The organism is Pseudomonas sp. W5-36 (assembly GCF_046540455.1).
GTDB lineage: Bacteria > Pseudomonadota > Gammaproteobacteria > Pseudomonadales > Pseudomonadaceae > Aquipseudomonas > Aquipseudomonas graminis_B.
The window spans coordinates 55,389-111,211 of record NZ_JAXCIQ010000003.1 but is presented as its reverse complement, the minus strand read 5'-3'; the positions used below and the strand labels follow the sequence as shown (position 1 = coordinate 111,211).

General features: G+C 58.7%; 56 protein-coding genes, 2 pseudogenes and 1 riboswitch (2 of these 59 cut by a window edge). Of the genes and pseudogenes, 28 read left to right on the top strand and 30 right to left on the bottom strand.

Going from position 1 to position 55,823, the window contains the following annotated elements:
* Together SLW74_RS06415 and SLW74_RS06410 are read right to left on the bottom strand one after the other, a co-directional pair.
* Positions 1–68 carry the 5' portion of a FecR family protein gene (locus SLW74_RS06415; protein WP_410928414.1) on the bottom strand. Its footprint begins 904 nt before the window's first position, so only the first 68 of its 972 coding nucleotides appear in the window; its start codon is at positions 66–68; the stop codon falls past the left edge of the window.
* On the bottom strand, positions 65–670 hold the full coding sequence (locus SLW74_RS06410; RefSeq protein WP_410928413.1) for an RNA polymerase sigma factor: 606 nt from the start codon (positions 668–670) through the stop codon (positions 65–67). The genes SLW74_RS06415 and SLW74_RS06410 overlap by 4 nt, the downstream gene beginning before the upstream one ends.
* 293 nt (positions 671–963) lie before the next feature.
* On the opposite strand from SLW74_RS06410, the gene SLW74_RS06405 reads away from it, so the two are divergent.
* The 5 genes from SLW74_RS06405 to SLW74_RS06385 all read left to right on the top strand — a co-directional run bounded on the left by SLW74_RS06405 (position 964) and on the right by SLW74_RS06385 (position 4,963).
* A complete protein-coding gene (locus SLW74_RS06405) occupies positions 964–1,386 on the top strand; it encodes an HPF/RaiA family ribosome-associated protein (RefSeq protein ID WP_065991892.1) in 423 nt (140 codons plus the stop codon).
* A 539-nt stretch (positions 1,387–1,925) separates the two neighbouring features.
* On the top strand, positions 1,926–2,255 hold the full coding sequence (locus SLW74_RS06400) for a DUF3509 domain-containing protein (protein ID WP_065991891.1): 330 nt from the start codon (positions 1,926–1,928) through the stop codon (positions 2,253–2,255).
* Positions 2,256–2,503: 248 nt separating this feature from the next.
* Positions 2,504–2,848, top strand: a complete 345-nt coding sequence (locus tag SLW74_RS06395) for a YXWGXW repeat-containing protein (RefSeq protein ID WP_074884139.1) — start codon at positions 2,504–2,506, stop codon at positions 2,846–2,848.
* A gap of 346 nt (positions 2,849–3,194) precedes the next feature.
* Positions 3,195–4,640: a DUF6861 domain-containing protein gene (locus SLW74_RS06390; protein WP_410928412.1), complete on the top strand. Its 1,446-nt coding sequence runs from the start codon at positions 3,195–3,197 to the stop codon at positions 4,638–4,640.
* 8 nt (positions 4,641–4,648) lie between these two features.
* Complete coding sequence (locus SLW74_RS06385; RefSeq protein WP_410928411.1) at positions 4,649–4,963, top strand: hypothetical protein; 315 nt, start codon at positions 4,649–4,651, stop codon at positions 4,961–4,963.
* A gap of 159 nt (positions 4,964–5,122) precedes the next feature.
* Here SLW74_RS06385 and SLW74_RS06380 read toward each other — a convergent pair whose 3' ends face one another.
* Positions 5,123–5,542: a phosphate-starvation-inducible protein PsiE gene (locus SLW74_RS06380; RefSeq protein ID WP_410928410.1), complete on the bottom strand. Its 420-nt coding sequence runs from the start codon at positions 5,540–5,542 to the stop codon at positions 5,123–5,125.
* A 448-nt stretch (positions 5,543–5,990) separates the two neighbouring features.
* Between SLW74_RS06380 and SLW74_RS06375 the strand changes: the two genes are divergently transcribed.
* Entirely contained in the window at positions 5,991–6,257 is a 267-nt protein-coding gene (locus SLW74_RS06375) for a YebG family protein (RefSeq protein ID WP_192132622.1), read from the top strand.
* Positions 6,258–6,312: 55 nt separating this feature from the next.
* Here SLW74_RS06375 and SLW74_RS06370 read toward each other — a convergent pair whose 3' ends face one another.
* Positions 6,313–7,335, bottom strand: a complete 1,023-nt coding sequence (locus tag SLW74_RS06370; RefSeq protein WP_065991883.1) for a Glu/Leu/Phe/Val dehydrogenase family protein — start codon at positions 7,333–7,335, stop codon at positions 6,313–6,315.
* Positions 7,336–7,530: 195 nt separating this feature from the next.
* On the opposite strand from SLW74_RS06370, the gene SLW74_RS06365 reads away from it, so the two are divergent.
* Entirely contained in the window at positions 7,531–8,334 is an 804-nt protein-coding gene (locus SLW74_RS06365) for a SirB1 family protein (RefSeq protein ID WP_410928409.1), read from the top strand.
* On the opposite strand, the gene SLW74_RS06360 is transcribed toward SLW74_RS06365, so the two are convergent.
* Positions 8,331–11,198, bottom strand: coding sequence for a dermonecrotic toxin domain-containing protein (locus SLW74_RS06360; protein ID WP_410928408.1), 2,868 nt, complete (start codon positions 11,196–11,198; stop codon positions 8,331–8,333). The genes SLW74_RS06365 and SLW74_RS06360 overlap by 4 nt on opposite strands.
* On the bottom strand, positions 11,195–11,806 hold the full coding sequence (locus SLW74_RS06355; protein ID WP_410928407.1) for a hypothetical protein: 612 nt from the start codon (positions 11,804–11,806) through the stop codon (positions 11,195–11,197). The genes SLW74_RS06360 and SLW74_RS06355 overlap by 4 nt, the downstream gene beginning before the upstream one ends.
* A 383-nt stretch (positions 11,807–12,189) precedes the next feature.
* On the opposite strand from SLW74_RS06355, the pseudogene SLW74_RS06350 reads away from it, so the two are divergent.
* Positions 12,190–12,411, top strand: a pseudogene (locus SLW74_RS06350) (hypothetical protein); the annotation flags it as partial.
* Here the strand turns inward: SLW74_RS06350 and SLW74_RS06345 are convergent.
* The gene (locus SLW74_RS06345) at positions 12,412–15,888 is read right to left on the bottom strand and encodes a dermonecrotic toxin domain-containing protein (protein ID WP_410928406.1); all 3,477 of its coding nucleotides are present in this window, start codon (positions 15,886–15,888) and stop codon (positions 12,412–12,414) included.
* A complete protein-coding gene (locus tag SLW74_RS06340) occupies positions 15,864–16,190 on the bottom strand; it encodes a hypothetical protein (protein WP_410928405.1) in 327 nt (108 codons plus the stop codon). Before SLW74_RS06340 ends, SLW74_RS06345 begins: the two co-directional genes overlap by 25 nt.
* 279 nt (positions 16,191–16,469) lie before the next feature.
* Between SLW74_RS06340 and SLW74_RS06335 the strand changes: the two genes are divergently transcribed.
* The gene (locus SLW74_RS06335; RefSeq protein ID WP_065991877.1) at positions 16,470–16,868 is read left to right on the top strand and encodes a hypothetical protein; all 399 of its coding nucleotides are present in this window, start codon (positions 16,470–16,472) and stop codon (positions 16,866–16,868) included.
* 52 nt (positions 16,869–16,920) lie between these two features.
* On the opposite strand, the gene SLW74_RS06330 is transcribed toward SLW74_RS06335, so the two are convergent.
* From SLW74_RS06330 to SLW74_RS06320, 3 genes are all read right to left on the bottom strand, one after another.
* Positions 16,921–17,445 (bottom strand): hypothetical protein, encoded by a 525-nt coding sequence (locus SLW74_RS06330; RefSeq protein WP_065991875.1) that lies wholly within the window; start codon positions 17,443–17,445, stop codon positions 16,921–16,923.
* Positions 17,446–17,629: 184 nt separating this feature from the next.
* Positions 17,630–18,538 (bottom strand): SDR family oxidoreductase, encoded by a 909-nt coding sequence (locus tag SLW74_RS06325; protein ID WP_410928404.1) that lies wholly within the window; start codon positions 18,536–18,538, stop codon positions 17,630–17,632.
* 224 nt (positions 18,539–18,762) lie between these two features.
* A complete protein-coding gene (locus SLW74_RS06320; protein ID WP_410928403.1) occupies positions 18,763–19,218 on the bottom strand; it encodes a flavodoxin in 456 nt (151 codons plus the stop codon).
* A 340-nt stretch (positions 19,219–19,558) separates the two neighbouring features.
* Between SLW74_RS06320 and SLW74_RS06315 the strand changes: the two genes are divergently transcribed.
* From SLW74_RS06315 to SLW74_RS06285, 7 genes are all read left to right on the top strand, one after another.
* Complete coding sequence (locus SLW74_RS06315; RefSeq protein ID WP_065991868.1) at positions 19,559–20,164, top strand: hypothetical protein; 606 nt, start codon at positions 19,559–19,561, stop codon at positions 20,162–20,164.
* Positions 20,165–20,351: 187 nt separating this feature from the next.
* On the top strand, positions 20,352–20,921 hold the full coding sequence (locus tag SLW74_RS06310) for an antibiotic biosynthesis monooxygenase (RefSeq protein WP_065991866.1): 570 nt from the start codon (positions 20,352–20,354) through the stop codon (positions 20,919–20,921).
* A gap of 233 nt (positions 20,922–21,154) precedes the next feature.
* The gene (gene folM / locus SLW74_RS06305) at positions 21,155–21,865 is read left to right on the top strand and encodes a dihydromonapterin reductase (RefSeq protein WP_410928402.1); all 711 of its coding nucleotides are present in this window, start codon (positions 21,155–21,157) and stop codon (positions 21,863–21,865) included.
* Between the two features lie 20 nt (positions 21,866–21,885).
* Complete coding sequence (gene folE / locus SLW74_RS06300; RefSeq protein WP_192132604.1) at positions 21,886–22,446, top strand: GTP cyclohydrolase I FolE; 561 nt, start codon at positions 21,886–21,888, stop codon at positions 22,444–22,446.
* A gap of 3 nt (positions 22,447–22,449) precedes the next feature.
* The gene (folX, locus tag SLW74_RS06295; protein WP_410928401.1) at positions 22,450–22,821 is read left to right on the top strand and encodes a dihydroneopterin triphosphate 2'-epimerase; all 372 of its coding nucleotides are present in this window, start codon (positions 22,450–22,452) and stop codon (positions 22,819–22,821) included.
* Positions 22,822–22,910: 89 nt separating this feature from the next.
* Positions 22,911–23,207 (top strand): DUF1244 domain-containing protein, encoded by a 297-nt coding sequence (locus SLW74_RS06290; protein ID WP_065991857.1) that lies wholly within the window; start codon positions 22,911–22,913, stop codon positions 23,205–23,207.
* Entirely contained in the window at positions 23,200–23,541 is a 342-nt protein-coding gene (locus tag SLW74_RS06285; RefSeq protein ID WP_410928400.1) for a HopJ type III effector protein, read from the top strand. Before SLW74_RS06290 ends, SLW74_RS06285 begins: the two co-directional genes overlap by 8 nt.
* 85 nt (positions 23,542–23,626) lie before the next feature.
* On the opposite strand, the gene trxB is transcribed toward SLW74_RS06285, so the two are convergent.
* Positions 23,627–24,589, bottom strand: a complete 963-nt coding sequence (gene trxB / locus SLW74_RS06280) for a thioredoxin-disulfide reductase (protein WP_065991852.1) — start codon at positions 24,587–24,589, stop codon at positions 23,627–23,629.
* A 384-nt stretch (positions 24,590–24,973) separates the two neighbouring features.
* On the opposite strand from trxB, the gene cysZ reads away from it, so the two are divergent.
* Positions 24,974–25,729: a sulfate transporter CysZ gene (cysZ, locus tag SLW74_RS06275; protein ID WP_065991850.1), complete on the top strand. Its 756-nt coding sequence runs from the start codon at positions 24,974–24,976 to the stop codon at positions 25,727–25,729.
* Positions 25,730–25,808: 79 nt separating this feature from the next.
* On the opposite strand, the gene SLW74_RS06270 is transcribed toward cysZ, so the two are convergent.
* Positions 25,809–26,441, bottom strand: a complete 633-nt coding sequence (locus tag SLW74_RS06270; protein WP_410928399.1) for a hypothetical protein — start codon at positions 26,439–26,441, stop codon at positions 25,809–25,811.
* Positions 26,442–26,645: 204 nt separating this feature from the next.
* Here SLW74_RS06270 and SLW74_RS06265 point away from each other — a divergent pair, with 204 nt between their 5' ends.
* Both SLW74_RS06265 and SLW74_RS06260 read left to right on the top strand, forming a co-directional pair.
* A complete protein-coding gene (locus tag SLW74_RS06265; protein WP_410928398.1) occupies positions 26,646–26,951 on the top strand; it encodes a hypothetical protein in 306 nt (101 codons plus the stop codon).
* A 169-nt stretch (positions 26,952–27,120) separates the two neighbouring features.
* Positions 27,121–28,287: a glycosyltransferase family 4 protein gene (locus tag SLW74_RS06260; RefSeq protein ID WP_065991847.1), complete on the top strand. Its 1,167-nt coding sequence runs from the start codon at positions 27,121–27,123 to the stop codon at positions 28,285–28,287.
* 156 nt (positions 28,288–28,443) lie between these two features.
* Here SLW74_RS06260 and SLW74_RS06255 read toward each other — a convergent pair whose 3' ends face one another.
* From SLW74_RS06255 to SLW74_RS06245, 3 genes are all read right to left on the bottom strand, one after another.
* The gene (locus SLW74_RS06255; protein ID WP_065991846.1) at positions 28,444–29,547 is read right to left on the bottom strand and encodes an NADH:flavin oxidoreductase; all 1,104 of its coding nucleotides are present in this window, start codon (positions 29,545–29,547) and stop codon (positions 28,444–28,446) included.
* Positions 29,548–29,671: 124 nt separating this feature from the next.
* Complete coding sequence (locus tag SLW74_RS06250) at positions 29,672–30,154, bottom strand: glutathione peroxidase (RefSeq protein WP_410928397.1); 483 nt, start codon at positions 30,152–30,154, stop codon at positions 29,672–29,674.
* A gap of 114 nt (positions 30,155–30,268) precedes the next feature.
* On the bottom strand, positions 30,269–30,754 hold the full coding sequence (locus tag SLW74_RS06245) for a peptidylprolyl isomerase (RefSeq protein ID WP_065991842.1): 486 nt from the start codon (positions 30,752–30,754) through the stop codon (positions 30,269–30,271).
* Here SLW74_RS06245 and SLW74_RS06240 point away from each other — a divergent pair.
* The 3 genes and pseudogenes from SLW74_RS06240 to SLW74_RS06230 all read left to right on the top strand — a co-directional run bounded on the left by SLW74_RS06240 (position 30,723) and on the right by SLW74_RS06230 (position 34,254).
* Positions 30,723–31,084: pseudogene (locus tag SLW74_RS06240) on the top strand (DUF3565 domain-containing protein). The gene SLW74_RS06245 and the pseudogene SLW74_RS06240 sit on opposite strands and share 32 nt — an antisense overlap.
* A gap of 94 nt (positions 31,085–31,178) precedes the next feature.
* A complete protein-coding gene (gene pta / locus SLW74_RS06235) occupies positions 31,179–33,272 on the top strand; it encodes a phosphate acetyltransferase (protein WP_410928396.1) in 2,094 nt (697 codons plus the stop codon).
* Positions 33,273–33,354: 82 nt separating this feature from the next.
* On the top strand, positions 33,355–34,254 hold the full coding sequence (locus SLW74_RS06230; RefSeq protein WP_065991836.1) for an acyltransferase: 900 nt from the start codon (positions 33,355–33,357) through the stop codon (positions 34,252–34,254).
* A gap of 66 nt (positions 34,255–34,320) precedes the next feature.
* Here the strand turns inward: SLW74_RS06230 and SLW74_RS06225 are convergent, their stop codons facing one another.
* Positions 34,321–35,022: an OmpA family protein gene (locus tag SLW74_RS06225; protein ID WP_065991834.1), complete on the bottom strand. Its 702-nt coding sequence runs from the start codon at positions 35,020–35,022 to the stop codon at positions 34,321–34,323.
* Between the two features lie 423 nt (positions 35,023–35,445).
* On the opposite strand from SLW74_RS06225, the gene SLW74_RS06220 reads away from it, so the two are divergent.
* Complete coding sequence (locus tag SLW74_RS06220; protein WP_065991827.1) at positions 35,446–36,645, top strand: HD-GYP domain-containing protein; 1,200 nt, start codon at positions 35,446–35,448, stop codon at positions 36,643–36,645.
* A gap of 24 nt (positions 36,646–36,669) precedes the next feature.
* Here SLW74_RS06220 and SLW74_RS06215 read toward each other — a convergent pair whose 3' ends face one another.
* The 6 genes from SLW74_RS06215 to SLW74_RS06190 all read right to left on the bottom strand — a co-directional run bounded on the left by SLW74_RS06215 (position 36,670) and on the right by SLW74_RS06190 (position 46,867).
* Positions 36,670–36,960, bottom strand: coding sequence for a helix-turn-helix domain-containing protein (locus tag SLW74_RS06215; RefSeq protein WP_065991825.1), 291 nt, complete (start codon positions 36,958–36,960; stop codon positions 36,670–36,672).
* Positions 36,957–38,279, bottom strand: coding sequence for a type II toxin-antitoxin system HipA family toxin (locus SLW74_RS06210; RefSeq protein WP_410928395.1), 1,323 nt, complete (start codon positions 38,277–38,279; stop codon positions 36,957–36,959). The genes SLW74_RS06215 and SLW74_RS06210 overlap by 4 nt, the downstream gene beginning before the upstream one ends.
* Positions 38,280–38,393: 114 nt before the next feature.
* Positions 38,394–41,156, bottom strand: a complete 2,763-nt coding sequence (locus SLW74_RS06205) for a LuxR C-terminal-related transcriptional regulator (protein ID WP_065991821.1) — start codon at positions 41,154–41,156, stop codon at positions 38,394–38,396.
* 370 nt (positions 41,157–41,526) lie between these two features.
* On the bottom strand, positions 41,527–42,891 hold the full coding sequence (locus SLW74_RS06200) for a DUF1329 domain-containing protein (RefSeq protein ID WP_410928394.1): 1,365 nt from the start codon (positions 42,889–42,891) through the stop codon (positions 41,527–41,529).
* A 14-nt stretch (positions 42,892–42,905) separates the two neighbouring features.
* Positions 42,906–44,828, bottom strand: coding sequence for a DUF1302 domain-containing protein (locus SLW74_RS06195; RefSeq protein WP_065991819.1), 1,923 nt, complete (start codon positions 44,826–44,828; stop codon positions 42,906–42,908).
* 362 nt (positions 44,829–45,190) lie between these two features.
* Complete coding sequence (locus SLW74_RS06190) at positions 45,191–46,867, bottom strand: fatty acid--CoA ligase (RefSeq protein WP_410928393.1); 1,677 nt, start codon at positions 46,865–46,867, stop codon at positions 45,191–45,193.
* Between the two features lie 318 nt (positions 46,868–47,185).
* Here SLW74_RS06190 and SLW74_RS06185 point away from each other — a divergent pair, with 318 nt between their 5' ends.
* Entirely contained in the window at positions 47,186–47,743 is a 558-nt protein-coding gene (locus tag SLW74_RS06185) for an RNA 2'-phosphotransferase (RefSeq protein WP_065991816.1), read from the top strand.
* Here the strand turns inward: SLW74_RS06185 and SLW74_RS06180 are convergent.
* The 3 genes from SLW74_RS06180 to SLW74_RS06170 form a co-directional block, all read right to left on the bottom strand.
* Positions 47,733–48,131, bottom strand: coding sequence for a hypothetical protein (locus SLW74_RS06180; protein WP_410928392.1), 399 nt, complete (start codon positions 48,129–48,131; stop codon positions 47,733–47,735). The genes SLW74_RS06185 and SLW74_RS06180 overlap by 11 nt on opposite strands.
* A 6-nt stretch (positions 48,132–48,137) precedes the next feature.
* On the bottom strand, positions 48,138–49,529 hold the full coding sequence (locus tag SLW74_RS06175) for a DUF6861 domain-containing protein (RefSeq protein ID WP_410928391.1): 1,392 nt from the start codon (positions 49,527–49,529) through the stop codon (positions 48,138–48,140).
* A 76-nt stretch (positions 49,530–49,605) separates the two neighbouring features.
* A complete protein-coding gene (locus SLW74_RS06170) occupies positions 49,606–50,235 on the bottom strand; it encodes a LysE family translocator (RefSeq protein ID WP_122536168.1) in 630 nt (209 codons plus the stop codon).
* Between the two features lie 88 nt (positions 50,236–50,323).
* Here SLW74_RS06170 and SLW74_RS06165 point away from each other — a divergent pair, with 88 nt between their 5' ends.
* From SLW74_RS06165 to SLW74_RS06155, 3 genes are all read left to right on the top strand, one after another.
* Positions 50,324–51,289, top strand: coding sequence for a 2-hydroxyacid dehydrogenase (locus SLW74_RS06165; protein ID WP_410928390.1), 966 nt, complete (start codon positions 50,324–50,326; stop codon positions 51,287–51,289).
* A 96-nt stretch (positions 51,290–51,385) separates the two neighbouring features.
* Complete coding sequence (locus SLW74_RS06160; RefSeq protein ID WP_410928389.1) at positions 51,386–52,384, top strand: methyltransferase; 999 nt, start codon at positions 51,386–51,388, stop codon at positions 52,382–52,384.
* Positions 52,385–52,424: 40 nt separating this feature from the next.
* Positions 52,425–52,544: riboswitch (yybP-ykoY riboswitch) on the top strand.
* 90 nt (positions 52,545–52,634) lie between these two features.
* Positions 52,635–53,219, top strand: a complete 585-nt coding sequence (locus tag SLW74_RS06155; RefSeq protein ID WP_065991811.1) for a TMEM165/GDT1 family protein — start codon at positions 52,635–52,637, stop codon at positions 53,217–53,219.
* A 203-nt stretch (positions 53,220–53,422) separates the two neighbouring features.
* Here the strand turns inward: SLW74_RS06155 and SLW74_RS06150 are convergent, their stop codons facing one another.
* From SLW74_RS06150 to SLW74_RS06135, 4 genes are all read right to left on the bottom strand, one after another.
* A complete protein-coding gene (locus tag SLW74_RS06150) occupies positions 53,423–54,241 on the bottom strand; it encodes a M48 family metallopeptidase (protein ID WP_410928388.1) in 819 nt (272 codons plus the stop codon).
* Between the two features lie 154 nt (positions 54,242–54,395).
* The gene (locus SLW74_RS06145) at positions 54,396–55,040 is read right to left on the bottom strand and encodes an SOS response-associated peptidase (RefSeq protein WP_065991809.1); all 645 of its coding nucleotides are present in this window, start codon (positions 55,038–55,040) and stop codon (positions 54,396–54,398) included.
* Between the two features lie 51 nt (positions 55,041–55,091).
* Positions 55,092–55,352 (bottom strand): DUF2007 domain-containing protein, encoded by a 261-nt coding sequence (locus SLW74_RS06140; RefSeq protein WP_065991808.1) that lies wholly within the window; start codon positions 55,350–55,352, stop codon positions 55,092–55,094.
* Positions 55,352–55,534, bottom strand: a complete 183-nt coding sequence (locus tag SLW74_RS06135; protein WP_065991807.1) for a CPXCG motif-containing cysteine-rich protein — start codon at positions 55,532–55,534, stop codon at positions 55,352–55,354. The genes SLW74_RS06140 and SLW74_RS06135 overlap by 1 nt, the downstream gene beginning before the upstream one ends.
* 215 nt (positions 55,535–55,749) lie before the next feature.
* On the opposite strand from SLW74_RS06135, the gene SLW74_RS06130 reads away from it, so the two are divergent.
* Positions 55,750–55,823, top strand: the start of a protein-coding gene (locus tag SLW74_RS06130; protein WP_410928387.1) for a 1-acyl-sn-glycerol-3-phosphate acyltransferase. 1,090 nt of this gene lie beyond the right edge of the window; the window shows 74 of its 1,164 coding nt (coding positions 1–74); it begins with the start codon at positions 55,750–55,752; its stop codon lies beyond the right edge, outside the window.

Sequence of the window (55,823 nt, the reverse complement as noted above, 5' to 3'; positions counted from 1 at the left end):
TGCAACACGCTGAGCCAATTCAGGGCCATGGTATGGGGATCGGCAGTCGGATCAGGAACGGCATTCATCGGCGTACGCCCCCGGGTTTCCCGGCAAGCGGCGGAACCCGATTGACGTCCTGATTGATGCTCGCCTTGCAGACCTGCAGGGCGCGCATCATGTGTTTCTCCACGGCACTCTGCGAAAGGCCCATGGCCCTGGCGATTTCGGCGTACTTGCGCCCGTGGATTCGGTTGAGCAGGAAAATCTGCCGGGTTTTCTCCGGCAATCCGCGCAACGCCGTTTCGATGTGGCGCAGATCGTTGCTTGCTTCCAGCGCCGCTTGGGGTTCGTCAGTCTCGGCCCAGTGCGATTCCGGCAGCCGCTCATCGCTGAGCCGGGCGCGAGTGCTCTCATTGCGCAGATGGTCAATGGCGATATTGCCAGCACAGCGCAGCAGGTAGGTGTTGAGCTCCTCGACCTGCACCAGCGGACGCCGCCAGAACCTGAGAAACAAGTCCTGCACCAGATCCGCCGCCGTCGCCCGGCAACCCACCCTTCGGCTGACCAGCGCCTCCATTTGCGGACGCTGGGACAGAAACACCTCCAGAAACCGCGCGCGTGCAGCCTTCGGAGCCTCGTGGTCGAGGTCCTGGCACGCTGAGTTCAAGGAAGGAGGCGGATCGATCATGATTCAGGCACGGGCTGGGGGAGGATGCGAGGCGCAATATTAATGATAAATATTCTCATGCGCAAAAGATGTCCGACGAATCTCGCAACAAATCTTCAGCGGCCGAAGGTTGCCCCCAAAAAGGCGCGGCCCAGCAAAACTGGACTTGCCGGTCGAGTTCCCCCTTTCGCGAAATATATTCTCGGTTCCAAGGGGTTGAATTGTTCGGGGATCGGCGCCAACACTGTGAATGAGGGCAGACGAAAAACACCTCGTCCAGACTCTCCCGAGCAAGCCAAAGTAAGGGAAGAACTATGCAAATCCAGGTCAACAGCGATAACCACATCGAAAACAGCGTCCGTCTGGAGGAGTGGGTACGAACCACGGTTGAAACTACGCTCGAACGATACGAAGAGGATCTGACCCGCGTTGAGGTCCACATCAACGACGAAAACGGCGACAAGCCAGGCCCGCATGACATCCGCTGCCAGATGGAAGCCCGGCCAAAAGGACACCAACCCATTTCTGTGACCCACAAGGCCGATTCGATCGATCAGGCAGTGGATGGCGCAGCGGTCAAGCTGGACCACGCCCTGGAACATCTTTTCGGAAAACTGCGCGGCAACAAACGCGGCGCGGCTCCGGTGATTGAAAGCGATCTGGATGACGAGCCGGTCAGTGCTGACGCGTTGCTCGAAGAAGAATTTCTCGAGAAGGACGAAGCGTTGCACGGCTGATGCAGCAGCTCTGAAACACTGAACGATTGAAAGAGGGGCGAGCCTGGAAACGGGCCCGCTCTTTTTTTGCGCCGTCGTTAGGCAACCAGCGCTTGAATGAAGAACCGCGCTAAACGGATGGCCGATTCAAGTGGCCGACCTTTCGCACACAAAGAACGCATGAGGCGCGCAAATGGTGCCGAGCGGGAATGGGCCAAGCCCTTGGCCAGTACAAGACGGATGCTGAAACCATGACCTGCTTCTCGTTTCCGGGCCCTTGGGTCCAGCGATCGGGACCATTTACACCTTTCGTCCGTTGTGGCCCAAACCCTGCAAGCTTTGTATCGTCGAGCTTACACCTCACCTGCACGCCGCAGGCCTGCTGGCCTCGGACGCAGTGACTCGCTCAATACGACGACGTTTCAACGGACCACTGATGGAAATCACCGCGATTTCAGCGAGCGCGGCCAGGGCAGGAATCATTAACCGTTGATCGGCTTCGAGAACTAAAGGGATTCACCCCCAGTCAATTCATGCAGATCGTTAACAGGTAACAGGCCATGGATAACCCTTTTCAACTGATCACCGACGCCTTCCATCCCGACTACCGGGTCAACCTGAGTATCCAGGGCCTCGACGGGACCATCATGCTGACGCTGTCGAATGAGTCAGGTGTGGTCGCCAAACGGCTGATCAGTGCCGAGCAACGCAACTCGCCCAAGCGGCTGCGCCGTCTGATCGAAAGCATCCAGTTCGGCATCGCCATCGAACAAGGCCATAGCGCCATCAAGATCCTGGCAGCCATGACGGATGGCGACCTCAAGCAACTCTCGCCTCCGCCTACCCGAACCCGCTTCCTCGGCCGTCCGCAGTTGACTGCCGGCCTCTGATTTTTTGATGCGCAGGGCATGAGGCGATAGTGATTGCCTCTCCAGCGCAGTCTTTTCGCGGCATCATTCTCAACCCGCTCCGTCCCCCGCCGACGATCGCCTACGTCCCTGTAATTTCCGCCGATTCAGCCCTCAGACAGAAAGCACCTGTTACAACAAACCTGTAGCAACAAACCTGGTAGCAAGCCGGCTGCCCCGTTACACAACAACGGCGAGCAGCAGAGTCTGGACAAGTCTGAGGTGACGATATGTCTCTACGATACATAGCGCTGATTGGCGCGCTGGCGCTCGCGACCGGCTGCGTGGAAGAAAGAGTGGTGCACGAGCGGCGAGTGGTCGACCGACCCGCGCCCCGCGCCGAATACGTCGAAGTCGTCGCCCCGCAAGCGCCGCCCGTGCGCGTCATCGAAGAAGAACCGGCTCCGCGCCCGGGCTATGTCTGGTCCCGCGGCTACTGGCGCTGGAACGGCAACCGCTACGTCGCCGAACACGGCCACTGGGAAGCGGTACGGCCGGGCTATCGCTATCAACATCCGTACTGGGAAAGTCGAGGCGATGGCTGGCATTACCACGTTGGGGTGTGGGTGAACTGACTGTTCTTTGCAGATGAAGATGCCCCGTTGAGACGGGGCATTTTTTTTGGATTCGCTGGTGGATAGCTCATCGTAAAACAGCTCGCTGATTGCAAGCGGCGATTACAAGGGAGAGGCAAGTTCGTACCGAACGACCATCCCATCTTGCAAAGTATCTCGGTCGCCGCTGCAGCAACAACCTGCCAACTGCTTGAAGCATCACTGGTCGTAGCGCTAATGGCGAAGGACAGGATCCACTCTCAGTTGTTTTATGGCGCCTGTAGTCCTAAATTAACGGCATGCCGTGGTCTTGTCAGGCCACCATCTGGGCGTAATTGGCGCCCTCCAATGGGGACATAACCGCTAAATGGATTTTTTCGCTAATTTACCTGGCTGGGGCGACATCGAGCGAAACCTCGACCATAAATTCAGTGAGCTGAATCAGGGCGTTGATGACGGCTGGAACGGCTTCACCCGTCGCATCAGTAACGGCGCAACTCAAGCCTACGGATACGTGGGTGGGCATAGGATCGACAATGTTCGCCACGCGCTGGACTTGTCCTCCCCCATCATGCAGATGAACATTCGGCGCAAATGGGCGTCGATCAATATTGAGGAAATTCTGCCGGAGTTGATTAAGCTGTTGCAGGAAGTTGTGATGATCGTGGGCGGCAGCGTAATGATGGGAGCTGCGATGGGTGGCGCAGCCGGCTCACTTGCTTTAGGTGCTGGAGCCTTGCCCGGTGCGGCAATCGGCGCAGGTGTAGGGTTGCAGGTCGGAAACTTGATCATGGCAGCGCTTGGATTATATGCAATCGCTGGTTATTTCTCGGCAGGTATCGGACCATGCCTATCGACGATATACGAAGGGCTATGCACTGCGTGGCAAGCTGAAGACGGCTTGAAAGATCCAGGCCTTGACCCCACTGGCGGTTCCGCTGCGATGATCCAAGACCGCATAGCGCGCGCAGCTCGGCTGCTGGCCCAAGGGCAAGAGCAGTTGGTGCTGCTGTTGCTCATGGCGATTGTCACCTATCTGACCCGTGGGGAGATGAGAGCGGGTGTATTCAACAGCTTGGAAAGTATCGCTGCGAGAAGTGCCAAGCTCCGAGCAGATATTTCCAGCAAACCGATCGTTGAATGGCTCACGAAAAATGAAGAGAACCTTTTAGGGCATCATGAATTACAGATCAGGGGAGTCACTTCAGTCGAGCAGCTGGCGCGGGAAAGTAAGATGCGTGATTTTTACGCCAAGCAAGACCCGGAGTTCGTGTCAGTCGAGCATAAACGAAACTCTGTGAAGACACTTGAGCCAAAGGGCTTAAGTAACCAGCAGATCCATGATTACCTGCAAAGCGCTGATGGGCAGAAATATATCGCTAAAATTGTAGCGGCAGATCCTAAGTTATCATCTATAGGCGTCATGGAAAGAGCTTTCAGCCATGTAGCATCAGGGAGTAACGTACCGATCACCACCAACATTACAACACCGCTTGTAAAAATCGTACCTGTGACCGAAAAAGGCGCTTCTGACTACTCGCCATTCTTCACCACAATGGAAGAATTGCAAGCGGCTGCTAAATCCGATAAAACGCTAGCAGATGCACTCGGCTTACCGGTCATCAGTGAAAATGCCAAGTATCACATTTTTGAAATTACGCCACTTCAGCCAACCGAAGTATTCAAAAGCACGGTTGCACCAACAGTAGAGTTCGGCGGAAATATCACTAGAACAGGCGGAGCGGCACAATATCTAGTGCCTAACCGGAAAGAATGGTCCGCAGCAAAGCTCATTGGCGAAATCGACAATTAGGAATCAGCATGGATATTCTAGCGTTGAGACAGACCGCAATCGAATTGCGGAAGCAATTAGAACGGTATAAAGAAAAAGAACCCGCAGCACTCGCTTTGTACCAACACATGGAGCATTTAATATCGGCCGCCGAACGAGGTGAGATCACTAGCCAAGTCGAAGCACGAGACATACCAGGCCATCGAATTATGGATGAATCAAACCTCCGAAAATATCGCGATCTCTCTGGGGCCTACAGCAATTTTTATGTCGAACTTATCGAAGGTCGCGGCTCGGATACGCTCAAGATGATTGAAGAAATCATGAAAAAGGCCAGGAAGTAATCCCAGCCCGTCTGGTAATGCGTATGGATGGGAAACGCCGTCGCCACGCCCCTGTCCACAGCCCTCGGCGTTGGCCGCTAAACGCATACATACCAAAAGCCAAGACCTATGCCGGGCAAACGGTAGATGAGTCCTAAACAATAAGGACTCATCCCATCCCTACTCCACCTTCTCCTGCACCGACGGATACCTCGACGAGGAATACCTCACCACCAAAATCGAGAACGCCAGCAACAGCACGCCGCCGCAGACATAAATGATCCCCAAATCCGGCGCTTTGTGATGCGACACGTCGCTGATCAGCAAGCGGATCAAAGCGGTCACCCCGATGTAGAGCAAGAACCGCAGCGGCATGTGGTTGGTCTTGAAATAGATGCCGACCATCGCGCCCAGTTCGAGGTAGATGAACAACAGCAGAATATCGTCCACCGCGATGTAGTCCTGCCCGAGCATGCCGATGAACGCTTTTATAGCGGCGTATGCGGTGACCGCCCCAATACCGAACAGCGCCAGATAGTGAAACGCTTCAACGGCCAGATTACCCAGGCTGTTGGCGCCGCCGTGAAGCTTCGCCCGCATTCGATCTGCCCATCTCACACCAGCCATCCCTCACCTCCCCTGACCAAAACAAAAGTGTTCATAACGAGCGCTGCGATTGAGCGCAGCGGTGGATCTGTCGACGCAGGGCGTTGGCCGCGTTGATGTTCACGATGTACTTCCTTGGGTGATCCGTACGGGATGATGCGCCGCGCGCATGACGATTTGCCCGTGCGCAGCCTGGTTGTAGGCAAGCATTAATAGGGCCATCGGCTAAGGTTGAGAACGTGACCAGATGTCGCAAGGCTGCGCCTGGTAAAAAAAGTGAGCGCTCACCCCCTACCCAAGCCGAGGCGATTCACCTATGCTGCGCACTGTATAAATACACAGTAAAAAGACGGAGCACGCTGTCTTTGCATCATCCGTCGGCCGAAGCGTTGAGCGCCCGGGCTGATCCCTTACAACTCTGGAAATGACGACGAGGCCAACAATGGCTGTTGAAACCCTTTACCGCAGTACCCGTGATTTGGAGACTACGTTCGTGGACCGCAAACTCGCCGATGCCCATGATCAGATGCTGGAACTGGCAGAGCTGCTCACCGATGTGCTGATGAAGAACGTCGCCGGGCTCTCCGAAAAACACGCTGAAGACGCCAGTATTTTCATGGCGAAGAACCGCGCCATCTTCGCTGCCGCTTTCAAGAGCAACGCCCTTGCCCTCAACGAGCTGGCACCCGCGGCGGAGCAGGCTGAGTAATCAGCCCAGCGACTTTGGCTTCAGCCAGTTGAGGCAGATTTGCCACGAAGGCGATTCACTCCATGTCCAGCAGCCGTTCTGCCAGCTCATCCGCCACCCGCGCGGGTGAGCGCTTTTCAGCTTGCGCATGGGCGAACACCTCGGTCAGCCGCGTGCCGATCTGAGACAGATGCGCGGTGATGTTGCCCGGGCTTTGCCCCTGATGATGCAGTGCGACATAGATCAGGCCACCGGAATTGATCACGTAATCCGGGGCATACAGAATGCCGCGGGCTTCCAGTTGGTCGGCGATCGCGGCACAGCTCAGCTGGTTATTGGCGCCACCCGCGACGGCGGCGCATCGCAACTTGGTCACACTGTGGCTGTTGAGTACGCCGCCCAGCCCGCACGGCGCAAGGATGTCGCAAGGCGTGCTGAGCAACGCTTCGCTGGCAATCGGCTTGGCGCCCAATTGCTCCATGGCGAGTTGCACCTTGCCGCTGTCCAGATCTGCGACCAACAACTCGGCGCCCGCCCCATGGAGCTGTTCCGCGAGCGCATAACCCACATGCCCCAATCCCTGAATGGCCACGCGCAAACCTTCAAGGTTATCGCTGCCCAGCCTTGCCATGGCCGTGGTACGAATCCCCGCGTACAAACCCAATGCGGTGTGCGCAGAAGAGTCGCCGACCGCCGTGGTGCCGGTGACATGCTGAGTGGATTGGGCTATGCAGTCCATGTCCTCTCTGGAGGTGCCGCTGTCCATGGCCGTGACATAACGTCCGTCGAGGGTCTGCACGAACCGTCCGAACGCCTCGAACAGGGCAGCGCGATCAGGCACGTGGGCCGGGCGCATGATCACGGCCGTTCCACCGCCCAATGACAATCCGGCGAGCACGGCTTTGTAGCTCATGTTCCTTGCCAGCTGGATGGCGTCCTCGATGGCGCTCTCTTCGTTTGGGTAGGAGAGGTAGCGACAGCCCCCCATCGCCGGACCTTTCTGGCTGCTGTGGATCGCGATCACCGCTTTCAGGCCGGTGCGCGGCTCAACCATCATGTGCAGTGATTGCACGCGTGAGCTTTGCATGAGAGCGAACATGGGCACTGCTCCCCTTTTTCGTACTGGCGAGTATAGGCGCTGAATGAAAAAAAGAAGGTCGGGCCGAGCGGATCCGGACGACGGACTGCCGTTGGCCACGCGCGATGAATCAACGCTGGACGAAGGCAGCGGCCAAGGCTAAAACAGAGTCATCCTTTAATTCTTCTCAGCCGTCTTATCCTGCCGGAGAAGTCGATGAATCCGCGCCAGCAATGCATTGCCTGTCTAGAACGGAACCCGCCCTCCACATTCGACGCTGCGGTATGGATCGCTGCGGAGCACGACGGGGAGGTTGATGTTCAGGTTATTCGCGATCAGCTCGCCGCGCTGGAGCGCAGTGTCAGTGCGGCATTACCTTTATTGCCGGTCGCCGAGCTTGCCCAGCCCTTGCTTCGGCAACTGGCGACGCTGGGGTTCCAGCAAGACGATGCCGCTCAGCCCAAACCCCAGGCTGCCTTGATTCACAAAGTGCTTGAACGTCATCGCGGCCAGCCGCTGGGGCTGGCGCTGGTTGCGCTGGAAATAGCGAAGCGACTGGAGATTCCCCTCGAAGGCGTGAACTTCCCGGGGCATTTTCTGCTGCGGGTGCCCAGCGCCGACCATACCCTGGACCCATGCGGCGGACGCAGGCTCTACCCCAAGGACTGCCGTGAGTTGCTCCTGCGTCAGTTCGGCGCGGACATGCCGCTCAAGGCTGAGCACATGAAAACCGCGACGCCTGCAGCCATGCTTCAACGCCTCTCGCGAAACCTGCGCTATCTGCATCAGTTAAACGATGATTTGCTCGCGGCACTTAAAGACGCAACCCGCGTGATGGAACTGGGCCAGGCCAGCACCAGCGATTACCTCGCCCGTGCCAGCCTGTACCAGCATCTGGACTGCCCCCAGGCCGAACGTTTCGACCTGGAGCATGCGTTGATGTTGAGTGATGACCCGTTGCAGAAGTTGCGCCTGACGCAGCGTCTGCAGTCTCTGCCGAGTGGGCGCGCCATCCATTAAACGGTCTGGGCTGCCAGTTTTTTTACCGCCCACTGACCGACTTTGATGACCAGTGCCTGATCATGAGTCAGGACTGTCTTGACGCCGGTGCCTCCCAGTATTGATCCAAAGACAGCAGATCCAAAAAACCAGGACGCGGTCGCGCGGTCTCCGTCGTGATAGGCGAGCAAGCCTCGTTGTATATCGATGGCGGTGTGAAGCACTGTCCATGCAAGCGCTCCACCGGGAAACGGCATCAGCAGCACGGAGCCGAGTAACCTTACAACCGAATAAACCTTCTCGACCCAGCGCTCCGTCCGGCTTTTGGTCTGAGCATCGACATCGGCAATGATGCGACTGATTTGTTCGTTGTAAAGATCATGGATGTCAGTGATTCGATCGGTATTCTGGTACTCCCTGTTTTCAACGCGGACCCACTGCACCGGGAGATTGCGGTCCATGGCGTCGAAACGAGACCCCACACTCGGCTGTCCTTTGTAGGGAACACGAAGGTAGTAATAGTGGCGCATGGCAGGCGAGCGCATAAGTTGCACGTAGTCGGTCACCTTTCGGAAGCTGACGCCATCGGGAGCATCAGGGGTATATAACAGATTGAAGTCGCCATCCGAGGAGCTGAAATCCCGGAGCATATAAACGCCTTGAACGATGTAACCGGCAAAGCGGAACATTGAAGCGCTGCTGCGGCTGATACGGCGTTGCAGCCCCTCGTTTTTGTCGAGCACCTGCTTATCCAGCGAAACAATCAATGGCACCAACCATTGATATTGCGCAGCGGATAAATTGCCTTTCAAAAATTCTCGCATCGCCGCTGAGCGCATATCGAACTGCAGACGCCTGCCAAATAACGCCCTGCGATAGCGATACTGCTCGTGAGAGGTGTCCAGGAACTCTCTCCTGATCCACTGGACGTAACGCTCACCCAACGCCGCTTCCCGCAACGATTTGTCCACTCGTTGGACGAAGTACAAGGGCAGCGCCCTCAGGTCCTGCCCTACCGAGGAGTACATCGGCGCCGCAGGAGTAAAAGCGTACTGATCGGAAAACCCTTCCATGAACAGGCTGGTCAGGGACCTCAACCGCGTGTACGCACTGAAGTCCGGATTCGCGACGTACGCAGCGTTCTCCAGATCCACGAAGATCGTATCGGTATCGACGCGCTCGTTGATGCCTTGGCTGGCAATGTAATCATTGAGCAGCTTGCTGCCTTCGCTCCTGGCGAATTGCTCGAAAGACACCATCGCCTGCGTTGTGTGCACAAACGCCTTGTTCAGTTCGCTGACCCGATGATCAAGCAATGCAAGGGCGCCACGGTTCGCATAAGCAGTTTCCATGGTGAACCCCAACAAATCAGCATCATCCCGAGTCAGCGTCCGGTCGACCTTATGACGAATTGCATCTGAGAGACGATCTTCGAAGTTGTCCCCTTCCAGCTCATGGAAAACGACACTGGACTCACCCCACAACGTGCCCTTGAGACGAACTTTTTCCAGAAAATCGGAATGGTCAGCCTCGGCGGTTAAAGCCGTCTGGTCTTGCACATAATTGCCGCCCGCATCGGTCGCCAGCCAGCTGCCGACTTCAAAGGACAACTGGCGCCATGAGCTGAACCCGAACATATCCTGGCCGCCTGGCGCACCGGGTGCGTAAAGAACGTAATGATCGTCGCCTGCCGCATCCTGCTTACGGAACACCAGCAAATCTTTGAAGCGCATGCCGTTGACAGCCAGTTTCAGGCTGCCCAGCCTCATCACTGCACCGTCTTGAATAATGTCGGCGCGCACCAGATGGATGAGGTCCTGGCTTCGGTCGTCCATCAGATGGCCTTGCAGCACAGCAGCCCAAGCACTCAGCGCCAACGCGGCGTCTCGCCTGTGGGTCAGGGCTCGCAAGGTCTCCTCATGGGTAAACTGCGCCCTGAGCCGCTGCAGGTAACGGCGCTGCACATCCAGCTCATCAAGCATTGTTTTCACAAACTCGAATGTAAACGCAGGATTCGAATACGCAGCAGGGACGATCACCTTGCCGGGACCTGAAACTGCCGGCAGGCCATGCATCGCGAAATCAAGCAGCGACTTGCGGTGGTTCACCGAAAAAGTGCCGCCCTGAAGGTCAAACTCATCCGGCACGCTGATCATTATTTGCTGCGCGTCGATCGAATAGCCCAGATGCCTGCGCACATAGCGATCAATCTCATGACGGGCAAATACTTCCAACGATTCCAACCCCTCAAACAGCGCATCAACTGCACGCTTGCGTTCGCTGAATTGGTTATTGAGGTTCGCATAGTGCTCGCGCTTCTCGGGGGCCGCGTATTTAAGCCATTGAGGCTGAGTGAGATCCTCGGCACGAATGGAAAGGCTCCTGAATCGGTGCCCCATCCCTTCATCAATATGAGCACACACCTGCACTTCACTGACTTTTTTCAAAAAGGTGTGATTGCCCTCGCTGTTCGCTCTGGCCTGTTGCACCAGAAACTCGAAGTCCATGGCCTGCTTGTTACGAAGTCCCTGAACATGGCAGTGCAGCAGTGGCTCGATACAAGGCTCGTATTCAAGATCGTCGTTGCCGAAAACGTGATTTTCGGGCAATCCCGCAAGATCCGATAAATAAAGGTTTTTCAGCAACGGCTCCTTACCCGATGGCCAGGACAGTCGCCGAGCCAGCTGGCTGTTGAGCTCAGAAAAAGACTCATACCGCTCAACTCCGCCTGCGGCCATGACCAGATAACAGGGTCCGGAGGCGTGGCGGACATCGACCGCCTGTTCATCCCGCGCGACCGCGAAGACCGAGAGCAGCGGTGCTGTCATTTCGCGCGACAGACGCAGGGATATCTTGAAAAGCCCGCCAGTGGGTTGGTGACTCAATGCATGCAGCAGGCGTTTTTTTCCTCGTCGTTGAGTCGCTGCTCAATAACCTGAAACTCAATGTCGTGCTTGAGCGCCGAATGATGATGCGCACTGACGATTTCGTGGCGCGCCGCACTATTGCCGCCCGCCGGGGAATGCTCACGGCTGTCCCATGCCCAGCCAAGCGCCGCGTGATAAGCCCCGGGAAACATCGCCAGCACTTGGCCAAAAATGCTTTTGATCGTGGAGAAATCCTTTTCTGCCACCAGGTGCTGCGCCTCGGTGCTGTCGTGGCGGTAATACAGGCGCTGGGAATCTTGATCGAAGGCGCTGGCCCCTTGCGTCATCGCCTGAATCAGGGCATCAGTAAGTGAACGCGAACTTTGCACCGCTCCGGACCCGGACGCGGTGTTCAGAAAAATAATGTCCGGGTTCCACACTGATACATTCCCGCGCAGAAAGCTTGAAAGGCGGTCAAAAGCGACATCACGAAGCGAGGGGAGCTTGTCCAGTACCGAGGTGCATTGCGAGCACGCCGTGGTAAAGGCGAGAAAGTGCCGGGTGGTGGCGTGCTGCTGAAGCGCACCTTGGTTATTGAAGGGAATTGCAGCAGATAAATCATTCATGGATACAGCTCCGATAAAGAACCGTCACGCCCACCGGCATCCGGCCAATGGGTACAACGTGAGCGGTTCGAGCTGGCTATTTTCTGACGTTTGCTCAGCTTGGTAAGCGGTACATATTGCTTGGCTAATCAGGCTGGACGGACGCAGTTCGCAGGAGATGAACACCGTATTCGACTGCCTGGAGTCTTCTCCTACTGTTGCGATGTCAGAGTGCACAGCCGAAATCCAGCCGTCTGCGACACCCGAAAACATCGATGGGCGCATTCAAAGTTGAGGGTTTGAAGTCTGATGAATGACTGATTTTTCTTAATGGCTGAAGCAGTCACTCAACGCTGTATTGTTAGCGCCTGAATCAACGTTTGGTTTGCGCTGCTGCGATTGCTGATGGGCTTGCCTCAGTCAAGAGCGCCAATCGAGTGATAGTACTGGGCCAGGCCAGCACCAGCGATTACCTCGCCCGTGCCAGCCTGTACCAGCATCTGGACTGCCCCCAGGCCGAACGTTTCGACCTGGAGCATGCGTTGATGTTGAGTGATGACCCGGTTCAACGGGTGCGACTCACTCAACGTCTGGTTCAGCTCCCCGGAATGGGTGCGCTGCATTGATCATCGGAACTGCGGCAGCCCAACCGACGACGGCTTTGACGTCTTGCCCAGGCGCTTCAATTTCTCCGCCTTACGGATCTTGCGGACTTGCTTGGCGGTTTTGTAGGCGCCCTTCGCAGCATCGATGAAGTAGCGTTTCGCGCGTTCATGGTTGCCGTCCTGGTAGGCGTAAATGCCCCGAAACAGATCGACCGTCGCGTGCAGGGCTGTCCACACCGCTTTGGTTTTCGGGTTCAGATTTGCAACATAGCCGCCGTATTTGCGAACAAAGTTGTACGTCTTGAGCAAGCGCCGCTCGTTGACACTCTCGGTCTGAGCATCAATGTCCACCATCAAGTGGGTAACGATGAAGTCGTGCAGATCTTCGAAGTTCCTGACCGACGGCACTGAGTGAGCGACCTTGTAGAATGTGTTCCCCACCATGGGCGACTGTTCAAGTTTTTGCAGCAATGGGCCGATGGTGCCCTGAGCCCTGAAGTTCGCGCGGTCGTAGTAATACCGGTTCATGCCAGGGCGCGACACCGAGCGAACAATGTCGTCCTCCTGACGAAACAGATGACCATCAGGCGCGTCAGGCGTGTAGGCCAGCGTCCCAAAGCGGGCGTGGGTGGCGTCCGGTTTGAAGAGGTAGATATCGGCAAGTGTCTTGTGCTCCATCACCAACCGATGGAACGTTCCCGGAGTCTCCACCGTATTCCCGACAATGCTGCCATCCAGCCCTGCAATCATCCGTACGAGCCAGTTGTACTGATCGAGCGCAAGGCGCCCGGCGACATATTCGTCCAGCGCGTCACGGCGCATCTGGTAATGAGTCTTGCGGGAGAACAAGGCGACGATCGTCTTGGGCGGGGAATTGGAAATGCTCCAGGTATGTCGGCGCAGCTGCGTCAGGTACTCATCCGCGTAATTTGAGCCGCGGATCATGCTGTCAACGATTGCGCCGGAGAGTGCGGAAAGGTCCTGGCCGATGGATGAGTGCAACGTGGCGGCGGGGTGAAAGGCGTACTCTTCCTCCGAGTAACCCACCATGAACAGATCTGTCAGGCACTTGAGCGTGGTATAGCGGCCAAAATCGGGCTGGCCCTCAGCCGTTGCGTTCTCCAGATCGCAGAACACGGTATCCGGGTCGATACTTCCCGGTATGCCGGAGGCCCTCAAGTGCGCAGTGATCAAGCGTTCGCATTCACGCCGGGCCGCTTCACGCCAAGGCGTGATGCCGAATTTGTCGTAAGCGGCATTCAGTGCCTCAATCCGGTGGTCCAGCAACACCTGCGCGGTCCGCTGCTGATCGGTAACGTGCTGCATCCGCGCACTGGACACACTCGGATCCCGCGCCAGAATCTGCTCGATCTTGTAATAACTCAGGCCCGACAGCGCGTCCGTAAGGAAGGAGCCATTGATGGAGATGAACTGCACGCTGTCGGCAGTCCACTCCGAGGGCACCAACTGAACTCTCGCGATGTAAGGGACGACGTGATGATCCGGGTTGACGACCGTTTGATCCAGCAAGTACTGCGCGCCCTGTGGGGTCGCCAGCCAACTGCGGATTTCAAACGACAATTCACGCCAGGTGGAGAAATCGAACAGATCGCGGCCGCTCGGGTGGCCGGGCGCATAAAGCACATAGAACTCATCCTTGCCGCGGATCTCACGCAGAACAACCACATCCTCGAGCCTCCGGTTGTCGCCCTTGAGATACAGGGCTCCGATTTTCAACGTGCTGTCTCTGCCTAGATTGGCCTGCACGCGCTCAATCAGCGCCTGGCCCCGTTCCGACAGATGCCCTTGCAGCACTGCCGCACAGGCACTCAATGCGATATCGCTCGCGCGCAAGGCACTCAGGGCTTTCAGAGTGTCCTGCTCGCGGTAGCGGCGCTCCAACTCGAGCCCGTAGCGCCGCTTCAAATCGAGGTCTCGCACCAAACGGCAGACAAAATCGAAATTCAGGCGCAGATGGGAGTACGCGGGGTCAATCTCAATACTCGGCCCCAGGCGAAGCTCGACCTCGGGCATGCCTTCGAGGGCAAAGCCAAGCAATGTATTGGTGTAAACGGTTCTCAGCGGCTCATCAGAGAAGGACATTTCATCCGGTAGATTGATCCTCAGGCTGGAAGGATAGAACGTATAGCCCAAGTGCTTCATGAGGTAGGCGGCGATTTCTCGACGCGCATAGATTTCAGCCGTTTCGGTGCCAACCAGTTGCGCCTGCACACCCTCCTCACAACGCGCCTGCTCTTGCGCGAGCGCGTCATAGCGCTGACGGTCAGCAGCAGGGGCGGACGTGAGCCAATCCGGCAGGCTGCGCTCCTGCACGAATGCCAGCAGAGCCAGATAGCGAACATTCAGGGCCTGCTCCAGATCATCCAGGCGGCTGACGTCGTCGAACATCCGCAGCAGTGCCTGCGAGTCGCCACCGCTCAGCGATGCCTGGGCACTGAGGTGATCGAAGTCGTTGATCTGCTTCTCTTGCAAGCTCGCGATAAAGCGCGCAGCGGGCGTATCGTTCAGCAGCGAGTAACTCAGCTGCACCGAGCCCGGGGCGGCCTCGGCGATCAGCAACTGGTGTTCGAGCGAGAGGTAACCCGCCAAGAGTTCGCGTGAGTCCTCTTCGCCAAGGCGGTGATACAGAGACGCCTCCATCGCCCCAAGCGTGGCGAACTTTTCCACCCCGCCCGCCGGGGTCATGAGGAACACGGGTGAGCTGTTTCCATCGGCAGCCAGGGACGAGCTGTCGGTATTTTCAGCGGTTGCCACAAAAGCGCCGATCAGCGGGAGCGCAGCGCCTTCCGATGTGCGCAACGACACGGCATAACGACCTTCGCAATCAACATCGTCAACCACCTGTCGCAGCCGAGTCCGGTCCGCCCCGTCCAGCTCACGTTCGCCGACGGCCAACTGGATGGCATGGTGAAAAACCCAGGACTGCAGCTTCTCCAGCACAACATCGCGCGTACCCGTCACAGCGTCCTCGCCGGGAATGGGCGTGAAGGTCTGCTCCTCGAAGGTCCAGTACTCGTCGAGACTGAACTTGAAGAAACCCGGCAGCTTGCTCAGCAGGCTCGGAAACAGCGTCCTGATGGCTTCGATGTCCCAGCCCGGCAAGGCGTGAGCAGGATGAGCAGAATCTCGACGGGTGGACACCACGGCCTGTTTATCGTCGAGGTACGCGCGGTCCCCGATAAAGGCGTGCAGCAGCGCCTGAGTCAGCGCAAGCGGCTGCGGATCAAACCCGGCCGTGTTTTTCCTGTGAATGAACAGCGCGTCAGGGTTTGGAAACCGGGTGCTTCGAGCAAGGGCGTCGACCAGCATCTGCCTCGCTGCCTCCTGCAAGGTGGGGGCTTGGCGCAGTTGCTCGACGATCGACGCCGACAGCTCGCCTTCGCTTTTTGCATGATCGAGCAGGGAGCCCGCATTCTGGCGGGCACTGTTTTCAACAGAACGATGAGTCATCTTTACAGCTCCAGGATAACCATCCACGTCACCCAGGCATCCAGCCAAAGTGTGAAAAACGTGAACAGTCCAAATGAGCTGTCATCTAACCCGCTGAGTCGCAGAACGATGGAATAACTATTGATTGAGATCGGCGATTGGCGCCGACCCGTTGTGCAGGAAATAAAGTTGAACATCGCCTTTTTGTGGTGCCGTCCTACTGTTGCTGCGGCGGTAACACTGCTTGTCACAAACTGCGCTTTTTCGCTTTCAGCAAACCCCTTAACCTTAGCGCCATCCGAGCAGCCCCTCACCCTCTGCCAACCGTGGCAAAGGTTGGGGGTGCTCAATCGTCGTCACCGACGTTGTGTTTTGAAGCTCCTGGATTCAACGTCTTATTTGGCCGCTGCGATTGCAGCGGCTTTTTTTTGCTTTGGGGTCAGTAACGATTTCCGGAAGCCTTTTATGCTTGCGAGGGTCCATCCTTCCGCTCAAAAACAAAGCTCAGAAAAATCCCACAACATGTCTAGCGACATTCCTACGCAACGTTCTGTTTAAACATTAGTCATCGGCGAGGTGGAGACACCGCGCGACGATACCCAACAATAAATGGCTAATGGAGCTCTAACATGTTCAAGAAAAAAATGACTTCACTGATCCTGGCGGCAAGCCTGGCGTCGCTTGCTGGTGTAACTGCTGCGCAACCTATTGCAAGCACGATGAATTTCTGCACGAAAATTTCGGGCGCTATACCGGCCGGCACCGTAAACCCAGGTGAGCAACAGGTGATCTATGGTCCGTACACGGTCACATGCGGGACAACTTCCCATCACTTCAATGTGACCGGCGCTTCAGGACAAGTCCCTGTGTTCGTCCAACAGCTTCAAGCTGGCAGTTGGTCTTCGGTGACTGGTAAAACGTACGACCCATCAGGCTTGTTCGGCGCTGGCACATTTCGACTGGTAATCGACAACGTACAAAGTCCTGTGCCGACCAGTTACTCAGGGAGTTACGTCGTCCCCATGTAACAGCTGAAAGCTTGGGGCACTCTAGTGGTGCCCCACGCCCGAACTCATATCCTCAGGCGCGAATATTCACCAATGAACGCTCGCGAGGTCGCTTAGCATGCTCCTCCAGTGCCATCAGCACAGAAACCGCAGTGTTCAAATCCACCACGGCGCCTTTCGCCATCTCATTGCCTTGCTTGATAGCGCCCTGCAGTCGAACGAAGTGGTCGGTAAAAAATTCGTACGCATTGACCTCCTTGTCGATATTGATTTCTTTTCCCAGCGCATCGAACTCGACATTGATGCCGCCCATAGTGCCAATAAGGTCTCCATCAATAATTCCTTGCTCGGCCAGTAGAGCGCCGATATCCCTCAACTGCCGGTTACTGGTCTTACGCGGATCAAATCCAGCCAGATTGATGTTCAAGCCCTCCAGCTTTTTAACATCAGGAATGCTCTTGTCCGCCCAGTACTGACGTACTTTCTGCTTCACCGCTTCCTCTTGAGGGTTGAGGCCGGAGCGCACGTTAAATTGCTTGTCCGGGACAGCGCTGTATACCCTCAGCCGCTCTTGCACCTTACTCAAATTGCCAATCATAAAACCTCCTGAAAATCGGTTGATCCTCAGGCATGTCGGGCGACTGGGGGCGGGGTTTAGGCTGAAGAAGTGAAGACGGAATCATTGCCTCATTCAGAGACCGTTCCTACGTCGCGGCAAATAACCTTCCTACGAAAACGGCCAGTTCGATCGCCGAACTGGCCGCTTATTGATCAAAGCCTGATCAGGCAAATCTCTGCAGATTGGCCATCATTTCCTTGAGCGCTTCGACGTTGTCAGCCGGATGCACCGCATCGCTGAAGTCACTGATGGTTTGCCATTGCGCCGCGACGTCTTCCGGCGAAAAGCCTGCGTGCGGGTCGAATCCGGCGCCCAGGCTGCGCTCCCAGCGGACCTTGCCGATCCAGCCGCCGCCTACTTCATACAGGCCGGCGCTGTCCTGACACTGCTCGCTGCCCAGGTACACCACGAGTGGGCTGACCAGTTCAGGCTTGAGCAGCTCGAACACGCTGGCGGGGATCAGGCCTTCAGTCATGCGTGTGCCGCCGGTGGGGGCGATGGCGTTGACGAGGATGTTGTTCTTGCGCCCTTCAACCGCGAGCGTGCGCGTCAAACCATATAGGCCGAGCTTGGCCATGCCGTAGTTGGCCTGACCGAAGTTGCCGTAAATGCCGGAAGTGGACGAGGTGAAGATGATGCGGCCGTAGCCCTGATCCCGGAGATGGGGCCAAGCTGCGCGGGTGACTTTGTAGGCGCCTTCGACGTGGACGCGGTAAACCAGGTCCCAGTCGGCGTCTTCCATTTTGGCGAAGCTTTTGTCGCGCAGAATGCCGGCGTTGTTGACCACGACGTCGACGCGGCCGAAGGCATCGAGAGCGTTCTGGACGATCTTGTCGCCGTCGGTGACCGAATCATGATTGGCAACCGCTTCGCCGCCCGCTTCACGGATTTCCGCGACCACCCGATCCGCCGCCGAGGCATTGGCCCCTTCGCCATGGGCCGAACCGCCGAGGTCGTTGATGATCACCCGCGCGCCGTGTTTCGCGAACAACAATGCGTGGGCTCTTCCCAACCCGCCGCCCGCACCGGTGACGATTACCACTTTGTCTTCGAAACGTACGGACTCGCTCATGCTGCTCTCCCCGATGATGAAGCCGGCGCTGCGCCCACGGCCCTTGACTCATCAGGAGCCATGAGGGCAGCAGACGCAGACGCGGGCGTGATGGTCATCGAGTGTCGACGACTCGGCGCCGGGTCACAATCAACACGGGACACGCTGAATGGTGGTCGATAACGCCGAGGGATGGCTCTGTCATGCCTCGGCGGAGACGGGGCATGGGCGCGCCATTCAGCTATTCAGCTATCAAGCCGGCCAATGAACTCCGCCAGCCACGGCTCGGCATCGCTTTCCGGGGTCACGGTTTCGCTGGCATCGAGTCGCAGCATTTCCTGCACCTCGCGGATCCCCAGTTCGCCGAACAGCTCGCGCATCAACTCGCCGCCTGCACAAAACGTGTCGCCATAACTCGCGTCGCCCAGGGCGATGACGCCGCCAGGCAGCCCTCGCCATCCAGCAGGCAGTACGTCACGGATCTGGTGATAGAGCGGCTGAATGTTGTCCGGCAGCTCGCCCATTCCGGTGGTGGAGCTCACTGCCAGCAGAGCCTGGGGTGCAAAGGCCTGCAGATCGGCAAGGGCAGCGCGCGGATTGAACAGCACCTCGTGCCCTGCATCCTTGATGATCTGTTGGGCGTGGCGAGCGACCTCTTCAGCCGAGCCATACACCGAGCCCGAAATAATCGCGACTTTCATGGGTTAATCCTGTGACGGGTAAAATCGTGCGGCATTATGCCCCAGCGCGGCGCGATGATGCCTGATAGGAGCGCCAGGTGATCAGAGCACCGCTGATGCAAATGGTTTTCAACGATGTCGGTCATCTCCTGTCCTATACTCTCAAGCAGTTCACGTTCAGATCGTCGCCGCTGATCCACAGCACGCCGAGTGAAAAGCCTCAAGTTAAGTGATCAACGGGCACACGCTCGGCTAGAGATGAAAATCCTGAAAGAGTAACATCCTGCAACTGACGAACGGTCGCAACCAACATGCGAACCATCTGTCTGCTCTCTCAATAACCGGTTAATCGAGCTTGGCCATGCAGCGCGACAATATCCTCACGCCGGATGAACTGGAGTTTATCCAGAACATGCAGCACAACCCCACGCTGAATTTGCGAGACAAATCCAGCAGTCTGGTGGTTAACGGCGGCGTGCAGATTCAAGATCTGCTGACCCGTCTCGCTGCCCATGAGCAAGTCACGATTCAGGCCCAGTTCGATAATCAGCAAATGACCTTCCCGCTGCATCTGGTCGAAGACGAGTTTCACGCGCTGCATCTGGAGCTGGGTGCGCCAAGCATCTTCGAGGAAGGCCCGCGCATTCGCCCATGGCGTCTGATCCTGCCTGAGCCGATTCCGCTGGAGACCGCAAAGGGCTCGCTCACCGCACTCTGGGTTCATGAAATCTCGTTCAAAGGCATCCTACTGGAGATGCGCAAGCAGACCAAACCGCCGAAGTCATTCGCCGCGTGGTTCACGCCTCAGGGCTATGCGCCCATCGCCTTGCGTGGCAACTTCGAACGCCTGAACCATCATGGTCTTGCGGCGTATCGGTTGAGCCAGAACAGTAAAGAAGACACTGAACGTCTGCGTCAGTACATCCTTCAGGAACACCGCAAGATTCACCCCTCGATGCACCTCTAGGATTGCCTGATCAGGCGATCCCTCCCGGCACCCTCTTCCGTCCGACCAACACCTCTGGCTTTATCGCAGGTTTCAGGAATAATCCTTGCTTGCTTTTCCCAGTGAAGCTGACGCATCGCCACCACCCCGGCGACCTGTCATGTGATTTCCCTACCCGGGAAGTTCACTTGTTTATCGGAGATACACAATGTCTACCTCACCCGTCACGCTGATGGTTGCCCGTCGCGTCGCCCATGGCCGCTATCAAGAGCTTATTGCCTGGCTGCATGAAGGCGAACAACTCGCTACAGACTTCCCCGGCTATCTAGGGTCAGGTGTGCTCGCTCCTCCGCCCGGGGATGACGAATTCCAGATTATTTTCCGCTTCGCCGATGAAGCCACCATGCACGCCTGGGAGCATTCTGCCTCCCGACGCTCCTGGTTGGTGCGCGGCAGTGGTTTGTTTGCCAAGAATTCTGTGCACCGGGTGAGCGGCATCGACGGCTGGTTCGGCGCCGCTGGTCAGCGTCCGCCGCGCTGGAAGCAAGCCGTTGCCATCTGGCTGGCGTTCTTTCCGGTGTCGCTGATCTTCAACTTTGTGCTGGGGCCACTGCTCGGTCAGCTGGAGCTGTTCCCGCGCATCATGATCAGCACGTTGATCCTCACGCCGCTGATGGTGTTCTGGTTCATTCCGCTCTCGACCCATCTTCTGGCGGGGTGGCTGCACAGCAACGTGCCTGCTCAGGTCAGCGGAACAGAGCCGGCATCTACCCGCTAGCGCTCAGCGACAAACGCTTTCCCGATCTGGACGCCGCCGACCTGCGATACAGCGGCCCGGCGTGGCGCCGTTTCAAAAAAACATGTACAGCCCTGTCGGTGTTGTACAAGAACCGACCGTTGGGGTAACTTTGCCCCACGGTCGTTTTCGATGGTGCACGCGAGCATCCACTGTTCGCCATTCAGCACCGACTCGCCCGACCTCTCTCCCCCGTTGATGAATGCGTGACGACCATGGCCTGCTCCCCTGCCCCTGTCTTGATCACTGGCGCCAGCCAGCGCGTCGGCCTGCATTGCGCCGAGCGTCTGTTGGCGGAAGGCCAGCCGGTGATCATCACCTACCGCAGTGAGCGGCCGGGCGTGCAACGCTTGAAGGCGCTGGGCGCGGTGATACTTCAGGCTGATTTTTCGTCGGAGACGAGCGTGCTGGACTTCATCGCCCGGCTCAAAGAGCAGACCGACAGCCTGAGGGCCATCGTGCACAACGCGTCCGACTGGCTGGCCGAAACGCCGGGGGACGAGGCGGATGTTTTCATGCAAATGTTCAACGTCCACATGCTGACGCCTTATCTCATCAATCTGCACTGCGCCGAGCTGTTGCGGCGCTCGGAGACGGCCGACATTATTCACATCAGCGACGATGTCACCCGCAAGGGCAGCAGCAAGCACATCGCTTACAGCGCCAGCAAGGCGGGGCTGGAAAACCTGACCCTGTCCTTCGCAGCCCGATACGCGCCCCATATCAAGGTCAACGGCATTGCCCCGGCCATGATGATGTTTCAACCCGACGACGATGCGGCATACCGCGCGCGCACGCTGGAAAAATCGGCACTGGGGATCGAACCCGGCGCCGAGGTGATTTACCAGAGCCTGCGCTATCTGCTGGATAACCCCTACGTCACCGGCACCACTCTGACCGTAAACGGCGGACGGCACGTCAAGTAAGCCGCCCCGAGGAACCATTGATGACCCTGTCACTGCCACAGCATTACCGTGAAATCCTCGTCGGACTGGGTGAAGATCCTGAACGAGAAGGCCTGCTGGATACGCCCAAGCGCGCGGCCAAGGCCATGCAGTACCTGTGTCATGGCTACGAGCAGACACTGGACGAGATCGTCAACGGCGCGTTGTTTGCCTCCGCGAGCGACGAGATGGTGATCGTCAAAGACATCGAACTGTATTCGCTGTGCGAGCATCACCTGCTGCCCTTCATCGGCAAGGCCCACGTCGCGTATATCCCCACCGGGAAAGTCCTTGGCCTGTCGAAAATCGCGCGCATCGTCGATATGTTCGCGCGGCGCCTGCAGATTCAAGAAAACCTCACGCGGCAGATCGCCGATGCGATTCAGGACGTGACCAAGGCCGCAGGCGTGGCCGTGGTGATCGAGGCTCAGCACATGTGCATGATGATGCGCGGCGTTGAAAAACAGAACTCGACCATGAACACCTCGGTGATGCTCGGCGCCTTCCGCGAGTCGACCACGACCCGCATGGAATTTCTGCAATTGATCGGACGGAGCAAGTAGTCCATGGCAAGACTCGAACCCGGCACCGCACGCATCAGGGTCAAAGACCTGTGCCTGCGTACGTTTATCGGCATCAACGAAGCCGAAATTCTCAACAAGCAGGACGTGCTGATCAACCTGACGATCCTGTACGCGGCGCAGGAAGCGGTGCGCGACAACGACATTGATCACGCGCTGAACTACCGGACCATCACCAAGGCCATCATCCAGCACGTGGAAAGCAACCGCTTTGCACTGCTTGAGCGCCTGACCCAGGAAGTGCTCGACCTGGTGATGACCCATGATGCGGTGCAATACGCCGAAGTCGAAGTGGACAAGCCCCACGCGCTGCGTTTCGCCGAGTCGGTGTCGATCACCCTGGCGGCAGCCCGCTGATTCCTTCGCTCGCCGGTGAAGGCCCACGCTTGCCCGGCCTGCCTGCCACTCTTATCATCCGCCCATCTTTACTTCCCACAGAGCACACCATGACCGAGCAACAACGTCTTGAACTCGAAGCCGCCGCTTTCCGCCGTCTGGTTGCGCACCTGGACAGCCGCAAGGACGTGCAGAACATCGACCTGATGAACCTCGCCGGTTTCTGTCGCAACTGTCTGTCCAAGTGGTACAAGGCCGAGGCCGACGAGAAGCACATCGACATCACGCTCGATGACGCCCGCGAAGTGGTTTACGGCATGCCGTACAGCGAGTGGAAATCCACGTACCAGAAAGAAGCCAGCACCGAGCAGCAAGCCGCGTTCGCCAAGGAACCCAAGCATGACTGACCTGACCGCCCTGCGCGCCAGCCTCGCCAGCGGCAATCATCTGTTCGCAGAGACCCTGGCCTTCATCGCAGCGCATTACGACTATCAGCCTCAGGCGTTCAGCAACGGCCCGGTGGAAAACGCCGCTGGCCAGAACGAAGGTTCGTGCAAGACCCTCGGCCTGGCGCTGCTGGAAGACCTGAGCGATGAAGAAGCGCTTCTGGCTTTTGGCGAGCACTACCGCTCTGTGCTCGATACACCGGACGGTTCCGACCACGGTAATATCCGCGCGCTGATTGCCAACGGGCTGGCCGGTGTGAAGTTCTCAGCCGAGCCGCTCAAGCCCAAGGCCTGACCGCGCGCTCGACGCTGATGGGGCCGTTTGCCCGACATAAAAAAACCGGCTCAATGAGCCGGTTTTTTTGCAACTGGAGGTCAGATCAGAACGAAACGTTCGCCAGGCCGTCCAGGTAGCGCTCGACGTCCAGTGCAGCCATGCAGCCTGCGCCAGCCGAGGTGATTGCCTGACGGTAGACGTGATCCGCCACGTCGCCGGCCGCGAAAACACCGTCAACGCTGGTGGCGGTCGCATTACCTTCGCGACCGCCTTGAACGACCATGTAGCCGTCTTTCAACGCCAACTGACCGTCAAACAGGCTGGTATTCGGCGTATGGCCGATGGCGATGAATACGCCGTCGACGGTCACTTCTGAATGGGTGCCGTCATTGTTCTTCAAGCGCGCACCGGTCACGCCCATGTTGTCGCCCAGCACTTCGTCCAGGGTGGCGTTGAGTTTGAGCTCAATCTTGCCCTCGGCAACACGTGCATGCAGTTTGTCGATCAGGATCTTCTCGGCGCGGAAGGTATCGCGACGGTGAACCAGGGTGACCTTGCTGGCGATGTTGGCCAAGTACAGGGCTTCCTCGACGGCCGTGTTGCCGCCGCCGACCACGGCGACCGGCTTGTTGCGATAGAAGAAACCATCGCAGGTCGCGCAGGCCGACACACCTTTGCCCATGAACGCTTCTTCGGACGGCAGACCCAGATAACGGGCGCTGGCGCCGGTGGCGATGATCAGCGCGTCGCAGGTGTAAGTGGCGTTGTCCCCTTTCAGGCTGAACGGTTTGCCCGCCAGATCCACTGCATTGATGTGATCGAACACAATCTCGGTCTCGAAACGCTCGGCGTGTTCACGCATACGCTCCATCAAGGCCGGGCCGGTCAGGCCATGGGGGTCGCCCGGCCAGTTGTCGACTTCGGTGGTGGTGGTCAATTGACCGCCCGCCTGCATCCCGGTGATCAGCAACGGCTTGAGGTTGGCGCGCGCGGCATAGACTGCAGCGCTGTAGCCGGCAGGGCCGGAGCCAAGAATAATCACTCGCGAATGACGTACATCAGACATGACACACTCCTATTGACCGGCCATCGTTACGCGTGGTCGGAGTCACTGGGTCTGAACCGGCGTACCGGTTGAGAGGGTTGGGACTGACGGGGCCTGTGGCTACACGGGGCGCCCGCCGATCCTGAAAACGAGAAGCTGCCACTCGGGACACAGCAGCGGTAAAAGTTGGCCGCAAGCTTATCGGGGCGGAGAAGATTAAGGAAATATCGTTTCACAATCCAGCTCATAGGCCAGCCCTATGTGCGTCCTCCGCTTTGCAAATGCAGTCCTGCATAGACTTTATCGCTGCACGATTGTTTCAGCGAATGTCGCACCTGCAGCGGCGCTTCCGCCCCCGTCGCAAAGCCGGTAAGGTCGGCGCGATATCACTGCCTGGAGGCACACATGCCTGCACCCGTCCTGTCTGGCCCTCAATACCTGCGCGAAGGCCTGAAACTGGTCCTTAGTCCTGGCCTGCGTTTATTCGTCCTGCTGCCATTGGTTATTAATCTGGTGCTGTTCAGCGCCATGATCTACTTCGCCGGCCACGAATTCAGGCTCTGGGTTGACTCCTTCATGCCGACCCTCCCCGGCTGGCTCAGCTTTCTCAACTACATCCTGTGGCCGTTGTTCGTGGTGCTTGTGGCGCTGATGGTGTTCTTCACCTTCACCATGATCGCCAACATCATCGCCGCGCCGTTCAATGGATTTCTCGCCGAGAAGGTGGAAGTGGTGTTGCGCGGGACGGACGATTTTCCTGCCTTCAGCTGGGGTGAGCTGGTGGAAATGGTGCCGCGCACCCTGAGCCGGGAAATGCGCAAACTGGGCTACTTCCTGCCCCGCGCCATTGGCCTGTTCATCCTTTCGTGGATCCCCGTGGTGAACCTTGTCGCCGCGCCGCTGTGGCTGATGTTCGGCGTGTGGATGATGGCTATCCAATACATCGACTACCCCGCCGATAACCACAAAATGAGCTGGCAAGACATGCTCGCCTGGCTGCGTGCCAAACGGTGGCAAAGCATGAGTTTCGGTGGGATTGTTTATCTGGTGCTGCTGATACCGGTGGTCAACATCCTGATGATGCCGGCGGCGGTGGCAGGAGCGACGTTGTTCTGGGTGAGGGAGCGTGGTGCGGAGACGCTGGCAGAGCGCATTCGCTGATGAAGAGAAAAGGCCTCGATTGAGGCCTTTTTTGCGTGAGACGCAGGGGTTCTATCAGTGTAGCCACTCGCTCATCCGGCTAAAGGCCATGGCCGGAAAAATACATTCTGATAGCTTCAATCATGACAACGATGATTATCACAACGACCCAGCACATTAAGCCCAGCATCGCCCATACACCTTCACCGAAGGTAGAACCACACTTGCAGTTACCCTCGGCGTCGCGGTTCAGCTGGTTAATGAACGACTGCACTCTGAGCATGATCAGGAACTGTGCGAACGTCGAAATGACGGATATCCCTAGCGGGATAAGCCCAAGGCCTGCCGAAGCGACGCCTTTCGAACCTGTTGCGATGTTGTGGACGAACACAACAAGTGACGGGGCGAGTGCCAGAAGAATCATACCTGCCGCAAGCGTGCCCCAATAAGGCATCCCCCGCTGCCCTTTCTCTTTCAGCAAAGCGTCAACCTTGCCAAACATGAACGGCATATAAATCAGTCCGAAAATGGCGCGCGGGACCGGCCAGATCGGTTTCGCCGAATACGCTTTGTACCGCGACCAGTTTTTGTAATACCAGTAGAGCCCATACAACCCGCAAGTGATGAACATCATCACCGTCAGCTTGACCAGCGACACGGTATAAAACGGCGGGCCGCTTGTAGGCAAAGCCGTCAAATCGGCAGCAGGTGGCGCGTTGAATTGCTCGGACACAGTGTTTCCTCCAGAAGTGAGGCGACGCATGCTAAAGGCGGAAACACTCTTTTAATCAACCTCGGGAAAATCAGGACAATTCCTACGACAGTATTCGTCACGTCCCACAGCCTTCCTGTTTAACCATGGGCATGCCCACTCCAGGCGAGCATTTGCCGCCGCGTTCGATCGCCCGGCGTGTTCATCAGCAGGAGTTATATGCCCATGGATTCAACCCCACTGAACACCCTGATCAAAACCACTGTCAGTCCTGCGTCCTTTGTAATGGACCGACAGAAGAAGCCGGAACCCCATGCCCCTGCGTTCATGCAGGCACTGGCGCAGGCGACTCAGCCGTTCGTTTCGAACACCCTCAAAGCTGAATCCGCGAACCTTGCCAGGCCCGCAGAACCCCGTTCGCACCTGCAACTGACCAGCCTGAACCCGGTGCAGACCCATTACGTGCCAGAACCGGCTGCCTTTGAACGCACCGGCGAGTCGAGGCTTGTGCCCTTCGCTGTTGGTGGCTGACGCGTCCCGTGTCACCGCAGTCTTATTCGAACCTGACCGGGTCGGATGTCGCTCTCAAATCGGTCAGGTTCGAGCGACGCCAATTTCAAATCCCGGCCAGTCATTTGCAGTCACAAATCCATCACTGAACCGCCACACAAGCGCAACGACCCCCTCAGAAACTGATGTCATGAGTAAATCCCTGCGCATTACCCTGATCACCGAAACCTATGCCCCGGAAATAAACGGCGTGGCCAACACGCTCAGCCGTTTATGCGACGGTCTGCGCCTGCGGGGGCATCGGGTTGAGGTGATTCGGCCACGGCAAAGCGAGGACGAGCTGCGCGCGGCCGGGGAGGATTTGATGTTGTGCCGTGGCTGGCCGATTCCGGGGTATCCCGGGTTGCAGTGGGGGCAGTCGTCGATGCACAAACTCCTGCGTCGATGGCAGCGCAATCGTCCGGACGTGCTGTATATCGCCACGGAAGGCCCGTTGGGGCTGTCGGCGCTGCGTGCCGCACGGCGACTGGGGATTGCCATCGTCAGCGGTTTTCACACCAACTTCCAGCAATACACCCGGCAGTACGGGCTGAGCTTCGTCACTCGCCTGCTGACGACCTACCTGCGCTGGTTTCACAACCGCTCCAACGCCACCCTGGTGCCCAGCTTCACGCAGAAAACCGAACTCGAACGCCGAGGCTTCGAGCGCTTGGAGTTGCTGTCCCGGGGCGTTGATTGCCAGTTGTTTCACCCGTCGAAGCGTTCGAGTGCGCTACGTGAAAGCTGGGGCCTTGAACCGGGCGATACGGCAGTCCTGCATGTGGGACGGCTGGCGGCGGAGAAAAACCTGGCGCTGCTGAAAATCACCTTTGACGGACTGGTGAGCACCTATCCCGAGAAAAACCTGCGCCTGGTGATTGTCGGCGACGGACCGGTCAGGCCGACGCTGCAACGTCAGCTCCCGAACGCCATCTTCTGCGGCACCCAGCGCGGTGATGCGCTGGCGGCGCACTATGCGTCGAGTGATCTGTTTCTGTTCCCGAGCCTGACTGAAACCTTCGGCAACGTCGTGCTGGAAGCGTTGGCGTCAGGGCTGGGGGTGGTCGCCTATGACGAAGCCGCAGCGGCCCAGCATATTCGCCACGGCCACAATGGCGCGGTGGCGATGCCCGGGGATGAGGAAGGGTTCATCGACGCCGCACGCTGGATGCTGGAAGATGAGGAAACCTTGCGTCGGGTCAGGCTGAATGCCCGGCAACACGCGAGTCGTCAGGGCTGGGCCGGGATTATCGACTCATTCGAGACTTATTTGCGCGCTGCGAGCGAGACGCGGGATGGGGTTGTTTTGGGGGTGTGAACGGGACAGTAGCGACTCAGCGATGGGTGCAGTCAGGGACAGATTAATTTACGGTGAAGCGCTGTAAATAAATCAGTCCCTTTTCTTGCACTTTTCTCCGCTGTAAATAAATCAGTCCCTTTTCTTGCACTTCTTTCCTTCACTAGTCCCTTTCCTTCACTCCAATCGGCCCAGGGCTTCGCGGCTGAACGGCAAGATGTCGTGCTCGCGGCCTTCCTTCACTTTCATGGCCCAGTCCGGGTCGACCAGCAGCGCACGGCCGACTGCGACGAGATCGAACTCCTCGTCACCCAGACGCTTGAGCAGGTTTTCCAGGCTCGCGGGCTGAGCGACTTTGTCGGTGTTGACCATGAACTGCAGAAACTCGCCGTCCAGTCCGACACTGCCCACTGTGATGGTCGGTTTACCGGTGAGCTTGCGCGTCCATCCGGCCAGGTTCAGGTCGGAGCCTTCGAACTCAGGCTCCCAGAAACGCCGTGTCGAGCAGTGGAAAATGTCGACGCCTGCGTCGGAAAGGGGCTTGAGGAACGCGTCGAGCTCTTCCACCGTTTGCACCAGCCGTGCGCTGTAATCCTGCTGTTTCCACTGCGAGTAACGAAAGATGATCGGATAATCCGGGCCCACTGCTGCTCGTACGGCCTGGATCAGTTCGATGGCAAAGCGTGAGCGGTGCGCGAGGTCTCCGCCGTACTCGTCGGTGCGCTGATTGGTGCCTTCCCAGAAGAACTGATCGACCAGATAGCCATGGGCGCCATGGATCTCGACGCCGTCCATGCCGATGGCCTTGGCGTCTTTCGCCGCCTGGGCGAACGCCGCGATGACCTCGTCGATGTCTTGCTTGCTCATGCCATGAACGACAACGTTGCCGTCCTTGAGCTTCTCGGTCGGGCCATAGGCCGGCACCGTGCCATCCGGCTCAGTGCCCAGCCGACGCACAGCGCCCACGTGCCAGAGTTGCGGCACAATCTTGCCGCCTTCTGCATGAACCGCTTCCACCACTTTGCGCCACCCCTCCAGCGCCGCGTCGCCGAAGAACTGCGGCACGTTGGGGTAGCCATTTGAAGCCTTGTGCCCGACCGTGGTGCCTTCGGTGATGATCAAACCAACGCCCGCAGACGCACGACGACGGTAGTACTCGATGACGTTGGAATTGGGTACGCCGCCGGGTGAAAACGAGCGGGTCATCGGCGCCATGACGATGCGCGTCGGCAACTCGAGGCTGCCCATATGGAAGGGTTTGAACAAGGCTTGAGCAGGCATGCAGGCGTCCTCGGCATTCTGGAAATATGATGAAGGTCATACAGAATGAGCCGAAGCGCAGGGGATACGAAGCACTATTGACTGGAGTGATTAAGGCTCAGAAGACGCGCAGCAAAGCGAAATACTAGGGCAGCGCCTTCTCGATCGCGCTCACCACCTTGGCGTCATCCGGGAGTGTACTTGGGGAGAAGCGTGCCAGAACGCGGCCATCCTTGCCGACGAGAAACTTCTCGAAATTCCAGGTGATGTCCCCGGGAAACTCGGCGCCTTCGCCTGCGAGCATTTGGTACAGCCGATGCCGGTGCGGTCCGTTGACGTCCAGCTTGTCGCCCAGCGGAAAGGTCACGCCGTAGTTCAGCGAACAGAACGCCTGAATCTCTTCCTGAGTACCGGGCTCCTGACCAGCGAACTGATTGCACGGCAACCCGAGAACGCTGAAGCCTTGATCCTTGTACTTCTGGTACAGGTTTTCCAGCCCGGCGTATTGCGGGGTCAGGCCACATTTTGACGCGACGTTGACCACCAGAACCACTTTGCCCTTGAGCGGCGCGAGGGGTAGCTCCTGGCCATCCAGAGCCTTCAACTTCAGCTCGTGAAATACACTCATGACGACTCCCCTAGAAACCCTTGGCCGAAAAAGGCGCCCTGTCAGACTGCAAAAACAAATGTTTTCACAAGACCGCGAGGACGCCTGGCCAGCTCACTCAGCTTAGCAGGACAATCAGTGGTGATGACCACCTTCGCCGTGCACGTGACCATGGGCAACTTCTTCTTCGCTGGCATCACGGATGTCGACGATCTTCACATCGAAGTTCAAGCGCTGGCCGGCCAGTGGGTGGTTACCGTCGACGGTGACGTCGTCGCCGTCCAGATCACGGATGGTCACGATCTGCATCTGGCCGTCCGGAGCGGAGGCATGGAACTGCATGCCGACTTCCAGTTCGTCGACACCTTCGAACATGCTGCGGTTCAGGGTGCTGACCAGTTCGGCGGAGTATTCGCCGTACGCATCTTCAGGCTCGATGGCCACTTTCAGTTCGTCGCCGACTTCCTTGCCATCCAGTGCCTTTTCCAGACCCGGGATGATATTGCCTGCACCTTGCAGGTAAACCAGCGGCGCGCCGCCGGCAGAACTGTCGATGACCTCACCAGCGTCATTGGTCAGGGTATAGTCGATGGAGACAGCCTTGTTGGCGGCGATCGGCATGGGGCGAGACCTTTTGCAAATAGATATGAGCGGCCAAGTCTAACCAAGCAGTCGCGCGAAAGCGAACGCAACTCAGACGGACGGCCCCGATTGGAATCCCCTAGAGCTCCCTCCCCCCACTCAATCATTACCGGCTTTGTTCAGGACGAGGACGGTCATTGGGTGGTTGAACTGTCCTGCGGTCACACCCAGCATTTGCGCCACGACCCGCCTTGGCAATCCCGGTCCTGGGTGCTTGATCCGGCGCAGCGCCAGGCAACAATCGGCCAGTCCTTTCACTGCGGCTGGTGCGCGTCGGGGTCAGATAACGATAACCTTGGGCCCCCTTGAGACGCTGCGACTGAACAGCGTCCTGGTTTATCCGGTCCGATGGCTGAATTCATAGCGCCATGACCCTTGCACTGCTCATTTTCGAGAAGCCCGCATGCAGACTTTCTTTATCGCGCCCACAGATTTTGGTGTGGGCCTGACGTCCATCAGCCTGGGGCTGGTGCGCACCCTGGAGCGTGCCGGGCTCAAGGTTGGTTTTTTCAAGCCGATCGCTCAGCCTCATCCCGGGGACGTAGGCCCCGAACGCTCGACTGAACTGATCGCCCGCACTCACGGCCTCAAGCCGCCCAAGCCATTGGGGTTGAGCCACGTCGAGCGCATGCTCGGCGAAGGCCAGCTCGACGAGCTGCTGGAAGAAATCATCCAGCTGTATCAAGAGGCCTCGATTGGCCGCGACGTGCTGATCGTAGAAGGCATGGTCCCGACACGCAGCGCCAGCTACGCGGCGCGGGTCAACCTGCACATGGCCAAGGCGCTGGACGCGGAAGTCATTCTCGTATCGGCCCCGGAAAACGAAGTGCTGACCGAGCTTTCCGGCCGCGTGGAGCTGCAGGCGCAGATGTTCGGCGGCCCGAAAGATCCGAAGGTGCTCGGTGTGATCCTCAACAAGGTCCGCACCGACGAGAGCATGGAAGCCTTCTCGGCACGGCTCAAGGAGCACTCGCCACTGCTGCGCAGCGGTGATTTCCGCCTGCTCGGCTGCATTCCGTTTCAGGCAGACCTGAACGCACCGCGCACCCGTGACGTCGCCGACCTGCTCGGTGCGCAAGTGATCAACGCCGGCGATTACGAACAGCGGCGCATGTCGAAGATCATCATCTGCGCCCGCACGGTGCTCAACACGCTGCAACTGCTCAAGCCGGGCGTGCTGGTGGTCACACCGGGGGATCGTGATGACATCATTCTGGCCGTGAGCCTGGCGACGCTGAACGGCGTGCCGTTGGCCGGACTGCTGCTGACCAGCGACACCCTGCCCGATCCGCGCATCATGGACCTGTGCCGAGGCGCACTGCAGGCCGGGTTGCCGGTCCTGTCGGTGAGCACCGGTTCCTACGAGACCGCGACGCAGCTCAATCAGCTGAACAAGGAAATCCCCATCGATGACCGCGAACGCGCGGAGATCATCACCGATTTCGTCGCCAGCCACCTCGATGCCAACTGGCTGCATCAGCGCTGCGGCACGCCGCGTGAGATGCGCCTGTCGCCCGCAGTGTTCCGCTATCAACTGATCCAGCGCGCCCAGGCGGCAAACAAACGTATTGTGCTGCCCGAAGGCGCAGAGCCATTGACCGTGCAAGCGGCGGCCATTTGTCAGGCCCGCGGCATTGCCCGCTGCGTGCTGCTGGCCAAGCCCGAAGAAGTGAACGCCGTCGCGCGAGCCCATGGCATCGAACTGCCGCCGGGGTTGGAGATTCTCGATCCGGATCAGATCCGCGAGCGCTATGTCGAGCCGATGGTGGATCTGCGCCGCAGCAAAAATCTCAATGCGCCGATGGCCGAGCAGCAACTGGAGGATCCGGTGGTGATCGGCACCATGATGCTGGCCCTCGACGAAGTAGACGGGCTGGTGTCGGGGGTGATCCATTCGACCGCCAACACCATTCGGCCTGCCTTGCAGCTGATCAAGACGGCGCCAGGCTGCACCCTCGTTTCATCGGTGTTTTTCATGCTGTTTCCGGAGCAGGTGCTGGTGTACGGCGACTGCATCATGAACCCGCACCCGACCGCCACCGAGCTGGCGGAGATCGCCGTGCAGAGCGCGGATTCGGCCGTGGCGTTCGGCCTGTCACCGCGGGTGGCGATGATCAGCTACTCCAGCGGCAATTCGGCCAGCGGCGAAGAAGTGGAAAAGGTACGAGAGGCCACGCAACTGGCGCGCGAGACCCAGCGTGGTTTGTTGATCGACGGGCCTTTGCAATACGATGCCGCCGCCAACGAGCACGTCGCCCGGCAACTGGCGCCGGACAGCCCGGTGGCGGGTCGCGCCAATGTGTTCGTGTTTCCGGACCTGAACACCGGCAACACGACGTACAAAGCGGTGCAGCGCAGTGCGGATTGCGTAAGCCTCGGCCCGATGCTCCAAGGCCTGCGCAAGCCGGTCAATGATCTGCCGCGCGGCGCTCAGGTCGACGACATCGTCTATACCATTGCACTGACGGCGATTCAGGCGGCCACGTTGCCGCAATAACATTGCGCTGCAATATCGCTTGCCCACAATAACCCCGCCGGGACCCACCGGCGGCCGACTGCCCCCCCGGAGTTCGATTCACATGGATTTCCTGCCCGCCCCTTTGCGCGGCGTCATCGCCTCGTTGCTGTTGGCGCTCAACACAATTCTCTGCTGCACGCCGCTGTTCGTCGTTGCCATCTTCAAGCTGTGCCTGCCCTTCCCGGCCGCGCAAAAGGTGACCGACTGGCTGATGAGCCACATCCACGAAGCGTGGATCAGCAATAACAACGTCTGGATGGACGTGATCGGTCACACCCGCTGGCACCTGAGTGGGCTGGACAGGCTGGACTATCAGCACTCGTACCTGGTGACGAGCAATCACCAGAGCTGGGTTGACATCATGGTGCTGCAGTACGTGCTCAACCGGCGCATCCGCCCGCTCAAGTTCTTCCTCAAGCAGGAGCTGATCTGGGTGCCGGTGATTGGCCTCGCCTGGTGGGCGCTGGGCTTTCCGTTCATGAAGCGCTACAGCAAGGCTTATCTGGCCAAGCACCCGGAAAAGAAAGGCAAGGACCTCGCCACCACCCGCCGCACCTGTGCGAAGTTTCGCAACAATCCGGTGGGCATTTTCAACTTCGTCGAAGGCACGCGCTTCACCGAAGCCAAGCACGCACAGCAGAACTCGCCATTCCGTTATCTGTTGAAACCGAAGGCAGGCGGCATCGCCTTTGTGCTGGACGCCATGGGCGAGCAGCTGGAATCCATCGTCAACGTGACCATTCATTACCCGGCCGGTCGGCCAGGGTATTGGGACTTGCTCTGCGGCAACGTGCGCGAAGTGGTCGCGCATTTCGAAGAAGTGCAGATCCCGCCGCAGTTCATTGGCAAAAGCTACGACCAGGACGATGCCTACCGCCTGGAGTTTCAGCAGTGGATCAATCGGCTATGGGAAGACAAGGACGCGTTGCTCGCGCAGATGCATGAGCGGTATCCAGGCTGAACGCTTGTAAACCACAAACAAAAACCCCGGCTCACTGGCCGGGGTTTTTGGTTTCACGTCACGCGTTTATTGCTGCTGTTGGTATTGCTGGCCAGGAATCGGCTTGAGGTTGACCTCAACACGGCGGTTCTGGGCGCGACCGTTGACGTCGGCGTTGCTGGCGATCGGCGAATCAGGACCGGCACCGCGCACCGACAGGTGAGCCGCATCAACCCCCTGGGAGGTCAGGTAGGTCGCGACGCTCTGGGCGCGCTGCTGCGACAGGTCCATGTTGTGCTGACGGCTGCCGGTGCTGTCGGTGTAGCCGACGATCTCAATCATGTTCTGGTTGTACTGCTTCAGCGAACCGGCCAGGTTATTCAGTGGCGAGTAGAAGCTGCTGGCAATGGCCGACGAATCAGTGGCAAACGTGATGTTGCCCGGCATCACCAGCTTGATGTTGTCGCCCTGACGTTGAACTTCAACGCCGGTGTTGGCCATGCTGGCGCGCAGTGCAGCTTCCTGCTTGTCGGCGTAGTAGCCGTAACCGGCAGATGCCGCGCCTGCTACGGCAGCGCCAATCAGCGCACCTTTGCCACGGTTGTTGTGATCGATGGCAGCACCGGCGACGGCGCCGGCCAATGCACCCAGGCCGCCGTACTTGGCGGTCTTGCTCATGCCGCCGGAGTTCTGCGCCTGCCCCTGATTGTCGTATGGGTTCTGCGTTGCGCATCCGGAAAGCACGGTCAGTGCGGTGGCAGCAATGATCAAACGGCGAAAGGTCAACATCAAGGAGAGCTCCTGTTTTGCTTTTCTACGGCCAAACATAAAGGCCGACGATTTGGGCAATTAGAGCATGCACCCCGTCAAAAATTCCTTAACGCGGGCTGAACCGCCAGTGCACGACCAGAGGCCGCATTTCTTTACTCACAAAAGCAAATATTTAGGTGCATTTTTAACATGCTGTTCATCGTATTTATTGACTGATCCGAACCTTGGTGGTTGCCCAGAATCTACATAAATCATTGATGCAGATGCGTTTATGGCAGCGCCACCCTAATGCACTCAAAATTTAACAGGGTTTAATTTCTCCAGCGCTTTCCTATACTGGCAATGCGCAAGTACTGGAAAGCGCAGTGATGAAGCACTCAACAAAGATCGCTCTCACTTTCAGGTAAGGCAGCGCTGTATAACCGCGCAAGAGCTGACTCTATGCTAAGAAAAATCCCCGTTTCCGACCTCACGCTGGGCATGTACATCCACGAGTTCTGCCGCCCCCGGATCAACGATCCGTTCTGGACCGCGCACGTCGAACGCGAACTCAGCGACGACGCGGTGTTGCGGCACATTCAGGCGTCGACCCGTGAAGTCTGGATCGATACCCATCTTGGCAAAAGCCCTGCCGACAGCTCGCCAGCCGAACAGATCTTCCCTGAGTGTCCCGACCCATCCGAAACTGCGCCGTGCAGCCTGGAAATGGAACTGGCCCGCGCGCGCCTGATTTGTGGGCGCGCGAAAGCGCTAGTGATGACCATGTTCAGCGATGCCCGCATGGGCCGGGCGATGAACACCGAAGACGTCGATCTGTTGGTGGAGGAAATTGCCACGTCCGTGATGCGCCACCCCCACGCACTCATCAGCCTGTCGCGCTTGAAGACGACCGATGAGTACACCTACATGCACTCGGTGGCGGTGTGCGCATTGATGGTTGCGCTCGCGCGGCAGATGGAGCTGGACGAGGATCAGGTGCGTGAAGCCGGCGTCGCCGGGCTGATGCATGACGTCGGCAAAATGATGATCGACTCGGCCATTCTCAATAAGCCTGATCGCCTCACCTACGAAGAATACGAAGTCATGAAGCACCATCCGCAGGCCGGTCTGGAAATCCTCCAGGGCTGCGAGCGGGTGACCCGACTGGTGATGGACGTGTGCCTGCATCATCACGAAAAAATCGACGGAAGCGGTTATCCCCACGGGCTGAAAAGTGACGAGATCAGTCTGCTGGCGAAAATGGGCGCTATCTGTGACGTCTATGACGCGGTGACTTCGGACCGGCCCTACAAGAAAGGCTGGGACGCCGCGCATTCGGTTCGCGAGATGGCATCCTGGAAAGGCCACTTCGATGCGACGGTATTCCAGCACTTCGTCAAGACCGTCGGTATCTACCCCGTGGGCGCGTTGGTTCGTTTGAAAAGCGAGCGTCTGGGCGTGGTGGTCGAGCAGGATGAAAAGTCCCTGCTGCACCCGAAAGTGAAGGTTTTTCTGTCTACCCGGACCCGCATGCCCTTCGAGCCGCACGTCATCAACCTCGCCTGCCCCTCGGTAAGCGATGGCATCCTCAAGTTCGAACTGGCTGAAGACTGGGGCCTTCTGGACGTGGTCAGCATGTGGGCGGGTCAGCCCGCCGCCTGAGTGTGCCGTCGGGCCGATCATGCATCAAAGGCTGGTCGCCGCCGGCCTGGGTCGCAACGGGATAATGCCGACCTGCATGCCGAAGGGTCTGAACACCGCGTTGAGGGTCTGCACCGTCGGATTCCCCTCGTCCTGCTCGATCTGGCGCAGCGTGCGCAACGAGATTTTGCACATGCGCGCGAACTGTTCCTGGCGCAATCCCGTGATTTCGGTCCGCAGCCGTTTGACGGCAGCGCCCATCGAAACGGTCCCGTCCAAAAGCTGCTCCCGAAGTTCGTCGAGGATGATGCCGCGCTGGCGTATGTCGTCGTTCATCGCAGGCCCCATCCCTTGAGCGTTGCATCCAGCTGCCCCAGCCTGATCCGTGGATGATTCAAGGTCTTTTGCGGCAAGCCCATTTCATTCAGCAAATCAGGCAATGCCCGCAGGCGTTCGGCATCGGTTCTGAGGCCCTCAAACAATTCGTCGGGGTCGGCCCATGGGGATAACGCCTGGCAGGCCTCACGCCAGTCCACTTCGCCGGCGCGTTCGATGGGGTCAGGCCATTTGGTGGTGCGCGTCACGCCTTCGTCGTCCATGACCATAGGCGCCAGGTCGTAAATCGGCGCCAGAGCGAGTCGCTGTTCATCGCGCAGGATCGACGTGTTGCGCCCATGGTTGTCGCTGTTTCCCAGAATCTGATTGATCAGGTCGCGCCTTACGTACTCGGCAACCATTTGAGGGATGCCCCCCTGCTGAGCATTCGCCGACCAGGCGTTAGACAGCGCGGCGACGGCTTGCACGTGCGTCATGTACGCGCCGGGGCGGGTGATGTCGGCGAGCGAGTACACCGATTCGACAGCCAGCCGGCGCACGCCCTGTTCATCGACGCTGCGGTCGAAGCGTTTCATCCACAGGCTGGGCTTGCGGGCCTCTTCAAGGCTCATGCCATCAAAGGGAACGGTGTATTCACCGATGCGTTGGAGGGCCTGGTAATAGCAAAACTCGCTTCTGAGAATGGTGCGATCCGTCTCGTTGCCTTTGTTGCGACAGAATTTCACGAACCAGTGTTGACGGACTTCGCTGTCGGCGAGCGTTGCATCAGGGTGCATGAGTCCTGCGGTGTCCTCGGCCAGCAACAGCTTCGGCGCCTCGCCGCCCGCTCCCGTCGCACCCCCTACGGCTGCGCCTTGTTCATACGCGTATTCGAGAAAGCGGCTGTCCCGAGCAACGACCTCACTCCGGTCAAAACCGATGCTGCTGGCCTTGGGCAAAGCTTCGAACGATTCCTTGATGCGCAGATGCCCGACGGGCGCAGGGGTGCAGCGCTGCAAGAGCACCAGATCGGCCGGGGTGTTTTCGCCTTCAGGCACTGCCAGACGCGCCAGCAGGAAACGGCGTGCCGCTCCCGCGGGAACGATGTCATGCAAAAACGCCGGCAGCCCCGCCGTTCTGAACAAATCCCAGCCCAGTGGAATTCGAGCGCTTACGGATGGCGAGGTGGGACGATCAAGCGCATCGAGGTGGGCAATTAGAAATGCCTGCTCATACGCAAAGCTGCACGGGCTGTTCTGCCCTGACTCTGGCTTCTCGATGTCGAAACGCATCGCATCGTGCCATCGTCCCGACAGGTAGAGTTGGAGGGTCAACTGCATGAAAGGGCGCTCGGCAATTTAATGCCTAAACCTTAGGGCCTGAGCGCATAAAAGGCAATTAAATGCCTAAAATGGGTAGTATTTGAAAAAAAAGGGTATTTAAGTGCCGATCGCTCAGCCCAGCAGTCCTAGCTCTTGCGCCCGGGCCACTGCTTGCGTGCGTCGCTCGACGCCCAGCTTGCCGTTGATGTGGCTGGCGTGGGTTTTGACGGTGTGCAGGGAAATGAACAAGCGCTCGCTGATCTCCTGATTGGAACAGCCTTGCGCGATCAACTGCAGCACGCTGAGTTCTCGGGCGCTGAGGTGGTCGCCGCCGTTGCAGCCGAGCGGTTCAGGGGTGACGCGCAGGCAAGGCAGCCTCTGACCGGGCGCAGCTTCGGGCAGTTGCTGAAGCAAGTAATCGACCAGCCGGCATGGGGGGCGTTTGTGTAGTTGCTCGCGCAGCCAGTCGGGATGACCACGAATCAGCCGCTGGAAGGGCAGAACCGCACCGCCCGAGGCGAGCAGAAGGCTCTGTTGAAACAGCTCATCTGCCTCGGGCCCGCGTGATGTGTCGAGCAACAACAGGATGCGCTGACTCAGCGCATTGAGTCCGAGCAGTCCTGCGCCGATCCGCCGGGCGTACTCAACCAGACTGAGCAGCCGCGCCATCGCCTCTTCGGTACGGCCCTGAACGTGGTCAAGAACCGCCCGCAGCGTTTCGATCTGTTGAGGCAGTTGCGGCGAGCATTCGGGGGCGGCGGCAGGTTGATTGCCGCCATAGGTCTGTCCCAGTCGCAGCAGCCAGGCGTCGGCCAGGTCGATACGGCCCTGGGCCAGCCACAGCTCGCATTTCGCGAGGGTGATCATTGCCAGGTAATAAACCGGCGGCACGTCCCAGATGTGCATCAGCCGCTCGGCCTCGGCCAGCTCGGCGAAGGCTTCGGCGTAGCGTCCTTCGCGCCCCTCCATTCCGGCAATCACGCAGTGGCCGATCAGCACGCTGATGTCACGGCATGCGCGCGCCTCGGCGAGTCCGGCGCTCAAGCGCTCGCGGCCTGCCTCCGGTTGAAGGCACTGCACCAGCAGATAACCTTCGTACAACGTCAGTCGCGCGCGCACCGCGTATAACTTTTGTGAAGACAGGCCGTTCAAACGTCTTAAGCCCTGGCGCACCTCCTCCATCGAGCGAAGCGTTTCGCCACGGGCCTGCAACGTGCGGGCCCGGTCGTAGTGCGCCAGTGCTTCAAACAACGGATTGGCCACCCGTTGCGCCAACTCCAGGGCGTCACGGTTCAGCGCCCGGGCGCGCCATAAATCTCCATCGGCGATGGCCAGATTCGCCAGCGTCGACAGGCACAGCAAACGCTGACCGTACCGCTTGGGTGGCAGACTGACCAACGCTTCGCTGCAATAACGTCGGGCCGTTTCACTGTCGCCGCGGCCTCGGGCGATGATCCCGCTCAGCGCCAGCCACTGGGCCAGCATTGAATTTTGCGCGGTCGCGGAAGGGGCCGGCAGGAATCGACTGAGGTGGTTGCCCAGCTCCTCGGCTGCGTCCAGCTGACACGCCAGGCCCAGGGCCCAGGCGTACAGCACGATCAAACGCGGCGTGCTGACCAGCAGGCTGTCGGGCAAGTCCATTTTCCAGCGCAGCAGCATGCCGACGTTTTGCTCGGCAAGCAGTTGTTCTTCGGACAGGTTCTGCACCAGATTGGCCGCCACATCCAGATGTCCCGCGCGCAACGCCTGCTCGATGGCTTCGTCGAGCAGCCCCTGGTCGCTGAACCAGCGGCAGGCATTCAGGTGCACGCGCCGTTGTTGCGGTGTGACACTGGGTCCGGCACGCGCGCGCAGCAGGTCAGAAAACAAATGGTGATAGCGAAACCAGCGGCCATGCTCGTCCAGCGGGACCAGAAACACCTGATGCGCTTGCAGGTACCCAAGCATTTCATCGCTGTCATGACTGTCACGTGCGGCATTGCACAGGGCACCGCTGAAGCGCTCCAGACACGCTGTTTCATAGAGAAAAGCCTGAACGTCGGCTGGCAGACAATCAATGACCTCTTCGAGCAGGTAATCACGGATCAGCCCTTCCCCGCCGTTGAGCCCTTGGGTCAGCGCGTTACTCCCCGCTTCGTTGGCCGCCAGCAGCCAGAATCGCAGGCCGGCCACCCAACCTTCACTGCGTTGCAGCAAGGCGTGCAGTGCTTCATCGCTCAAGCCATGGCGCTGCGGATCCAGCACCGCCAGCGACTCGTCGTCGGTCAGACGCAGGTCCTGCTCGGATAACTCCAGCAATTGACGGGACAGCCGCAGCCGCGCCAGGTGCCAGTTCGGCCTCTGCCGGCTGGTGACCATGATGTTCATGCCCGCAGGCAGATGATTGAGCAGAAATTGCAGGCAGCGATCCAGCACGGGGCCCTGCACCAAGTGATAGTCGTCGAGCACCAGCAGCAGCGGTTTGCTCAGCATCAGGTGCATCGCCAGTTCGTCCAGCAAACCGTCCAGCCACTCTTCGAAGGCAAACGGCTGGTGACGCTGACGCATCTTCAGAAGCCCGAGCGCCTGGGCGCCGAGTTGGGGGAAAAACTGCTGGAGACCGCAGAGAAGACGTTCGAGAAACCGGCCCGGGTCGCTGTCCCGGTGGCTCAGACCCAGCCAGAGGTTCTGCCACTGATCGGGCAGGCTCTCGCAGAACTCCACCGCCAGTGAGCTTTTACCGAACCCGGCCGGCGCGCTGACCAATAAGAGGCGCCCAGACAGACCCGCACTCAGCCGCTCGCACAATCGAGGTCTCGATACATAACCTTCAGGCAGTGGCGGACGGAAGAAACGGCCTTCCAACGCAGTGACGGCGTGATTTGCGAATCCTTGCAAACGCGACAGATCAGTCATGGCCGGCTCTTGTTGGAGTGCTTGTTGTTCGGCGTTCAGATGTCGGGAGACTAGCGGCTATGGGGAACCTTTTGAACATTGTTAGACGAAAGACTGTAAGAAAACGTATCCCATCAACAGGGCGAATGTTGGTTTATATGTCCGGGGAGGTACGTTCGGCGCCGTCGGGGGAATGCGGCGTGTGGCAAAGGATCGCTGCGCAGGTCGCCTGAAGGCGGGACTCTGTCAGCGCGGGCAAAAAAACACCCCGATCGCTCGGAGTGTTTCCTTTCTGCTCCATGGGGATCAGCCATAGGGTAAGACAGCGGAGGACTTCAGTGCGCTGTAGCTGTGATCAACATTGCACGCTCTCCGCTTGTACGGTCAGCCCTTAGCGCACGCCTTCCTGGCGCAGCGCGTTGGGCGAGAAGTCGCTGGCAGTGGCGGTGAAGCCGAAGTCATACGCCCTCTTCTCTTCGTTCTTCATGCCCAGCGCCAGGTAGCGACCTGATTGCAAGTCGTACAGGGCTTCGAGGGCGTACCACGGCACTTGCTTGTCGTAGTAGTTTTCGGCGTGGGCTTCAGCCACGCGCCACAGTTGACCACGACCGTCGTAGTGATCGATGACCGCTGCCTGCCAGGTGTCTTCGTCGATGAAGAAGTCACGTTTGGCGTAGATATGGCGCTGGCCTTCTTTCAGCGTGGCGGTCACGTGCCAGACCCGACGCAGTTCATAGCGCGCCAAGTCCTGATTGATGTGGCCGGCCTTGATGATGTCGGCGTATTTCAATTTCGGATCGTCGAGCTTGTAGCTGTCGGACGCGATGTACATCTCTTGTTTGCCGATCAGCTTCCAGTCGTACCGATCAGGCGCGCCGTTGAACATGTCGAGGTTGTCGGAAGTACGCAGGCCGTCGGCGGCGGTGCCCGGCCCGTCATAGGACACTTGCGGCGCACGGCGTACACGACGCTGCCCGGCGTTGTAGACCCACGCCTCACGCGGCTCTTTGACCTGATCGAGGGTTTCGTGCACCAGCAGCACCGAGCCTGCCAGACGCGCTGGCGCCGTCACTTCCTGCTTGAAATAGAACAGGATGTTGCCCGGATTCTTTGGATCGAAATCCTTCATCTTGTCGCGAAAGACGAACTCATCGTGGAAATACACCGGGTTAAACGAGCCGTTGGTCTGCGGCGTGGCCTGGGTGACCAGACGCGAGACGCTGCCGCCGCGATATCGGGTGATGTGGTTCCAGATCACCTCGAGGCCATCCTTCGGAATCGGGAACGGCACCGCAGTTTCGAAATTCTCCAGGCCGTTGCCGCCGCCCACCAGCTTGGTGTTGGTGGCGTTTTTCTTGATCGCAGCGAACACGTCAGCCGGCACAGTGGCGCCACGATGGGACGGGTAAACCGGCATTTTGTAGGTGTCCGGGTAGCGCTTGAACATCGCGTACTGGCCCGGGGCAAGTTTGTCCTTGTACTGATCCACGTTCTGCGCCGTGATGGTGAACTGCGCTTTTTCACTGGCGTACGGGTTGGCCAGGAAACCTTTGTCGTCCACCGCGCCCGCGTTGGTCGGCATCGGGCTCCAGGCCGGGATGGTATTGGCAGCGTTGCCGGCTTTTTCCGCGCCCATTGGCGTCAGCGTGGTGCCCAGCTTGGCGGCTTCGGCGTCGGACACCGCCGCCATCACGCTGGTCGCCAGCAACGACAGCCCCAACACGCCCACCTGCAACAGACCCTTCGTGATTTTCATTTTCATTATTGTCCTTAGAAGTTCATGCCGAAGCTGAGTGCTACGAAGTCGCGGTCGTCCACGGTGGTGTACTTGCCGTCGAAGAAGTTGGTGTAGGAAAGGTTGGCGGTGTAGGTGTTCTGGTACTCGGCGTCGAGGCCCAGACTCACGGCCTTGCGACCTTCCTCGAAGTTGCCGCCAGGACCCGGCGAGTAGCCGTCGACGTCGTGGGACCAGGCCACGCTCGGGCGCAGGTTCACACCGGCGAAGACGTTGTTGTAATCCCAGATGGCGCGGGCGCGGTAACCCCACGAATCGGTGGTGGTGAAGCCATCGTTTTCGCAGTAGCGGCTGAGGTTGTTCTGCGCGGCAGCGCCCAGGGTGCTGGCGTTGAGGGTCTGGCACTGACCACCCGGCAGCGGGCCAGGGCCATAGCTCGGGTCGCGGCCATAACGCAGTTTCGAGGTGCTTTCCAGACCGCCGACATGGGTCCAGCCGACCTCACCCACCACGGTCAGACGTTCGGCGCCCATCACTTGGTCGAAGAAGTGCGTGAAAGTGGTCTGCGCCTGGCTGATTTCCTTGCGGCGATAGCCTTTCTGGTCCTGGCCGGGTGCGCCCTGCAGCAGCGACACGTTCGAGTTCAGCGGCGACAGGCCGGAATACAGAATGTCGGTGGTGTTCAACTGCACCGGTGCGTTCGGGCGGTAGCTCAGTTCACCGCTCCACGCCGTGCCGGTGGGCAAGGTGGTGGAGAAGCTCAGGCCGAACAGGTGGATGTCTTCCGGGTATTCAACGTAGTAACTGGAGTTGCCGGCGACCACGACGGGCAACAGGGTTGGCGCGAGGGCCGCAGCAACACCCCGAGGAACGCCATTGGCCGCCAGACCGCCCACCAGACCCGCTGCGCTGTAGGCGCTCGCCGGCCCGCCCTTGCCGCTGAAGATCGGCAGACGGCTGTGGTAATTCATGTAATAAGCGCCGAACTCGGTGTCCAGCGGCTCGAAGTTATAGTGCATGGCCAGGCCGTACTGGCCGCTGTCCCGGGCATCGCGATCAGGGCCGCGGGCAACCACGGCGCCCTCGTCAGGGCTGCCGAAACTCACGCCGCGCGCTGCCAGCGTTCTTTGAACGGGGCCACGCAACGCGGCTGGCAGAGCCGAATTGAGGCTGTCGCGGGTGCGCAGCACGGCAAGGTTGCTGTTGCAGCCGTCCGCGATGACGTCCGGTTGCGAGAAGAAGGTGCCGCAGTTGTCGACGACGGTCTGGTCCCATTCCAACTGGTAAAAGCCTTCTGCCGACAGGTTTTCGGTCAGGCTTTGCGACAGGTAGAACATGTTGACCGGAATCAGGCCTTCCTTGATTTCCGAGCCAGGACGCCGGAACGCGGACACGTCGACCGGGTTGATGCTGTTGATGCCGCCCTGGATGAAGGTACTTTCACCCCAACTGACGACTTGCTTGCCCAGACGCACCGAACCCGGCTCATCGGCAATGGAATAGTTGTGATAGACGAAAGCGTCGAGCAGCTCGAAACCTGAAGACTTGGCGCCCTCTTTGCGGCCGGAATCGCTGATGTCCTTGAAGTCGCGGCCTTCATCCTTGAGCTCGAAGTCGTACCAGTACTTGCCCCGCAGGAACACACCGGTGTCGCCGTACTTCAGTTCAAGATCGTGAATGCCCTTGAAGATCTTCGAAAACGTTTCTCCGCTTTTGAAGTTCAAGTGACCGTCGTCGGAGGTTTGCGAAAGACCGTGACCGCCGTTGTTGGAGCCGATCAGGTTCTTGTTGGCATTCTGGGTGGACCAGCTTGCCCCTACTGAGAGCGACGAGTCGAAGTTGCCTTCGATTTCTCCGATATTGAAACTGACGCCGAATGCAGGGCCGGCGAGCGTGGAAGCGAGGCTGACGGCCAAGGGCAATTTAGCCCGGCGCCAGAACTGGTTAGCTGATGTCATCGACGCTACTCCATGTGCTTTTATTTTTATGGCAGTGGGTGCTTCCGGAAACGACTCAGGCGGACGGGCCGCAGTGCCTGGTGTCAACGCTGATCGGGCAGCCAATCAACTGCGAAACGATCGATGCGCTTTTCTCCGGTACCAACCTACTGCCGACTATAGCCAGCAGGTGCTGCTGCTTGATCCCTCTAAAGTGTGATTTACAGCGCCAACACCTCTGGCACGCCGACGCCAGAGTGGCCAATCACATCGCAGGGGGAGCATGGCTGAAAAAGAAGAATTGGCAAGGAAGACGCCGGAGTAGAGCCTTCGCGGCACATTTTCAAAGCAATGAACGATGAAAATGGCCGCGAAGGAAAGCGTCAGAGCGTGGAGAGGAAAGCGCTGTTGCTGCCCTGCCATTCGAGGATGTTCTGGCGGATCTGCTTCTTGTCGAGCTTGCCGACGCTGGTCTTGGGAATTTCGGTAACAAGGGCGATCTGGCTCGGAATGGCCCACTTGTTAATGTGCCCCTGTTCCACAAACGGCTTGAGGTGTTCCTTCAGGATCTTGGCATCCAGAACGTGACCCTCGCGGGCGACCAACAGTGCAAACGGGCGCTCGCCCCACTGCGGGTCAGCGATGCCGACCACAGCCACTTCACGGACACCGGGATGGCGACTGCAGAGATCCTCCAGCTGCAGCGAAGACACCCACTCGCCCCCCGTCTTGATGACATCTTTGATGCGGTCGCGAATGTCGATCCCGCCCATGCTGTCCAGCGTCGCCACGTCACCGGTGTGCAGCCAGCCGCCGGCCCACAGTTCGGCGCCCTTCTCCGGCTCCCGGTAATACCCTTCGCTCAGCCACGGCGCACGCAGCACCAGTTCGCCCTGGGTCTCGCCGTCGGATGGCAGAAAGTTGCCCTCGCCATCGACAATCGCTGCCTCGACCAGCACCCCCGGCGCCCCGGCCTTGATTCGGTACGTGGTGCGTTCGTCTTCACTGGCGGCCATCAGGTCGTCGTTCAAGTGCGCAACCGACACCAACGGCCCGGTCTCGGACATGCCGTAGGCCGCAGACAGCTGAATGCCCTTGGCCTTGGCCGCTTCGTACAGCGAACGATTGAGCGAGCTGCCGCCGATGATGATGTGCCAGCCGGTGAAATCCATGTCCTGGGCGGCTTTGGCGTTGAGCACCATCTGCATAATGGTAGGCACGCAGTGCGAGAACGTGACCTTTTCCTTTTGCCAGAGCGCCACAAGCAACTCGGGGTCGTAGCGGCCGGGGTACACCTGCTTGACGCCCAGCATGGTGGCGGCATACGGCACGCCCCACGCATGAACGTGGAACATCGGCGTGATCGGCATGTAAACCTTGTCGCCGCCAAGGATGCCTTCGACGCTGCCCATGATCGTCGCAACGGCCAAGGTGTGCAGCACGAGCTGGCGATGGGTGAAATACACCCCTTTGGGGTTGCCCGTGGTGCCGGTGGTGTAGAACGTGGTCGCCACCGAGTTCTCGTCGAAATCCTCGAACTGATAGTGCGGACTCGCCGCGGCCAGCAACGCTTCGTACTCGCCGACGAGATTGGGCAGGCCGGTGGTAGCGCCATCGGTATCGGTCAGTAACAGTGTCTTTTCCACCGTCGTCAGTTGCCCGGCGATGGCGTTGTAGAGGGGCACAAACTCGCTGTTGATCAGCACCAGCTTGTCTTCAGCGTGGTTCATGGTGAACAGGATCTGCTCGGGCGACAGCCTCACGTTGATGGTATGCACCACCGCACCAATCATTGGAATGGCAAACATGCATTCCAGGTAACGATGGCTGTCCCAATCCATCACCGCCACGGTGTCACCCGCCTTCACTCCCGCCGCGGTCAGCGCACCGGCCAGCCGGCAGATGCGCTCGTTGAGCATTTGATACGAATAGCGCGAATGGTCCCGGTAAACGATCTCACGGGTCTTTTCGTAGCGCACGCCTGACAGCAGCAGTCGCTTGATCAACAGAGGGTACGGGTACGCCCCTTCGGCGGGCGGAATCACGCGGGTGTGCAGCATAGGAATCCCTTTTCACGGTGCAGGTGCGGGCTTGTAAATATGCACTGTAGGGGCTTGGCGCGTCGATCGGATCAGCCGAAGGGATGAATTGTTGGTCTGAGGTGCCTAAAAAAAACCAACTTGGCCTAGGAAATTCTGGACCGATATAAAGAATTTTTTCGGTGCCGCCGAGATCATAAGAAAGGTGTCATTGGAATACCTAACCGCTCAAGAATGTTCCAACGTTGCTGAATAACGATACAGCAGAGGTCAGGATTGATTTTCTTCGGATGAAGCTTTAGCTTTCACGTTTAATGCTGGCCATTATGAGGAATCGGTGTGGACAAGAAATTACTTGACGAAACCAGCAAGTTTTTAAGTTATGTCTTAAGGCATGAACCAGAAGCCATCGGCTTGGAGCTGGATTCAGATGGATGGGCCGATATCGATGCGCTAATCCTGTGCGCCTCGAGAAATAATCGCGTTATTGACCGAGACCTGTTGGAAAAGGTGGTTAACGAAAGCGAGAAGAAAAGATTTATTATTTCAGAAAGCCGACAACTTATCCGAGCCGCGCAAGGTCATTCAACTCGCACAGTAAATCTTCAACACACGCAGATGATACCGCCCACACTCCTCTACCATGGTACGGCCACCAGATTCTTGGAATCAATCTATGAGAAAGGACTCAGTCCGGGAGTACGTCATCATGTGCACTTGTCGGAAAGCCCAGAAACTGCACATTCCGTAGGGCTTCGCTATGGCAAGCCAGTTGTCCTGAAAATTGAAGCCCTTCGAATGCATGAAATGGGCTTCAAGTTTTATAAGGCCGAAAACGCAGTGTGGCTAATCGATAAAGTCCCTGCGGAGTGGCTTCCTCTCAAGACTAGTCTATAACTTCAAATGACTGCGCAACGATGTGGAGTGCCGCCCCTACAGAGTGTAGGTATACCCGAAAATGCCGGTATCTAGGCAAGCCGGGGGGCTTATTCGCGATATCCAGCATTTCTGAGCTTTTGTACTCCACCAAACAGCTCAGCAACGATAAATCCCGGTCGTCAGGGCAACTAAAAAAGCTATGCCCCGGGAACGGTGTCTTTACGAAATAGCTAGGCGACAAAAAGACAAAGGCTTTTTTTGCCCGCACGATACCGGGAAGCTCCGGATCGTAATAGATGTTAAGTGTGAGCGAGTTATCGACCCAAGACATCTCAACATAATCTTCACCATCTGAAGGCAAAAAGGTATCGAGATCCAAAAGCTTTTGGGGCTGTAAGAGTTTCATAAGCTATCATCTCCTGGCATCAAGTACGGAACCGTTGTAATTTTTTCTAAGCTGTGCTTTGACAAGCTCATCAAAGGTTACATCATCGTAAGCTATGACTCCTGTTTTATTAGCCCCATACCATTGACTTTTGGGTATCCCAGCACTTATAAGCGCTGTTGAACTCCGGGTGTTCGCTATTACGTTGTGGCCGTCGATAATAACGTAGTCTAAAGGTACTTGGCGAGGGGTAATAGTACCTTTTTCCAAAGCGCTCGTAAGATCGGCCACGGTTATTATAGAATGCCCGGCAGCCTCAGAATAAATATCTTTTCCTTTGTCGCTAAACTCCTTGGCCGGCTTAGACATTTTTTGTGCGAATACACTGTCTTCCAATACACCTAAAACGGGATTCCCATTAGGATGTTGTTCGTCCTCTCTTTTATTTGCTTTTGGTCTTTCTGGCTGTATCGGGACACCGGCTTCTTGCTCTTTTGAGTTTATTTCTGGTCTTTGTGGCTGCTTCGAAACCCTGGGTTCTAGTTCTTTTTTAGCCAGTGGCATTGGTTCGCTTACTCGCAATTCAGGAAGTGCCAGCAAACCTTGTTCATTCCGAGCTAACCAACCAGCAACCTCTTTGTTAGTCATGTCTGCTTGAAGTTTTGCGCTGCGCGCGGCAATGCCGTCCAGACTGCCCACGACTCCAGCCTTAATCTGTCCTCTAGAGATATAAGTAACAATGGCTGTCAGCAACAGCATTACCAACTGCTCCTGACCGCTGGCAAGTTTTCTCGCTGCTGCGTCTATACGCTCGTCAACTATCCATGCGGATGCGCCTGTAGGATCAAGGCCTGCAGGTCTGACACCGTCCTCAGCGGTCCATGCGGTGACGATGCCCTCATAAATGCTTGCAAGACAAGGAGGTAGCCCTTGATAGAAATAATCGGCGATGGCTGAAAGTCCCATCCCCAACAGAATCAAGTTGCCGACTTGCGCGCCTATGCCGCCACCCACTACAGCTCCCGGTAACGCACCCGCCCCAAAGGCGAGCGATCCAGCCGCCCCACCGGCAATGGCCCCTACAGCTACGCTGCCGCCCATGATCATGGCGACCTCTTTGACCAATTGCAGCAAGGTAGGCAGGATATCGGCGATGTTAATGGATGCCCATTTGCGCGTGAGGTCTAGTTGGACAATGGGATAGGACTTGGCCATCGCCGACCTGACCGATTCGATGCGGTTTCCGCCAACACTGCCGTAGGCCAGAGTGGCCTCGTTGCTCACGCGTTGAGTGAAACCATCCCAACGACCAAGCGTGCTTTCCCAGCCCTGATCTAAAGACTGGTTTAAATGGCTGAACTTTTCCTCAAGATTACGCGCTATATCGTCCCAACTGGGAACATCGGTTAGAAAATCCATTTACTCATCCCTGCCGTCTAAAGGAGGTAGTACCCAATCTAATTCCTTTAACTGTGGTACTTCACTAAACCCAAAATCAATGCATTTCCGTCAACGCCAGCTTCAAGCCCAGCGCAACCAGCACACCACCCATCGCCCGATCAAACCAGTGACCCATCCGCGCAAAGCCCGCGCGCACCCGGGGCTGGCTGAACAGGCGTGCCACCAGGCAAAACCACGCGCCGGTCGCGAATGCCAGGTAAACCCCGTAGCCCGCCTGAACCAACATCGGCGTGTGCGGGTTGATCACGACGGTGAACAGCGACAGAAAAAACAGCGTCGCTTTCGGGTTCAGGCCGTTGGTGACGAACCCGGCCGTGAAGGCGCCCCGCGCGGTGCGCTCGCCCTTGGCGATGTCCACGGGCGCATCCGATGCGCTCGCAGGTTTTGCCCGCAGCGCTTTGATGCCGATGTAAATCAGGTACGCCGCTGCCGCCCATTTCAAGGCATTGAACAGGACGATGGACTGCGAAACGATCAAGCCAATCCCCAGCAGCGAATAGCCGACGTGCAGGAAAATCGCGGTGCCCACACCCATGGCGGTGTAGGTGCCGGCCTTGCGCCCGTGGGTCACGCTCTCGCGCACCACGACCGCAAAGTCCGGTCCGGGACTGGCGACGGCCAGCAGGTGAATCAGCGCAACGGTTAAGAATTCGGGCCAGTACATTGAAGTTCTCCAGGCGTTATGGCGAGCGGCAGGCTCTGGTAGGCTCGTCACATTACGCTTCCCACCCACCGAGCAAAAGGTACAGCTGATGCCCAGTCAACGCCGAGCAGTTTTCCTGGATCACACCTCTCTGGATCTGGGGGATCTCGACCTCGCGCCGTGGCGTGAAACCTTCAGCGAACTGGTGCTGCACGCGAGCACCACGGCCGATCAGGTGGCCGAGCGCTTGAAGGACGCCGACGTGGCCATTTCCAACAAGATCATGATTGATGCCGACACGTTCGCCGCCTGCCCGAAGTTGAAACTGGTGCTGGTGACGGCCACCGGGGTCAACAATATCGACCTCGATGCCGCGCGTAAACACGGCGTGGTGGTGAGCAATTGTCAGGGCTATGGCACGCCTTCCGTAGCTCAACACGCAATGATGTTGCTGCTGGCGATGGCCACCCGCTTGCCTGACTATCAAAAAGCGATTCAACAGGGCCAGTGGCAAAAATCGAAGCAGTTCTGCTTGCTGGACTTCCCCATCGTCGAGCTGGAAGGCAAGACACTGGGGCTACTGGGCCATGGCGAACTGGGCGGCGCCGTCGCGAAGCTGGCGGAAGCTTTCGGCATGCGCGTGCTGTCGGGTCAGATTCCCGGTCGTCCTGCCCGCCCTGATCGCGTGCCACTGAATGAGCTGCTGCCACAGGTCGACGCCCTCACCCTGCATTGCCCACTCAACGAGCACACCCGGGACATGATTGGCGCCCACGAGCTGAGCTTGCTCAAACCCAAAGCCTTCATCGTCAACACCGCTCGCGGCGGCTTGATCAACGAGCCGGCACTGGCCGATGCCCTGCGCAACGGTCATCTCGGCGGCGCGGCCACCGACGTGCTGACGGTCGAGCCACCGGTCAACGGCAATCCGCTGCTGTCGGGCGATATTCCGCGATTGATCATCACGCCCCACAGCGCCTGGGGCAGTCAGGAAGCGCGGCAGCGCATCGTCGGCCAGATCAACGAAAACGCTTTGGCGTTTTATGCAGGCGACCCCGTTCGGGTCGTGAGCTGACACGCAGCGCTTTGCAGGCCCGCCACTCCGTTGCACAGGGCACGTGCGCGGCGCGGCAGGCCTGTTAAACTTCGCCCTTTTTTTAAGGAGCCGACGATGGACCCGCGCAGTGAAGTGTTACTCCGGCAGGCCGATTTGTTTCAGGGCTCCTTGTTGCTGACCGGCCTCCCCGCCGACGACTTACTGGGCACGCTGCCCAATGCACGTGGCTGGAGCTGGCACGCTGGCGACTTCGACACCCTCGGTAGGCGGTTTCCCGAGCGCGTGCACTTCGGCACCGAAGCACCGGCCGAACCCTTTGAAGCGGCGGTGCTGTTTTTGCCCAAGGCCCGCGACCTCGCCGATTACCTCATCAACGCGCTCGCTTCGCGTCTGGCCGGACGTGAGCTGTTTCTGGTCGGTGAAAAACGCGGCGGCATTGAAGCCGCGGCCCGCCAGCTGAGCCCGTTCGGGCGCACGCGCAAGCTCGACAGCGCGCGTCATTGCCAGCTCTGGCAAGTCACCGTCGAAACGCCTCCGCCAGCCGTTGAACTCGACAGCCTGGCCAAACGTTTCGACATTGAAATCGAAGGCGGCGCGTTGAAGGTGGTGAGTCTGCCGGGCGTGTTCAGCCACGGCCGTCTGGACCGGGGTTCGGCTCTGCTGCTGGAGAACATTGATCGGCTTCCCGCTGGCCATCTGCTGGACTTCGGCTGCGGGGCGGGCGTTCTCGGCGCGGCGGTGAAACGCCGCTACCCCGAAACACGCGTAACGATGCTGGACGTCGATGCGTTCGCCACCGCCAGCAGCCGCATGACCCTGGCTGCCAATGGCCTCGAAGCCGACGTGCTGACGGGCAACGGAATCGACGCCGCGCCGCACGACCTGGACGCGATTTTGACCAATCCGCCGTTTCATACCGGCGTACATACCGACTACGCCGCGACTGAAAATCTGCTTAAAAAAGCACGCGAACATCTGAGAAAAGGTGGCGAACTGCGCTTGGTTGCCAATAGCTTCCTGCGCTATCAGCCGATCATCGAGTCGCATCTGGGGCCTTGCGCGATCATGGCCGAGGGCCAGGGTTTTCGGATTTACCGCGCGAAACGTGCGTGATAATTAGCGCTTGCCGAACACGAGACGTGTAGGCAGAATCCGCTCCGTCCTAGGGGAGTAGTCTCCCACGAGCGCCATGCTCGTCCGGCACGCATCAACATACTTGGTCCTCAGACCATGGTGCGTGCGACCCCAGATCCGCTCAGACGGATCGGTGGTTTGACAAGACCTATGACACGAACATCCTGACCCGGGGCGGGGAGGTTGTACGTGTCATAGCCGTGTTGACCCGCCCCTTAGGAAAACCCTGATGCTGGAATCCCTGTTGGTCCCCACCACCGTCGTCGCACTGGCTGAAATCGGTGACAAGACCCAACTCCTCGCGCTCGTGCTCGCCGCTCGCTTCCGCAAACCCTGGCCCATCATCGCCGGGATTGTCGCCGCCACGCTGGCCAACCACGCCGCAGCCGGTGCCGTTGGCGCATGGTTCAGCAGCTACCTTTCAGACGCCGTCCTGCACTGGATCCTGGCTGCCAGCTTCACCGCCACCGCGCTGTGGACGCTGGTTCCGGACAAGCTGGACGACGATGAAGCCAGTACCGGGCGCAAGTACGGCCCCTTCCTGACCACGCTGATCGCGTTTTTCATTGCAGAAATCGGCGACAAGACGCAGATCGCGACCGTCATGCTGGCGGCGCAGTACCCAAGCTTGTGGCTGGTGATCCTGGGCACGACGCTGGGCATGTTGCTGGCCAACGTGCCGGTAGTGCTGGCGGGGAATTTCGCTGCGGAGAAACTGCCGCTGACGCTGATTCGTCGTCTGGCAGCAGGGGCATTTTTCATTCTGGCGATCGTTGCGGTGTACAAGGCGATGCAGATCAGCGGCTGGGTGTAGGCCGATCCACGATCTAGAAAGCCAGTGGGAGACTTCCCGACATCTGGACGCCGCGCTGTCGTGCAGCAAGCTCAATCCATGTGGGAGTGAGCTTGCTCACGAAGACGGCGTTCCAGGCGCTGAGATGCAGCGAATGTCCCGACCTCTTCGCGAGCACGCTCGCTCCCCATGACACCGTGTCTGCCAGAGGGATCTGGCGCTGATCAGCCCTTCGGGGCCTGCTGACACAACGGCATCACTTTCGGGATCGCTGCCTGCAACGAGGCGATCCGGTTCGACGAGGCCGGGTGGGTGCTCATGAATTCAGGCTGCGACGCGCCGCCCTGAGCTTCCATCTTCTGCCACAGCGTGATCGCGGCGTTCGGGTTGTAACCGGCGCGAGCCGCCAGTTCGAGGCCCAGCAAGTCCGCTTCGTTTTCATTCGCGCGGCTGTTCGGCAGTGTCAGGCTGTAGTCGACCACGGTGTCGGCCAACGCCAGACTGTCCTGCCCCAACCCCAATAAGGCACCGGCGCCCTGCTTCGCCATCTGCACACCGTAGGCCTTGGACATGGCTTCACGACCGTGTTCACGCAAAGCGTGGGCGATTTCGTGGCCCATGACCGCCGCCAGTTCGTCATCGCTGAGCTTCAACGTATCGATCAGGCCGCTGTACACGATGATTTTGCCGCCCGGACCGCAGTTGGCGTTCAGCTCATCGCTTTTGATCAGGTTTACATCCCACTGCCACTGCGCCGCGTCGGGCCGCAATTTCGGCGCCTGAGCAATCAGCCGCTTGGCGATGGCCTGCACGCGCTTGCCCTCGGCGCTGCCGTTGTCGAGCACGCCTTTGGACGTGGCTTCGCTGACCGTCTGCTGATACGACTGGGCGTACATCTTGTTGACTTCGTCAGTCGACAGCATGCTGAACATGTATTGCTTGCGCTCGACACCCACCGAATCGCCGGTGGTGGTATTGACCGCCTGACAGCCGGAGATCAACAAAGCTGCCGTCACACCACAAAGAGCAAAAATCCCGCGCATTTCGTATCTCCATTGAAACAATCGCGCCATCCTAGGCAATACGCACGCCGAGCACCAGATGCCAGCCGTCTGCCATGTGAAAAGGCGCAAGAAAACCCAGGCGTGTAACAGGAAAGAAATATCCGGATCGCGACTCACCCCGGTAGAGACAGCACTACAAGGGCGTCAGGCATTCCGGGGCGTTGAGCTTCGGATCATTCACCAGATTGGCCAGAGGCCGTTCGCGCAGTTGCGTCTGCGGGGCGGCGAGCAATGATTGCAAGGTGATCAGCGGGCAGTCCGGATCAAGCCAGGCGCGCTGACCTTCCTCGTCGAGAATCAACGGTCGGCGCTGGTTCATGGCCGACTGCGTGACCACGGCAACGCTCAGGTAGGTATGGCCTTCCACGGGATAGGCTTCCCAGATCGCCGCAAAATACAGCGTCGATCCTTCGGCCGGCGTCAGCCAGAACGGCCGTTTGCGCACGCTGCCGCGCCATTCATAGAAGCCGTTGGCCGGGAGCAGGCAGCGTCGCTCCCGAAAGGCCTGCTTGAACATCGGTTGCTCGGCCACGGTTTCAGCGCGGGCGTGGGCGGGTGTGCGCGACATATCGGTCAACCAGGGCGGCGTCAGCCCCCAGCGTGCCCTCGCCACCTCCCGCCCTCGCTCGGCGTCCTCCTCGACCTCGCCCGACGTTGCCCGGACCATCAAGACAGAGGCAGCAGGAGAAATATTCCACTGCGCTTGCTGGTCGCTCGGAAATCCGGGCAAGGCCGCAAAGGCAGGCGACCAACGAAACAGCGCATAGCGTCCACACATGGGTTCAGCACAACTCTTTTTGAAAGCGAATGAGGCGTGCGCGAACCGGATTCAGCACAGCAACACATCGGGGTAGCTGTCCGGCTCGTCACCGGGCAGCGGAAAGGCGGCATTGTACTCGGTGATCAACAGACGTGCCTGCTCGGCCTGGTCGTCAGCGACCGTCAGGCCCAGTAACCCGAACGCCGGCAAATCCCCGACCGCGCCCAACAGATGACGCCCGGTGATGTGGGACTCGATGCCTTCACTGGCCAGCATGGCCTGCAGCAGCTCGCCTTCCATGAGGTGCTCGGGCTCATAAATCTTGCGCATCACTCGTTCTCGCTGCGCACGTTCAGCGACCAGTCTTCCCCATCGGTCTGCAGACTGAAGACGATCGGCCGGCAGCAGACGGGGCAATCCTCAATGTAGGTCTGATCGCCACCGGACAGATCCAGCACCGCCTCCACCGGTTCGCCACAATAAGGGCAGTCGTAATCCTGTATTTCCTGCATCGCAGTCTCCGGGCCCAGTTTTGCGTATAATCGCCGACTTGTTTGCGGGTCGAGCTTTATTCCTCAGCATCCGGGCATCAGCCTGAGTCGCCATCTTGAGCGAAGCCGCCTTGTTGCGCGGCCGCCGCCCAGGCACCACGCCTGTGGTGTCGTGACTCGCTGCTGCAACCGGACTCGACCTCCTTTACCTTAGCCGTTTCCGACAAGAGAGCATGATGGGCGAATTCGATGCCATCCGACCGTACGACGACACCGAAGTAAAAGCCGTGCTTGATCGGCTGCTGGGTGA

Excerpts from the sequence above, each read along its gene's own strand:
- SLW74_RS06255 (WP_065991846.1), bottom strand. The coding sequence starts at position 29,547 with ATGCCTGCTCAAGCCTTGTTCAAACCCTTCCATATGGGCAGCCTCGAG.
- SLW74_RS06175 (WP_410928391.1), bottom strand. The coding sequence starts at position 49,529 with ATGGATTTTCTAACCGATGTTCCCAGTTGGGACGATATAGCGCGTAAT.
- SLW74_RS06190 (WP_410928393.1), bottom strand. The coding sequence starts at position 46,867 with ATGCTGCACACCCGCGTGATTCCGCCCGCCGAAGGGGCGTACCCGTAC.
- SLW74_RS06285 (WP_410928400.1), top strand. The coding sequence starts at position 23,200 with ATGACTGACCTGACCGCCCTGCGCGCCAGCCTCGCCAGCGGCAATCAT.
- SLW74_RS06160 (WP_410928389.1), top strand. The coding sequence starts at position 51,386 with ATGGACCCGCGCAGTGAAGTGTTACTCCGGCAGGCCGATTTGTTTCAG.
- SLW74_RS06200 (WP_410928394.1), bottom strand. The coding sequence starts at position 42,891 with ATGAAAATCACGAAGGGTCTGTTGCAGGTGGGCGTGTTGGGGCTGTCG.
- SLW74_RS06385 (WP_410928411.1), top strand. The coding sequence starts at position 4,649 with ATGGATATTCTAGCGTTGAGACAGACCGCAATCGAATTGCGGAAGCAA.
- SLW74_RS06310 (WP_065991866.1), top strand. The coding sequence starts at position 20,352 with ATGTCTACCTCACCCGTCACGCTGATGGTTGCCCGTCGCGTCGCCCAT.
- SLW74_RS06380 (WP_410928410.1), bottom strand. The coding sequence starts at position 5,542 with ATGCGGGCGAAGCTTCACGGCGGCGCCAACAGCCTGGGTAATCTGGCC.
- SLW74_RS06215 (WP_065991825.1), bottom strand. The coding sequence starts at position 36,960 with ATGAACGACGACATACGCCAGCGCGGCATCATCCTCGACGAACTTCGG.
- SLW74_RS06405 (WP_065991892.1), top strand. The coding sequence starts at position 964 with ATGCAAATCCAGGTCAACAGCGATAACCACATCGAAAACAGCGTCCGT.
- SLW74_RS06145 (WP_065991809.1), bottom strand. The coding sequence starts at position 55,040 with ATGTGTGGACGCTATGCGCTGTTTCGTTGGTCGCCTGCCTTTGCGGCC.
- folE (WP_192132604.1), top strand. The coding sequence starts at position 21,886 with ATGACCCTGTCACTGCCACAGCATTACCGTGAAATCCTCGTCGGACTG.
- SLW74_RS06180 (WP_410928392.1), bottom strand. The coding sequence starts at position 48,131 with ATGAAACTCTTACAGCCCCAAAAGCTTTTGGATCTCGATACCTTTTTG.
- SLW74_RS06260 (WP_065991847.1), top strand. The coding sequence starts at position 27,121 with ATGAGTAAATCCCTGCGCATTACCCTGATCACCGAAACCTATGCCCCG.
- SLW74_RS06400 (WP_065991891.1), top strand. The coding sequence starts at position 1,926 with ATGGATAACCCTTTTCAACTGATCACCGACGCCTTCCATCCCGACTAC.
- SLW74_RS06355 (WP_410928407.1), bottom strand. The coding sequence starts at position 11,806 with ATGAATGATTTATCTGCTGCAATTCCCTTCAATAACCAAGGTGCGCTT.
- folX (WP_410928401.1), top strand. The coding sequence starts at position 22,450 with ATGGCAAGACTCGAACCCGGCACCGCACGCATCAGGGTCAAAGACCTG.
- SLW74_RS06330 (WP_065991875.1), bottom strand. The coding sequence starts at position 17,445 with ATGATTGGCAATTTGAGTAAGGTGCAAGAGCGGCTGAGGGTATACAGC.
- folM (WP_410928402.1), top strand. The coding sequence starts at position 21,155 with ATGGCCTGCTCCCCTGCCCCTGTCTTGATCACTGGCGCCAGCCAGCGC.
- SLW74_RS06135 (WP_065991807.1), bottom strand. The coding sequence starts at position 55,534 with ATGCAGGAAATACAGGATTACGACTGCCCTTATTGTGGCGAACCGGTG.
- SLW74_RS06410 (WP_410928413.1), bottom strand. The coding sequence starts at position 670 with ATGATCGATCCGCCTCCTTCCTTGAACTCAGCGTGCCAGGACCTCGAC.
- SLW74_RS06315 (WP_065991868.1), top strand. The coding sequence starts at position 19,559 with ATGCAGCGCGACAATATCCTCACGCCGGATGAACTGGAGTTTATCCAG.
- SLW74_RS06245 (WP_065991842.1), bottom strand. The coding sequence starts at position 30,754 with ATGCCGATCGCCGCCAACAAGGCTGTCTCCATCGACTATACCCTGACC.
- SLW74_RS06205 (WP_065991821.1), bottom strand. The coding sequence starts at position 41,156 with ATGACTGATCTGTCGCGTTTGCAAGGATTCGCAAATCACGCCGTCACT.
- SLW74_RS06170 (WP_122536168.1), bottom strand. The coding sequence starts at position 50,235 with ATGTACTGGCCCGAATTCTTAACCGTTGCGCTGATTCACCTGCTGGCC.
- SLW74_RS06225 (WP_065991834.1), bottom strand. The coding sequence starts at position 35,022 with ATGTTGACCTTTCGCCGTTTGATCATTGCTGCCACCGCACTGACCGTG.
- SLW74_RS06150 (WP_410928388.1), bottom strand. The coding sequence starts at position 54,241 with ATGCGCGGGATTTTTGCTCTTTGTGGTGTGACGGCAGCTTTGTTGATC.
- SLW74_RS06335 (WP_065991877.1), top strand. The coding sequence starts at position 16,470 with ATGTTCAAGAAAAAAATGACTTCACTGATCCTGGCGGCAAGCCTGGCG.
- SLW74_RS06210 (WP_410928395.1), bottom strand. The coding sequence starts at position 38,279 with ATGCAGTTGACCCTCCAACTCTACCTGTCGGGACGATGGCACGATGCG.
- SLW74_RS06370 (WP_065991883.1), bottom strand. The coding sequence starts at position 7,335 with ATGTTCGCTCTCATGCAAAGCTCACGCGTGCAATCACTGCACATGATG.
- SLW74_RS06390 (WP_410928412.1), top strand. The coding sequence starts at position 3,195 with ATGGATTTTTTCGCTAATTTACCTGGCTGGGGCGACATCGAGCGAAAC.
- SLW74_RS06155 (WP_065991811.1), top strand. The coding sequence starts at position 52,635 with ATGCTGGAATCCCTGTTGGTCCCCACCACCGTCGTCGCACTGGCTGAA.
- SLW74_RS06220 (WP_065991827.1), top strand. The coding sequence starts at position 35,446 with ATGCTAAGAAAAATCCCCGTTTCCGACCTCACGCTGGGCATGTACATC.
- SLW74_RS06320 (WP_410928403.1), bottom strand. The coding sequence starts at position 19,218 with ATGAAAGTCGCGATTATTTCGGGCTCGGTGTATGGCTCGGCTGAAGAG.
- SLW74_RS06395 (WP_074884139.1), top strand. The coding sequence starts at position 2,504 with ATGTCTCTACGATACATAGCGCTGATTGGCGCGCTGGCGCTCGCGACC.
- cysZ (WP_065991850.1), top strand. The coding sequence starts at position 24,974 with ATGCCTGCACCCGTCCTGTCTGGCCCTCAATACCTGCGCGAAGGCCTG.
- SLW74_RS06290 (WP_065991857.1), top strand. The coding sequence starts at position 22,911 with ATGACCGAGCAACAACGTCTTGAACTCGAAGCCGCCGCTTTCCGCCGT.
- pta (WP_410928396.1), top strand. The coding sequence starts at position 31,179 with ATGCAGACTTTCTTTATCGCGCCCACAGATTTTGGTGTGGGCCTGACG.
- SLW74_RS06230 (WP_065991836.1), top strand. The coding sequence starts at position 33,355 with ATGGATTTCCTGCCCGCCCCTTTGCGCGGCGTCATCGCCTCGTTGCTG.
- SLW74_RS06140 (WP_065991808.1), bottom strand. The coding sequence starts at position 55,352 with ATGCGCAAGATTTATGAGCCCGAGCACCTCATGGAAGGCGAGCTGCTG.
- SLW74_RS06250 (WP_410928397.1), bottom strand. The coding sequence starts at position 30,154 with ATGAGTGTATTTCACGAGCTGAAGTTGAAGGCTCTGGATGGCCAGGAG.
- SLW74_RS06325 (WP_410928404.1), bottom strand. The coding sequence starts at position 18,538 with ATGAGCGAGTCCGTACGTTTCGAAGACAAAGTGGTAATCGTCACCGGT.
- trxB (WP_065991852.1), bottom strand. The coding sequence starts at position 24,589 with ATGTCTGATGTACGTCATTCGCGAGTGATTATTCTTGGCTCCGGCCCT.
- SLW74_RS06165 (WP_410928390.1), top strand. The coding sequence starts at position 50,324 with ATGCCCAGTCAACGCCGAGCAGTTTTCCTGGATCACACCTCTCTGGAT.
- SLW74_RS06365 (WP_410928409.1), top strand. The coding sequence starts at position 7,531 with ATGAATCCGCGCCAGCAATGCATTGCCTGTCTAGAACGGAACCCGCCC.
- SLW74_RS06265 (WP_410928398.1), top strand. The coding sequence starts at position 26,646 with ATGGATTCAACCCCACTGAACACCCTGATCAAAACCACTGTCAGTCCT.
- SLW74_RS06375 (WP_192132622.1), top strand. The coding sequence starts at position 5,991 with ATGGCTGTTGAAACCCTTTACCGCAGTACCCGTGATTTGGAGACTACG.
- SLW74_RS06195 (WP_065991819.1), bottom strand. The coding sequence starts at position 44,828 with ATGACATCAGCTAACCAGTTCTGGCGCCGGGCTAAATTGCCCTTGGCC.